At 70.7% G+C, this 57,671-nt stretch carries 36 protein-coding genes (1 of these 36 running past the window's edge); 21 read left to right on the top strand and 15 right to left on the bottom strand.

Annotated features, from left to right (window positions below; genetic code table 11):
• On the top strand, nt 1–386 hold a 386-nt coding region (locus KBI44_09225; GenBank protein ID MBP9144650.1), incomplete at its 5' end, for an RNA polymerase subunit sigma-70.
• Entirely contained in the window at nt 383–2,956 is a 2,574-nt protein-coding gene (locus tag KBI44_09230) for a serine/threonine protein kinase (protein ID MBP9144651.1), read from the top strand. The genes KBI44_09225 and KBI44_09230, both read left to right, overlap by 4 nt.
• Nucleotides 2,957–2,966: 10 nt before the next feature.
• Here KBI44_09230 and KBI44_09235 read toward each other — a convergent pair whose 3' ends face one another.
• Nucleotides 2,967–4,421, bottom strand: a complete 1,455-nt coding sequence (locus tag KBI44_09235) for a hyalin (protein ID MBP9144652.1) — start codon at nt 4,419–4,421, stop codon at nt 2,967–2,969.
• Nucleotides 4,422–4,698: 277 nt separating this feature from the next.
• Between KBI44_09235 and KBI44_09240 the strand changes: the two genes are divergently transcribed.
• The 6 genes from KBI44_09240 to KBI44_09265 all read left to right on the top strand — a co-directional run bounded on the left by KBI44_09240 (nt 4,699) and on the right by KBI44_09265 (nt 13,582).
• Complete coding sequence (locus tag KBI44_09240) at nt 4,699–6,201, top strand: esterase-like activity of phytase family protein (protein MBP9144653.1); 1,503 nt, start codon at nt 4,699–4,701, stop codon at nt 6,199–6,201.
• Between the two features lie 88 nt (nt 6,202–6,289).
• Nucleotides 6,290–6,601 (top strand): hypothetical protein, encoded by a 312-nt coding sequence (locus tag KBI44_09245; protein ID MBP9144654.1) that lies wholly within the window; start codon nt 6,290–6,292, stop codon nt 6,599–6,601.
• 197 nt (nt 6,602–6,798) lie between these two features.
• Nucleotides 6,799–7,320, top strand: a complete 522-nt coding sequence (locus KBI44_09250) for a hypothetical protein (GenBank protein MBP9144655.1) — start codon at nt 6,799–6,801, stop codon at nt 7,318–7,320.
• 92 nt (nt 7,321–7,412) lie between these two features.
• Entirely contained in the window at nt 7,413–7,970 is a 558-nt protein-coding gene (locus KBI44_09255) for a DinB family protein (protein MBP9144656.1), read from the top strand.
• 66 nt (nt 7,971–8,036) lie between these two features.
• Entirely contained in the window at nt 8,037–10,793 is a 2,757-nt protein-coding gene (locus KBI44_09260; GenBank protein ID MBP9144657.1) for a PD40 domain-containing protein, read from the top strand.
• A 101-nt stretch (nt 10,794–10,894) separates the two neighbouring features.
• Nucleotides 10,895–13,582: a serine/threonine-protein kinase gene (locus KBI44_09265; protein MBP9144658.1), complete on the top strand. Its 2,688-nt coding sequence runs from the start codon at nt 10,895–10,897 to the stop codon at nt 13,580–13,582.
• 9 nt (nt 13,583–13,591) lie between these two features.
• Here the strand turns inward: KBI44_09265 and KBI44_09270 are convergent, their stop codons facing one another.
• Nucleotides 13,592–15,484: a glycerophosphoryl diester phosphodiesterase membrane domain-containing protein gene (locus KBI44_09270; protein MBP9144659.1), complete on the bottom strand. Its 1,893-nt coding sequence runs from the start codon at nt 15,482–15,484 to the stop codon at nt 13,592–13,594.
• A 135-nt stretch (nt 15,485–15,619) separates the two neighbouring features.
• On the opposite strand from KBI44_09270, the gene KBI44_09275 reads away from it, so the two are divergent.
• Together KBI44_09275 and KBI44_09280 are read left to right on the top strand one after the other, a co-directional pair.
• Nucleotides 15,620–17,002, top strand: coding sequence for a hypothetical protein (locus tag KBI44_09275; protein ID MBP9144660.1), 1,383 nt, complete (start codon nt 15,620–15,622; stop codon nt 17,000–17,002).
• 70 nt (nt 17,003–17,072) lie between these two features.
• Nucleotides 17,073–18,584, top strand: a complete 1,512-nt coding sequence (locus tag KBI44_09280) for an NAD(P)-dependent oxidoreductase (GenBank protein ID MBP9144661.1) — start codon at nt 17,073–17,075, stop codon at nt 18,582–18,584.
• Between the two features lie 50 nt (nt 18,585–18,634).
• Here KBI44_09280 and KBI44_09285 read toward each other — a convergent pair whose 3' ends face one another.
• On the bottom strand, nt 18,635–19,204 hold the full coding sequence (locus tag KBI44_09285; GenBank protein MBP9144662.1) for a DUF4287 domain-containing protein: 570 nt from the start codon (nt 19,202–19,204) through the stop codon (nt 18,635–18,637).
• A 107-nt stretch (nt 19,205–19,311) separates the two neighbouring features.
• Here KBI44_09285 and KBI44_09290 point away from each other — a divergent pair, with 107 nt between their 5' ends.
• Nucleotides 19,312–22,359, top strand: a complete 3,048-nt coding sequence (locus KBI44_09290) for a CHAT domain-containing protein (protein MBP9144663.1) — start codon at nt 19,312–19,314, stop codon at nt 22,357–22,359.
• Between the two features lie 30 nt (nt 22,360–22,389).
• Here the strand turns inward: KBI44_09290 and KBI44_09295 are convergent, their stop codons facing one another.
• On the bottom strand, nt 22,390–23,238 hold the full coding sequence (locus KBI44_09295; GenBank protein MBP9144664.1) for a zf-HC2 domain-containing protein: 849 nt from the start codon (nt 23,236–23,238) through the stop codon (nt 22,390–22,392).
• A 6-nt stretch (nt 23,239–23,244) separates the two neighbouring features.
• Nucleotides 23,245–23,856 (bottom strand): sigma-70 family RNA polymerase sigma factor, encoded by a 612-nt coding sequence (locus tag KBI44_09300; protein MBP9144665.1) that lies wholly within the window; start codon nt 23,854–23,856, stop codon nt 23,245–23,247.
• Between the two features lie 197 nt (nt 23,857–24,053).
• Here KBI44_09300 and KBI44_09305 point away from each other — a divergent pair, with 197 nt between their 5' ends.
• The 6 genes from KBI44_09305 (at nt 24,054) to KBI44_09330 (ending at nt 33,193) form a co-directional block, all read left to right on the top strand.
• A complete protein-coding gene (locus KBI44_09305) occupies nt 24,054–25,349 on the top strand; it encodes an amidohydrolase family protein (GenBank protein MBP9144666.1) in 1,296 nt (431 codons plus the stop codon).
• Nucleotides 25,346–26,608, top strand: a complete 1,263-nt coding sequence (locus tag KBI44_09310) for an amidohydrolase family protein (protein ID MBP9144667.1) — start codon at nt 25,346–25,348, stop codon at nt 26,606–26,608. The genes KBI44_09305 and KBI44_09310 overlap by 4 nt, the downstream gene beginning before the upstream one ends.
• On the top strand, nt 26,605–28,116 hold the full coding sequence (locus KBI44_09315) for a glycosyltransferase (protein ID MBP9144668.1): 1,512 nt from the start codon (nt 26,605–26,607) through the stop codon (nt 28,114–28,116). The genes KBI44_09310 and KBI44_09315 overlap by 4 nt, the downstream gene beginning before the upstream one ends.
• Before the next feature lie 177 nt (nt 28,117–28,293).
• The gene (locus tag KBI44_09320) at nt 28,294–29,007 is read left to right on the top strand and encodes a class D sortase (protein ID MBP9144669.1); all 714 of its coding nucleotides are present in this window, start codon (nt 28,294–28,296) and stop codon (nt 29,005–29,007) included.
• A 47-nt stretch (nt 29,008–29,054) separates the two neighbouring features.
• Nucleotides 29,055–29,594, top strand: a complete 540-nt coding sequence (locus tag KBI44_09325) for an LPXTG cell wall anchor domain-containing protein (GenBank protein ID MBP9144670.1) — start codon at nt 29,055–29,057, stop codon at nt 29,592–29,594.
• 206 nt (nt 29,595–29,800) lie between these two features.
• A complete protein-coding gene (locus KBI44_09330) occupies nt 29,801–33,193 on the top strand; it encodes a VCBS repeat-containing protein (GenBank protein MBP9144671.1) in 3,393 nt (1,130 codons plus the stop codon).
• 10 nt (nt 33,194–33,203) lie between these two features.
• Here KBI44_09330 and KBI44_09335 read toward each other — a convergent pair whose 3' ends face one another.
• Both KBI44_09335 and KBI44_09340 read right to left on the bottom strand, forming a co-directional pair.
• Nucleotides 33,204–35,093 (bottom strand): CRTAC1 family protein, encoded by a 1,890-nt coding sequence (locus KBI44_09335; GenBank protein ID MBP9144672.1) that lies wholly within the window; start codon nt 35,091–35,093, stop codon nt 33,204–33,206.
• On the bottom strand, nt 35,090–37,921 hold the full coding sequence (locus tag KBI44_09340; protein ID MBP9144673.1) for a tetratricopeptide repeat protein: 2,832 nt from the start codon (nt 37,919–37,921) through the stop codon (nt 35,090–35,092). The genes KBI44_09335 and KBI44_09340 overlap by 4 nt, the downstream gene beginning before the upstream one ends.
• Nucleotides 37,922–37,974: 53 nt before the next feature.
• Here KBI44_09340 and KBI44_09345 point away from each other — a divergent pair, with 53 nt between their 5' ends.
• On the top strand, nt 37,975–38,988 hold the full coding sequence (locus KBI44_09345; protein MBP9144674.1) for a tetratricopeptide repeat protein: 1,014 nt from the start codon (nt 37,975–37,977) through the stop codon (nt 38,986–38,988).
• Nucleotides 38,976–40,691 (top strand): CRTAC1 family protein, encoded by a 1,716-nt coding sequence (locus KBI44_09350; protein ID MBP9144675.1) that lies wholly within the window; start codon nt 38,976–38,978, stop codon nt 40,689–40,691. The genes KBI44_09345 and KBI44_09350 overlap by 13 nt, the downstream gene beginning before the upstream one ends.
• On the opposite strand, the gene KBI44_09355 is transcribed toward KBI44_09350, so the two are convergent.
• The gene (locus KBI44_09355; GenBank protein ID MBP9144676.1) at nt 40,669–42,408 is read right to left on the bottom strand and encodes a CRTAC1 family protein; all 1,740 of its coding nucleotides are present in this window, start codon (nt 42,406–42,408) and stop codon (nt 40,669–40,671) included. The genes KBI44_09350 and KBI44_09355 overlap by 23 nt on opposite strands.
• A gap of 72 nt (nt 42,409–42,480) precedes the next feature.
• On the opposite strand from KBI44_09355, the gene KBI44_09360 reads away from it, so the two are divergent.
• Nucleotides 42,481–44,625: a CRTAC1 family protein gene (locus KBI44_09360; protein ID MBP9144677.1), complete on the top strand. Its 2,145-nt coding sequence runs from the start codon at nt 42,481–42,483 to the stop codon at nt 44,623–44,625.
• On the opposite strand, the gene KBI44_09365 is transcribed toward KBI44_09360, so the two are convergent.
• The 5 genes from KBI44_09365 to KBI44_09385 form a co-directional block, all read right to left on the bottom strand.
• Nucleotides 44,619–45,905 (bottom strand): hypothetical protein, encoded by a 1,287-nt coding sequence (locus tag KBI44_09365; protein ID MBP9144678.1) that lies wholly within the window; start codon nt 45,903–45,905, stop codon nt 44,619–44,621. The two genes, KBI44_09360 and KBI44_09365, sit on opposite strands and share 7 nt — an antisense overlap.
• Nucleotides 45,902–47,584, bottom strand: coding sequence for a peptidylprolyl isomerase (locus KBI44_09370; GenBank protein MBP9144679.1), 1,683 nt, complete (start codon nt 47,582–47,584; stop codon nt 45,902–45,904). Before KBI44_09370 ends, KBI44_09365 begins: the two co-directional genes overlap by 4 nt.
• Nucleotides 47,581–49,614 carry a sulfatase-like hydrolase/transferase gene (locus KBI44_09375; GenBank protein MBP9144680.1) on the bottom strand — a complete coding sequence of 678 codons (2,034 nt, stop codon included), beginning with the start codon at nt 49,612–49,614 and terminating at the stop codon, nt 47,581–47,583. Before KBI44_09375 ends, KBI44_09370 begins: the two co-directional genes overlap by 4 nt.
• Nucleotides 49,611–51,176 (bottom strand): peptidylprolyl isomerase, encoded by a 1,566-nt coding sequence (locus KBI44_09380; GenBank protein MBP9144681.1) that lies wholly within the window; start codon nt 51,174–51,176, stop codon nt 49,611–49,613. The genes KBI44_09375 and KBI44_09380 overlap by 4 nt, the downstream gene beginning before the upstream one ends.
• Nucleotides 51,177–51,272: 96 nt before the next feature.
• Nucleotides 51,273–52,049, bottom strand: coding sequence for a hypothetical protein (locus KBI44_09385; GenBank protein ID MBP9144682.1), 777 nt, complete (start codon nt 52,047–52,049; stop codon nt 51,273–51,275).
• Nucleotides 52,050–52,184: 135 nt separating this feature from the next.
• On the opposite strand from KBI44_09385, the gene KBI44_09390 reads away from it, so the two are divergent.
• Entirely contained in the window at nt 52,185–54,998 is a 2,814-nt protein-coding gene (locus KBI44_09390) for a fused MFS/spermidine synthase (GenBank protein ID MBP9144683.1), read from the top strand.
• A 17-nt stretch (nt 54,999–55,015) separates the two neighbouring features.
• Here KBI44_09390 and aceA read toward each other — a convergent pair whose 3' ends face one another.
• Both aceA and KBI44_09400 read right to left on the bottom strand, forming a co-directional pair.
• Nucleotides 55,016–57,292 carry an isocitrate lyase ICL2 gene (aceA, locus tag KBI44_09395; protein ID MBP9144684.1) on the bottom strand — a complete coding sequence of 759 codons (2,277 nt, stop codon included), beginning with the start codon at nt 57,290–57,292 and terminating at the stop codon, nt 55,016–55,018.
• Between the two features lie 19 nt (nt 57,293–57,311).
• On the bottom strand, nt 57,312–57,671 hold the end of the coding sequence (locus tag KBI44_09400; protein ID MBP9144685.1) for a malate synthase. The gene runs 1,548 nt beyond the window's last position; 360 of the gene's 1,908 nt are visible here — the last part of the coding sequence; its start codon lies off the right edge, out of view — the gene reads right to left on this strand; it ends in the stop codon at nt 57,312–57,314.

Consider the following 57,671-nt stretch of genomic DNA (forward strand, 5'->3'; position numbering starts at 1 on the left):
TCTACATCAAGCTCGCCGGCCAGGACCGGGCCCGATGGGAGAACCGACGCCAGTTCTTCGCGGTGACGGCGCGGCTGATCCGCCGGATCCTGGTCGACCACGCGCGCGAGCGTGGAGCGGAGAAGCGGGCCGGAGGCGCGATCCGGGTCGAGCTCACCGACGACCTGGCGATCGAGGCTCCCGAAGATATCGACCTGCTCGGCCTCGACCGTGCCCTCGAGCGCCTCGCGAACCTCGATCCGCGCGCCACCGAGGTCGTCGGAATGCATTACTTTCTCGGCTTTTCGGTCGGGGAGATCGCCGACCTCATGGCGCTCTCGACGCCGACGATCAAGCGCGATCTGCGCTCGGCGCGCGCCTTTCTCCAGCTCGAGCTCGCACCATGAGCCAAGCCGAAAGCTGGGCGCGCATCCGGGCTCTCTTCGACGAGGTCGCCGAGCTCGGCGCGGTCGAAGCCGAAGTGAGGGTGAAAGCGCTCGCCGGCGGCGACGTTGAGCTCGAGTCCGAGGTCCGCAGGCTCCTCGCGGCGGACCGGAAGGCCAGCGAAACGCCGCCGCCGAAGTTCGTGCTGCACGCCAGCAATTGGAGCGCTGAGAGCGCTGCGAGCGACGGGAGCGATGGGAGCGGCGGGAGCGATCCGCTCATCGGCCGGCGATTCGGCAACTGGACGCTCGAACGGCCGCTCGGCCGCGGCGGCATGGGGCGCGTCTATCTCGCTCGCCGCGCCGACCGCGCCTTCGAGAAGACCGCGGCGCTCAAGCTCCTGCGCGGCGCGCTCGACAGCGCGAGCTTCCGCGACCGCTTCGCGCGTGAGCGCCGGATCGTCGCGACCCTCGACCACCCGGGGATCGCGCGCCTCCTCGACGGCGGCGAGAGCGCCGACGGGCTGCCCTTCCTCGTCCTCGAGGCGGTCGAAGGCAGCGATCTCATCGCCTGGGCGGACGAGCGCCGGCTCGACGTCACCGGGCGGCTGCGCCTCTTCCGCAAGGTACTCGACGCCGTCGCCTATGCCCACCGCAGGCTGATCGTGCATCGCGACCTCAAGCCGTCGAACATCCTCGTCACCGCCGACGGCTCGCCGAAGCTGCTCGACTTCGGCATCGCGCGGATCCTCGACCAGGAAGAGGGCGCGGACTCTCCAGGCGCGACGCGGACGGGCGAGGCGATGTTGACGCCCGAGTACGCGAGCCCGGAGCAGCGGCGGGGCGATCCGGTCGCAACCGGCAGCGACATTTATTCGCTCGGCATCGTCCTCTACGAGCTCCTGGTCGGCTCGACGCCGCTGCGCGGCCGAACGTCGTCCTCCCCGGCCGGGACTGCGCGAGAAGGGGACCGACCTCCCGAGCGACCGTCGACGGCGGCGCGGAAGCGCAGTTCCGGCTTGACAACGGTGCGGCCCGACGAGATCCGCGGCGACCTCGACGCGATCGTGCTCAAGGCGATCCGGCCGGAGGCCGATGAGCGCTACCGTTCGGTCGAAGAGCTGGCCGCCGAGATCGATCGATTTCTCGAAGGGCGCCCCGTCGAGGCCCGCCGGGGGAGTAACCTCTATCGCCTGGCGAAGTTCGCACGTCGCCATCGCGTGGCGCTCGTCGCTGCGGGGCTGGCCGTGACGGTGTTCGCCGTAACCCTGACCCACTCGGCGCTTCGCCTGCGCGCCGAGCGCGATCGCGCAGAACGGCGCTTCGCCGAGACGCGCGAGCTCGCGCGCAGCCTCCTCTTCGACCTGCACGACTCGATCCGCGATCTCGACGGTGCGACCGCCGCCCGACGCCTGCTCGTCGAGCGGGGCCTGCACTACCTCGAGCGCCTGCGTGATGAATCCACCGGCGATCCGACGCTGCGACGGGAAGTCGTCGAAGGGTATCTTCGTCTCGCCGAGATCTTCTCCGACCGCCGCGCCGCCGCCGGCCTCGAGCTCACGGTCGAAGCGGGGGACCTGCTCGAGAGCGCGCGAGCTCTCATCGAGCCGCACGCCGGAGAGCTCGGCGAGGCAGCGGACCGCCGGCTTCTCGTCCAGGTCCTCGGCGCGACGGTGCGCCGACGTTTCACCGGCGAGATCGAGAGCGAAGTGCGGCTCGCCGCGGCGCAGCGCGCGGTCGAGGTCGCCGCGACGCTGGTGCGCGACTCTCCGGAGAGTGCGGACGATCAGCATCTTCATGCCGAGGCGCTGCGCGACCTGGCGGACCAGCTCGGCTTCGCCGGCCGGATCGCCGAGGCGGCCGGGCCGATCGACCGGGCGTCGGTGGCCGCGCGCCGCGCCGCCGAGTTGCGCCCGGCCGATCGCGAGCTCGAGCTGGCCCAGGCGGAGCTCGAGCTCGCCGCCGCCAAGGTGAGATTCCGCGTCGGGCTTCACCGGGAGGCGCGGGCTTCGCTACAGACGGCGCGCGAGATTCTCGCGCGGCGCGCAGCGGCCGAGCCCGGGAGCGTCGAGCTGCGGGACCGCTTCGCCCTGGCGCTGGCCGAGATCGGCAGCGACGCCTGGCAGAACGGCCGGCCCGAGGAGGGGATGGCCGCTCTCGAGCAGTCGTGCGAGCTGCTGGCGGCGACCGTCGCCGCCGATCCGGCGAACCGCCAGGGGGTGCGCCGCCTGACCAGCGCGCGTACCGAGCTCGCTCTGGCGATGGTTGCGTCGGGGCGGATCGACGAGGCGCTCGCGCGCCATGGCGATGCCCTCGCCGCCCTGTCGCGCGCCCGCGAACGACCGGGCGCGCCGGCCTTCTTGATCTACGACGAGGCGTTCCTCGCAGCGCAGATGGGCAAAGCGGCCGCCCTCGCTTCCAGGGCGGCCGGCGGAGCTCGCGAGCAGGAGTCCCTCCTCGCCCGCGCCCGTGAGTGGTACGAGCGCGCCCTGACACTCCACGCCGAGGGGGTACGCGGAGGCACCGCCTCGCACCAGGAGCCGCAGGCCTGGGAGCAGGTGCAGGCGGCCGCGGCCGAGCTCGGCGTCGACTGACCGTCCGGCCCTACGGCACGAACCCGGACCAGCCGGCGGTCGTCCCGAGGTCGAAGCCGTCGGCGAAGAACGGCTGGTCGATCGCCCAGAGCTCGCGGCCGTAGAAGCCCCCGTCGTTAGCGGCGAAAAGGATGCGATCGCCCAGCTGGACGAGCTCGCTTGGACCGGCGCCAGCTGCGGTAACGACTGCCGGATTCTCGGCCTTCTTCGTGCCGGCGGCGGTGCCGTCGGTCAACCAGGTGTGGACCTCGCCGCTGCCGTCGTTGGCGGCGAAGAACAGCAGGTCAGGCCCTGCCGTGAACTCCCCCGGCGCGCTACCCGCGACCGGCCGGATGTCCCGGACCAGCACGGTGCCGGCCTCGGTGCCGTCACTGCGCCAGAGCTCGTTGTTGCCGAAGTCGTCGCCGCCGTCATTGCCGAGAAAGTAGAGCTCTCCCTGCCAGGCGATGCGCCGCGCATCGTTGCCGCCGCTGCCGGTGCCCGGGAAGAGATCCCGGACGATCGTTGTGCCGACCTCCGTGCCGTCGCTCCGCCAGAGCTCCGGACCGACCAATCCGTCATCCGCGATGAAGTAGACCTCGTCGCCGATCGTCACCGGAAAGTCCGGATTCGACGCCGCCGAGCCGTCCTGGATGTCGGCGATCATGGCGGTCCCGCCCTCCGTGCCGTCGCTCACCCAGGCCTCCCGTCCGGCGACGCCATCGGTCGCGGCGAAGAACAGCCGGCCGCCGAGGGTGGCGAAGGCGCTCGGATTCGCGCCGGTCGAGCCTGAGGTGATGTCGCGTACCAGGGCGACACCGGCGTTCGTCGCGACGTGGAGCTCCCTCCCGACGCCGGCGGCGGTGGCAGTGGCGGCGAAGAAGAGCTGATCGCCGACGACGTGGAGCCCGGCCGGCGACGAGCTACCGGCGCCGGTGGCGAGGTTCGCAACCATCGCGGTGCCGCCTGCGCTGCCGTCGCTCGACCAGATCTCGATGCCGGTGGTGCCGTTGTTCGCTGGAAACCAGGCCAAGCCTGCGAAAGCGACGATCTCCGAAATTTCGGCGCCAGTCCCGCCCCCACGGATGTTCTCGACGAGAACGGTGCCGCCCGGCGTGCCGTCGGTCACCCAGAGCTCGGGGCCGTTCACGCCGTCGTCGGCGACGAAGAAAACCTGCCCTCCCACTGCCGTGAACAGGCGCGGACTCGAGCCGTTGACGCCCGGGAAGGCGTCGAGCAGCATCGCGGTTCCCGCTTCGGTGCCATCGGTAGTCCACGGTTCGCAACCGGTGGCGGGCTCGCAGGCGCGAAAGTAGACCCGGTCGCCAACGGTGACCATCTGGCTGGGACTCGAGTCCGCCCCGGGCGCGATGTCGCGCACCAGCCTGGGCGTGCGCTGGGCTGCAACCGGGCCGACGATGTCGAGACTCAGGAAGCACAACGTGACGACGAACACCGGCAGGCGCTGGATTCGGGCGCGGTCCATGGGGAGTCCTCCTCTCCCAGACGCGGATTCCCCCGCCCGGCGGGATCATGGGAGGGGTCGTCCGGCGCCCGCGAGCCCTCGGCGGCTTTCGCCGAATCGCCTTCCCGCCGCGGATTCCATAGAGTGCGGCTCTTGAATCTGCCCATCCTCTGGAAATGAGCCTCACGCCCGGCACCCGCCTCGGCTCCTACGAGATCACCGCCAAGCTCGGGGAAGGCGGCATGGGGGAGGTCTATCGCGCCACGGACCTTCGCCGCGAGCGCGAGACCCGAGCCTGATGCGCATCCTGCGCGCCTCCGGCACCCGCGTGCTTTCCGTGTTCGCCGCCTTTGCCGGGATTTCCGCGCTCCCGGGAATCCCCGCGATCGCAGGCGGCGGCGGAGGCGGCGGCGCCGCCGGCGAGCCCCAGGCTCGACTCGTCGCGCGCAGCGTCCTGCCGGCGCGCAGCTTTCGCACCGGCTCGCCACCGTCGGGCGCCTTCTTGACGGCGGAGGAGCGCGCTGTCGCCGCCGGCAACGGCCTGAGCGGGCCGGCAGCCGGTCCCTATTTTCCGCGGCAGCCGGTGCAGGGGTTCTCGAGCATGGTCCCGGCCGTCGACGGCAACTGGTGGGCGCTCGCCGACAACGGCTACGCCTGGCGTGGCAACTCGGCCGACTGGCAGCTCGTGCTCTACCGGCTCGACCCGCAGTGGGGCTCGCCTGCCGGCCCGCGGCTCATCGAGGCTATTCTGCTGCGCGATCCCGACCGCCGGATTCCGTGGACGATTGTCTGCGATCCCGGCTCCGGCATACGGCTTCCCGACCTCTCCTTCAACGCCTTGCCGCTCCCGCCGGCGGCCTGCGGCGACGACCTCGAAGCGCGCCTCCTGACCGGTTTCGACTTCGACCCGGAGTCTTTCGTGCTCGCGTCCGACGGCAGCTTCTGGATCAGCGAGGAGTTCGGGCCTTTCCTCCTCCACTTCGCTGCCGACGGCCTCCTGGTCGAGCCGCCGGTCGCCGTGCCCGGCGTCCGCTCGCCGCAGAATCCGTTTCTCGATTTCACCCGTCGTGCGCACCCCGAAGCGCCCACGATCGCGGCCAGTCGCGGCTTCGAGGGGATGGCCATCAGCCCCGACGGCGACACCCTCTTCGCTCTGCTCGAAGGAGCCGTGACCGGCGACGACGCGCAGGATCTCCGGATCTACGTCTATCGCATCGCGGCGCGGCGATTCGAAAAGAGCCACCTCCGCGTCCGGCTCGAGGCCGCTTCGCAGACGGTCGACCTGACGAAGCTCGAATACCCGGGCGGCGCCCGCCTCTTTCCGGACGCCGCCGCGCCGGCGAGTGGTCCGGTGGCGATCGGAGAGCTCAAGGCAGTCAACGACCACGAGCTCTTGATGATCGAGCGCGACAATCTGGGCGACGACGAGCGCGCGCCGCGATTCAAGAAGGTCTTTCTGCTCGACACCCAAGGCGCCGCCGAGCGTGGCGGTCATGTCGGCAAGACCCTGCTGCTCGACCTCCTGGCCCTCCCCGATCCGGACGCCGTCGGCGGCGACGGCGACTTCTTCCGCCTGCCGTTCTACACCATCGAGTCGGTGCATCTGGTCGACGAGCGCACCCTCCTCGTGGCCTCGGACAACAACCTTCCGTTTTCGAACGGGCGTGCCCGTGGAGGGAGCAGCGACCGCAGGGGCCCGCTCGCCTCCGACGAGACCGAGCTGGTCCTGGTGCGCCTCGGCACGCCGCTGCGCGCCGACCCCCGGCTGCTGCCGCGCGCTTCTCAGACGGTCGGCAAGTGACGGCGCGAGGATCGATTCCCCTCTCGGCCCCGACGTAGCCACCGTTGGGGAGGGCTCCGGCAGTGCAGGGAACGCCCGGCGGCCGGTCGTGCCCGAAGTCGATCATCTGCTCGGAACGCGGCTGGGTCGAGCCGCGCGGCAGCAGTTCTACCGCGGTCTCGTCGACGCGAGCTACCTGCTCGTCGACCTCCCGCAAGAGCGAGTGGCGCGCATTCGCGAGATCGACGAGCAGTTCCCGGAGCTCGATCTCGGCTTCGTCGACAGCGCGCTGGTGGCCCTCTCCGGAACGACCGGCGTGAGACGCATCGCAACTGCCGACCGCAGACGTTTCACGCCGCTCGCCCGCGCTTTCGACCTGACCCTCGTACCCATGCCGCCCGAGACGCCCTTCACGCCCTGATTCCTGATTCCATACGTTCAGAACCCGCCGGCTCCTCCAGGAGATCCGCGCAAGCTCGGCGAGGGCGGCACGAAGGAGACCCTCTTCGTCCGCTCCGGCACGATGTCGCGCTGCAACGCCGTCCCGGGACGAGATGCGGCTTCGCTGAACGAAGCTCGCCAGCGGAGGGTCGGGTCGCGTAGAATGCACTGCCGCGCGTGGATTGGGCGATTCCAGGCCCCGGTTCGTGCCGGTCTCCAATTTCTGCTGCCTTCTCCGCTCGGTCGCTTCGTCGCCAGTTTGTCGACGAGGTGCCACGCGGTCGTGCGGGTGGCAGGCTAAAACTCCACATCGAAAGGAATCCCATGACTGCGAAGAAGACCAAGGACATCCAGGCCACCGCTCGCGCCCCGAAACCGAAGCAGGCCAGCAAGTCGCCCGGTTCACCGGCGGCAAAGAGTGCGGCGACGCCGAAAGCGACGCCGAAACCGGCCAAGGCTGCAAAAGGCGCCGCGATAAAGGCGCCGACAAAGAAGGCCTCCGCACCGCGCAAGAAGTCTGCGATCGCAGCGAAGCCGCGCACGCTCCCGCCGGTCGTCGTCGCGACAGAGGCCGTTCCGTCCCCCCCGAAACCCCCTTCCCGGGACAGGATCGCCGCCCGTGCGGCCGAGATCTGGCGCGAGACGGGCGGCGCCCCGTTCGAGAACTGGATCCGCGCCGAGCGCGAGCTCGGCGCCTGACCGGGGGGCCAGACACCTCGCCGGAGCGACCGGATAGGATCGTCCCCGAGCTACCCATTTCGTATTCCGGGAGCTTCCGAGGTGTTGCGCGCATGAACCTTCCCGACCGCAACCGCAGTGAGTTCTCGCTCTCCGCAGCCCGGAACCACCTCGCCCGCACTCCGGCGGTACTCGACACCTGGCTGCGCGATCTGCCGGAGGAGTGGGCCCGGGCGAACGAGGGGGGCGAGAGCTGGAGCCCCTGCGACGTCGTCGGTCATCTGATCCACGGCGAGAAGACCGACTGGATTCCACGCCTGACGCGGATCCTCGAGCACGGCACCGGCGTGCCGTTCGAGAAGTTCGACCGCTTCGCCCAGTTCCGCGACTCGGAGGGTAAAGCGCTCGGGGAGCTCCTCGACGAGTTCGCGCGCCGGCGCGCCGAGAGCCTGCGCGCGCTCGATGGCCTTGCACTCGACAGCGCCGCGCTCGACCGGCAGGGTCGCCATCCCATTCTGGGGGAAGTCACCGCGCGCCAGCTTCTCGCCACCTGGGTGGCGCACGACCACGACCACATCGTGCAGATCGCCCGCGTCATCGCCGCCCAGTACGCCGAGGAAGTCGGCCCCTGGCGCCAGTTCCTGCGCGTCATCTCCGGCCAGCCCGGCTGAGCGGCGCCGCGCGGCCGGCAAGAAATTCCTTCACGCGGTAACGGCAAGCCGGATAGGATTCGTGGCTTGATCGGCAAGCGCCTCGGCCCCTACGAGATTACCGCCAAGCTGGGCGAAGGCGGCATGGGCGAGGTCTACCGCGCGACCGACACCCGCCTCAAGCGCGAGGTTGCCATCAAGGTCCTGCCGGCGGCGTTCATCGCGGACATTGACCGCCTGGCGCGCTTCGAGCGCGAGGCGCAGCTCCTCGCCCAGCTCCACCATCCGAACATCGCCTCAATCTTCGGGCTCGAGGTAGCGGGAGGAGTTCGGGCCCTCGTCATGGAGCTCGTCCCCGGCCCCACACTGGCCGAGCGCCTCGAATCCGGGCGGCTTCCCTTTGCTGAATGCCTTTCTTTCGCGCTGCAGATCGCGCAGGCGCTCGAGGAGGCGCACGACAAGGGAATCGTCCACCGGGACTTGAAGCCGCAGAACATCAAGGCCTCCAGCGAAGGAGAGATCAAGGTCCTCGACTTCGGCCTGGCGAAGGCGATGGATACCGCCGCGGGATCCTCGGCCGCTGCGGATCTGGCGAAATCGCCGACGCTGATGCACTCCCCCACGATGACCGCGGCGGCGATCGGCGGGGGCACGCAGATGGGCGTCATCCTCGGCACGGCGGCCTACATGGCGCCGGAGCAGGCGCGCGGCACGGCGGTGGACGCGCGGGCCGACGTCTGGGCGTTCGGCGTGGTGCTCTACGAAATGCTCGCCGGCGGCACCCTCTTCGCCTCGGAGACCGTGGCCGACACCCTTGCGGCGGTTCTGACCCGCGAGATCGACTGGTCCCGCCTGCCGGCCTCGACGCCGCCCGCGGTCCTGCAACTGCTGCGCCGCTGCCTCGAACGCAAACCGCGGGAGCGCCTGCACTCGATCGCCGACGCGCGCCAACTGCTCGCCGACTTTTCCTCCGGCCGCATCGGCGGCGTGGGCGGCGCGAGCGTCGTCAGTGGAACGCTGACTGCGGCGCCCGACGCGGTGGTTCCGCGCGCGCGGACGATCGTTCGCCTCCTTCCCTGGACGATCGCCGCGCTGGCGGCCCTCGCGGCGATCTTCCTGGCACTGCGCAAGGTGCCGGCGGCGGTGGACGCAGCGGCCGGAAGCGAGATCCACTTTGCGCCGCTGACCAGCTTCTCCGGCGTCGAGTCGCCGGGAAGCTGGTCGCCCGACGGGTCGTTCCTCGCCTACTCGCACTCCGCCGAGGGCTCGATGGACCTCTTCGTTCTCCCCACGGCGGGCGGCGCACCGATCTCGCTCTACAAGTCGGCGTTCGACGAAGGGGCACCGCGCTGGTCACCGGACAGCAAGTGGATCGCCTTCACCTCGTTCAAGGAGGGACGGGCCGGAATCTTCCTCGTCTCGCCGCTCGGCGGTCCGGCCCAGAAACTGGTCGACTTGCCGCAGCGCGAGCCCGAGTCCGATGCCCTCGTCGCGCTCGGCAAGCAGCCCTGGTCGCCCGACGGCCGCTGGCTGCTCTTCGCGCGCGCCCGGGAGAAAGGGGGCACGGCGCTCTGGCGTATCGACCTCGAAGGGCGCGAGGAGAAGGAGCTCCTGCCGGCAGTCGAGGGGCAGAGCTTCGCCGAGCCCTCTCTCGCTCCCGACGGCCGCCGAATCGTCTTCACGCGAGCCTCGATCGACGGTCGGGCGAGTCTCTGGCTTCTCGATCTCGACGCCTCCGAGGCGCGCCCCCTGGTCGACGAGAAGGCGAACGCCATGGAGCCGCTCTTTTCGCCCGGTGGCGAGGCCGTGATCTTCGTCTCGGATCGTGCCGGCAACGAGGGCAACGTCTGGACGATCGACCTCGCCAGCCGGCGGATCACTCCCATCACGCTGAGCCCGACGCTCGTCAACTCGCCGGTGGCGGCGCGCGACGGGCGCCTCGCGGTCGCGACCTCCTCGCATCAGACCGACCTCTACCTCGATGCCGTCGACGGAGGGAGCCAGCGCCGACTCACCTTCCACACCCACGACAACTTCGGCCCCCGGCTCTCCCCGGACGGCCGGAAGATCGCCTACATGTCGAACCGGACCGGCGATCCCGAGATCTGGCTGCTCGATCTCGAGTCGGGGGAGGAGCGCCGGCTCACCGACAATCCTGCGCGCGACATGAGCCCGACCTGGGCGCCCGACGGCAGGTCGATCCTCTTCTCCTCGGACCGCGACCCCGCGCACCCGCTCTGGACGCTCGAGGTCGACGGCGGACGGATCGAACCGGTCGGCAAGGGCGTCGCGGCGCTCGACAAGCTTCGCCTCGTCTGGGGACAGTGGGCGCCGGACGGCTCGCGCCTCGGGCTCATCGCGGCCGACGACAGTCGCGGCGGCTCCCTCTGGACGCTCTCCCGCGACGGCTCATTGTCCGGCCCATTCCTGCCGGGCCTGCGCGAGCTCGATTTCTACCGCGACGGGCGGACGATTCTCTACGTTCGGGACGGCAAGGAGGGCGAGGGCCTCGAGCTGCGCGCCGCCGACCTCGAGACCGGCGCCGACGAGCTCCTCTACCGTGGCTGGGTGCGCGAAATGACTGTCTCCCGGGACGGCCGGCTCGTCTCCTTCATCCTGGCCGAGAGCCACATCAACCTGAACCTCTTCGGCCTCGAGCTCGCTCCTCCCCAGCGCCCGGGCGAGCTGCCGCGGGCACTCGGAGCGCCGCGCGCCTTGACCGAAGGCAAGGGGCGCTGGCATGTCCACAACGGCAGCCTCTCGGCGGATGGCAAGCTCGCCGCGTACACGCGCGATACCGACACCGCCGATATCTTCGTGGTCAGCAGCGAACCGCCGCGCTGAAGCGCGGTGGCTTCGCCGGGCCCTGCGCAAACCGGAGTCAGAGCCGTCGGGCTGCAGTAGAGTGCGCCGATGCGGCGCGACCTCGAAGACGGCGCAAGCCGATGATCGGAACACGGCTCGGCCCCTACGAGATCCTCGCCAAGCTCGGCGAGGGCGGGATGGGCGAGGTCTTCCGGGCCCGCGACACCAAGCTCGACCGCGAGGTGGCGGTGAAGGTCCTGCCGCCGCATCTCGCCGCCGACGCCGACGCGCTGGCGCGTTTCGAGCGCGAGGCCAAGGCGGTCGCGGCGCTCTCGCATCCGAACATCCTGGCGATCTTCGATTTCGGCAGGGACGGCGCGATCGCTTTCGCCGCCATGGAGCTCCTCGAAGGCGAGACGCTGCGCGAACGTCTGGTCGCCGGCGCGCTGCCGGCGAGGAAGGCTCTCGAGATCGCCTCCCAGGTAGCGACCGGGCTCGCCGCGGCGCACGCCCGCGGCATCGTGCACCGCGACCTCAAACCCGACAACCTCTTCCTGACCCGCGACGGACAGGTGAAGATCCTCGACTTCGGCCTCGCCCGCCAGAGCGAGCCGCACGGTTCGAAGAGCCAGCTGCTCGCGGCGCCGACGATGGCTGCGGCGGCTCCGGGCACCGAGCCCGGCGCGGTCCTCGGTACCGTCGGCTACATGTCTCCCGAGCAGGTCCGGGGCGAGACGGCGGATGCCCGCTCGGACCTCTTCGCTCTCGGTGTGGTGCTCTACGAGATGCTCATCGGGCGGCGGGCGTTCGCGCACGGTTCGGCGGTCGAGACGATGTCGGCGATCCTTCGCGAGGAACCCCCGGAGATCGAGACCGTCGGGGAGAGATTCTCGCCCGCCCTCGCGCGGCTGCTCCAACACTGTCTCGAGAAGCGCCCCGACGAGCGCTTCCAGTCGGCGCGCGACCTCGCCTTCGATCTCAAATCGCTGGCCTCCGGCGGCTCGTCGACCCGTGCAGGCGGCGGCGCCGCGCTGGTCTCTGCCCAGAGCGACCGCAGCGCACGCCGACGCCTGCTCCTCGCCGCCGGGCTGGTCCTCGCAGGAGCCCTCGCCGGCTGGCTGGCGGCGGGCCTCTCGCGAAAGCCTGAAGCGTCCTCCACGCCGGTCCTGCGTCCGACCTTTCGCCAGTTGACCAAACTGCCCGGCGGCGAGGGCAATCCGAGCATCGCCCCAGACGGCGAGAGCTTCGTCTTCGTCAAGCGCGACGGCGGCGACGCCGATCTCTTCCTGCAGCGGATCGACGGCACGAAGCCGATTCCGCTCACCACCGACTGCGCGCAGGACGATGTGGACCCCGCTTTCTCGCCCGACGGGCGGTCGATCGCCTACCGTTCGGACTGCGGCGGCGGCGGCATCTTCGTCATGGGAGCGACCGGCGAGGCGAGCCGTCGGGTGACCGAATTGGGCTACGCGCCGGCCTGGTCGCCGGACGCCGCCGAGCTCGCCGTCGTCACCGAGAGAACGGGGGCGCCGACCTCGCGCAACTCGGTGAGCGAGCTCTGGGTGGTGAAGGTCGAGACCGGCGCCCGCCGGCGGGTGAGCGAGCTCGACGCGATGGCCCCGACCTGGTCACCCGACGGCCGGCGGATCGCCTTCTGGGGCCTGCGCGACGAGACCTTTCAACGCGATCTCTGGAGCGTGGCCGCCGACGGCTCCCCCGGCGCGAAGGAGTCTGCGCTCTCGCTCGTCGACGATCCGGCGATCGACTGGGCACCGGTCTACTCCCACGACGGACGTTGGCTCTACTTCGCGTCGACCCGCGGCGGGACGTTCAATCTCTGGCGGTTGGCGCTCGAAAGCGCCACCGGAAAACCCCAGGGCGCGCCCGAGCCGGTCACCGCTCCGTCGAGCTGGGCCGGTCCGTTCGACCTCTCCGCCGACGGCCGTCGGATCGTCTTCGTCGACCGCAACGCGCAGACGGAGATCGTGCGTGCCGCCGTTGATCCCGCTCGCCTGGCGCTCGCCAGCGCGCCGGCGCCGGTCTTCAGCGGCTCGTTCGAGATCCGCGAGCAGCAACTGTCGTTCGACGGCGCGTCGGTCGTCTTCACCAATGAAGACATGCCGCAGCACCTCCACCTGGTGCACTCCGACGGTTCCGGCTACCGGCAGCTCACCACCGGCGTCGATCGCAATCGGCAAGGCGCCTGGTCTCCCGACGGGCAGTGGATCGCCTTCCAGACCAATCGCGGCGCCTCGAGCCTGGCGGTCATCCACCCCGACGGCGGCGGCTGGCAGGCGATCGGAGTCGGGCGGGGCTTCACCAATCCGCGCTGGTCGCCCGACGGCAAGCGGCTGCTCTCCTACAACACCAGCGAAGGCGGCAGCATCCTCGATCTCGCCACCGGATTCGCAACGCCGGCAAAGCAGGATCTGCCGCCGATCGCTCCCGGGGTGCTCTTCTGGCCGATCGCCTGGTCGCCCGACGGGAGCCTGGTCGCCGGGTCGGCCGTTCGCGCCGGGCAGATCGGCGAGATCCACATCTGGTCGACCGCCGACCGCGCCTACCGCGAAATGCCTTGGCGGCGCGGCGAACAGATCGACTACAGCGTCGTCTTCATCGACCGCGACCGCCTCGTCTTCGGCTCCGGTACTGGACTTTCCGTCGGGGACCTCCGCGGCGGCGAGCTCGAGCCGCTCTACACGCCCCCGCCCGGCCACCTCATCGTCAATCTCTCCGGCTCCAGTGATGGCCGTTCGCTCACCTGGATCGACAGGGCCGACGAGTCGGATATCTGGCTCATGACGCTCGACGAAAAGACCGAGCTGTAGGCACTCCGGTCAGACAGGAGCGTCGACCGCGGCTGGCGGATCGGGGGCCGCAGCGCCGAAGAAGAAGGCGAGGCCCACCAGAAGGCGCTCGGCCGAGCTCATCCCTGAGCGCCGTTCGATCACCCAGCGGGCGATCGCCGGCTCGTCGGTGATGAGTCCATCGACTCCGAGGTTCAGCATGCGGAACATCTGCACCGGGTCGTTGATGGTCCAGACGTAGACCTTCTTGCCGCGGGCGTGGGCGCGACGCACGAAAGCGCGCGTGGCGATCCCGGCGTTGACGGCGAGGAAGTCGGCGTCGACCGTGGTCAGGTCGCCGACCGCCTTCGCCGTCAGCAGGCCGAGCGTCCACTGCGGCCGGAGCTCCCGCATTCTTCGCACCTGGTCGTACTCGAGCGACATGGCGACGACGTTTCCAGCCTGAGCGAGCCCTTCGACGATGTCGACGGCCCGCTGTGCGAGCGCGATGTCGTGACCGTAGTACTTGAGCTCGATCATGACCTTGGCGCTTCCTCGCGCTCGCGAAAGGACATCTCGCAGCAGCGGCACGCGCTCGCCATGGAACTCCGGGGCGAACCAGCTGCCGATGTCGATTCCGGCGAGGCGCTCGACGGTCGCGTCCCAGATCTTCAGGTCGACGCCGGCGACTCTCATGAGATCGCTGTCGTGCAGCACGGCGATCTCGCCGTCGGCGGTCTCCTGGACATCGATCTCGACAAAGTCCGCACCCTCATCGATGGCCCTCTGCACCGAGGCGAGCGTGTTTTCGGGCGCCGACGCCGCGGCGCCGCGATGGGCGATGACGACCACTTCGCCCTGACCGCGCACTCCCCGCAGCAGGTAGACACCGATGCCGCCGGCGATCAGGGCGAGCAGCACCACGGCACCCATCGCCAGGGCGAAGCTCAGACGAGGTGCGCCGCCCGCTGTGAGAGGTTCGGCCTCCGCCAGGCGTGCGCGCATCGCGCTGTCCCTGCCACCCAAACGCCGGTAGATCTGTACGACGAGAAGTGCGAAGGCAGAGGTGTTTCCCCAGCTGATCAACAGGTTGATGACGACCCAGAGGGCGGTGAGGAGAAGCATGAAGCCGAGGACCCAGCCGACGTTGCCCATCCCGAAGGGAGCGACGAGCCGCCCCAGTCCGAAGATCGCCGCCGGCAGCACGCTAGCGAGGAGAAGCGCTGCGACACCCCACAGGATGAGCGTGCGGGAAATCCTCCGGCGCTCGCCGTCGGTCCGCCGCGCGCTTTCGGCGAGGGCGCGCCGCGGCGGAACATCCTCGAAAAGGACCAACGGCAGCGCCAGGCTCCAGGAGACGAGTCGCGGCACCAGGACCGCCGCCAGTCCGATCACCAGGGCCAGAACCAGCCCCACTGCCGCCAGGAAGGCCGGCGGCTTCTCCTTGAGGTAGTAGTTGATGTCGAAATCGCGCAGGAGACCGAGGTAGACCAGGCCCAGTCCCAGCAGGAACGGAGCGGCAAGCAGCAGCGACCTCGCGACCACCCGGACGGCGAGCTCGAAGACCGGCAGCGCACGGCCGAGCGCGAAGCGCACGGCCTGCCCGGAGTCGACCCGCACCCCAGCCGTCGCGCCGACGCCGATTGCCATCAGACAGGCCAGCTCGAGCGCGACGATGGCGATCGAAAACGCCGCGACGCCGACCAGCAGGAGGAGTCCCAGGGGGCGCAAGAAAAAGAGGAGGATGTCGATGTCCGCCAGGACCGAGCTTCCGGACGCGGCCACCCCCGCCTCGAGGGCCAGCCCGACGAGTGGCGTCAATACCGCGAACGCCAGCAGTTTGAAGACCAGATCGGTCGCGAGGAGCTGCCGCCAGACCCGCATGCCGTCGGACCAGGCACCGGCGAAGACGGGCTCGGAGCCGGACGGTTGGGAGTCCTCCATGACCCTTGGATTCTAGTTCGAACGCAGGGGTCGGGAACCCGCACCGAGGAGATCCTTCTCAAGGAGCTCGGGACAGGCGAAAATAGCGGCGTACCCGGCGGCGCCCAACTGCGCAACGGGTTCGGAGGCGCCGCGATGAGCCAGCCCCGAGGTCCCAGGTCCCAGGCCGCCGATGGCCTCGCGATCGCAGGACGCGAGGAGATCCTGCGCGTCCTGCTCAAGGCCGGCGTCATCGTCGTGCTGGGGACGCTCGCGCTGCTGGCCCTGTTCGAAGGCCGGCGCATCGTACTCTGGCCGTATGTCGCGTTGCTCGCAAGCCATTTGGCAGCCTGGTTCCTGCTGCGCTCGGGGCGGCTGCGCACAGCGGTGCTCACCCACGCCACGGTCTACATCTCGACGATCCTCCTGGTACTCCTCCTCTTCGGAGGCCTGCGGTCTCCCGCCAGCTTCGTCCTGTCGCCGATCGTCCTGATCGTGGGACTGACCTGGAACGGGCGGGCCGCGATCGTCACCGCCGGTGCCTGTTCACTGGGCATGCTGGGGCTCGTCGCATGGGCGGCGACGCGCGACCGACTCAAGCGCGGAGAGCTCACCTACTGGGTGGTGGCGACCGCGGTTCTCGCCCTGACCAGCGTCGTCCTGGCCATTGCGCTCCGCGCCATCGGCCGCGCCCAGGCGCGGACGATCGGTGCCGAGCGCGAGCGCTGGGCACTGCAGGAGCAGCTCCTCCGCTCGCAGCGCCTCGAGTCGGTCGCGAGACTCGCCGCCGGCGTGGCGCACGACTTCAACAACCTGCTGAACGTCATCGTCGGCCAGGCCGGAATGCTCGCCCGTCACCCGGACGAAAAGACCGCCAAGCAGGCGCGGCAGATCGAGAGCGCGGCCTGGCGCGCCGCGGACCTCACCCAGAAGCTCCTCGCTGTCGGGCGCGACCGTACCTTCGAGAACGGCGACCTCGAGCTGAACGCCGTAGTCAGGGAGATCGAGCCGCTCCTGCGGCGGAGCCTCGCCGGTGTCGACGGCGGGGGACGCCCGGACGGGCCGGAGCAGCTGGAGCCTGCGGGCGGCCGGGACCGGCTCAGCTTCGACCTCGAACCGGCGCCACTGCTCGTCCGCGCCGACGCAGCGGGTCTCGAACAGATCCTCATGAACCTGGTCGTCAACGCCGGCCACGCGACCCGCGGCGGTGGCGAGATCCGCGTCGTCACGCGCCGCGCGGAACGTGCCGAGGTCGCCCGCCTTCCAGAATTCGCGACGGCGCGGGGAGCGATCCGTCTCGAGGTCGCGGACACCGGCGCCGGCATGACACCCGAGGTGCAGGCCCACCTCTTCGAGCCGTTCTTCAGCACCCGGCCTCCCGGGGAGGGCACCGGCCTCGGACTCGCCTCGGTCTACGGCATCGTCCAGCAGTGTGGCGGGGCCATTCAGGTAGAGAGCGCTCCCGGCCGCGGCGCCTCGTTTCGCGTCTATCTGGCCGGTGCAAGCGACCCGGTGTCCACCCCTGCGCCAGGGGCCTGAGGCCCGGAAAGACGCACCCACCCCGCAGGACGGTGCCTCGAAACGCCGGCCCGCGTAACCTCGAAGCTCGATGGGGCAACTACCGCGACTCGTGCTGACCGGCGCGGCCGGCTTCCTCGGCAGACGGGTGATCGACCGTCTCGCCGGCAAGTGGCAGATCGAAGCGGTGGATCGCGAGCCCCCGGTCGCCGGCGCGCTCGTCCATCGCCCCGAGGTCCGTTGGCACGCGGTCGACCTGACCGAATCCGAGGCGGTGACGCGGCTCTTCGACGGCCTGCGCGAGAGCGGCGGCGCCACGGCATTGGTTCATCTCGCGGCGCACTACGACTTCACCGGCGAGCGCCACCCCGACTACGAGCGCACCAACGTCGAGGGAACCCGCCGGCTGCTCGACGCCTGCGAAGGGCTCGGCCTCGAGCGGTTCATCTTCGCGAGCTCGCTCGCCGCCAGCCAGTTCCCGCGCGCCGGCCGGATGCTCGACGAATCGAGCCCACCCGACGGCGATCACATCTATGCCGAGAGCAAGCGCGCCGGCGAGGCGATGATGCGGGCGGAGGGCCGCTTCCCGACCGCCATCATCCGCTTCGCGGCGCTCTACTCGGACTGGTGCGAATACGCTCCGCTCTTCTCGCTGCTGCGCACCTGGCTCGCCGGGCGCTGGAACTCGCGCATCCTCGGCGGACGCGGCCGCTCCGCCGTGCCCTACCTCCACGTGCGCGACGCCGGCGTCTTCGTCGAGCGCCTGCTCGACCTGCGACGCGAGCTCCTGCCGGCCGAGGTGCTCATCGCGAGCCCGAACCGGGTGACCTCGCACGCCGACCTCTTCCGTGCCGTGACCACCTACGTGCGAGGCACTGCGTCGCGTCCGATCTGCACGCCGCGGGCGGTCGCGACCCTGGGGCTTCACTTCCTCGATCTCGTCGGCCGGGCGAGCGGCAACCGGCCGTTCGAACGTCCCTGGATGGGCAGAATGATCGACCGCCGCCTCGAGGTCGATCCGCACCAGAGCTACCGGCGGCTCTCCTGGACGCCGCGCCCGCGCCTCGACATCGTGCGCCGGATCCCGTTCCTGATCGAGAACCAGTACAGCGAGCCGGGAACCTGGGCAGCGCACAACGAGGCGGCGCTGCACTCTTCCGAGCTCTCGCCGCAGGTCCAGATCCTTCGCCTGTTCGAGGCCCACGAAGAGGAGCTGTTCGAGGCCGCCACCCGCGCCCTGGTGGCCGATCCGGTGAATTTTCCCCACTACGCCCGCGTCGGCGCCGTCGAGCACGACTGGAATCATCGCCAGTTCCTGCGCAACCTGGCCCAGTCGGTGCGCACGCGTCACCGCGGCTTCTTTCGCACCTACTGCTACGACCTGGCGCGACGACGGGCACAGCAGGGCTTTCCGCAGGACGAGCTGCGCGCCGCGCTGCTCTCTTTCGAGCGCGTCTTCCACTACGTCCTGGCGACCGACCCGCGTGCCGCCGCCCTGGAGCCCCACTTGAACGAGCTCGTGCACCGCACAATCGAGTTCGGGATGGACGGCCTCGAGGCCGGCTACGAAGAGGCCGGCGAACCCCCGGCCCAGCCGGCCTGATTCAGCTTCGCTCCGCGGCCGACTCGCGGCGGGGGTCGAAGCTCGCGGGGTCAGCCAGCGGCGTCATAGGCGGCGCGGATCCAGCCGACGAGAGCGGCGTCAACCTCTTCCGGCGAGCCGATGCGCACTTTGAACTGACACATGCCGCCGGGCGGCAGGGCGATCAGGCGATCGCCGGCAGCCAGGCCCTTGGCGTTGAGGCCGACCTCCACCTGGGTCTTCGTCGCCGGACCGACCATCGCGAACTGCTTCTTGCGGCGCAGGCTGAGGTATCCCTTCTTGGGGGCGATCTCGAACGGGCCAAAGCCGGCGATCGCCGCCATCAGCCGGTCGTGGATCGGGCGCAGCGCTGCCTTGGGCCCGGCGTAGATCTCGTCCTCCGCCGCCCCAGCGCTCGCCGCCGGCGCGGCCGCCGCTCCAGTCGCTCTCAGGTGCAGCGTCACCAACGTGTTGGCGTCACCGTGCCCGAGCCCCAGCGCGCTTTTCGCGGCGTCGCGCAGCTCACCGTGTTTAGCGAGACCGGTCGCCTGGAGCCAGGCGTAGAGATCGTCGAGCGTCTTTCCGGTCTTCTTCTGGATGTTCGCGAGTTGCGTCTGGATCGCCTTGTCGACTTCGGTCATCGCGCCTCCCTTGGCTCCGGTGGCTTGGAGGGGCGATTCTCACCCGTTTCCGCCCCGCCGTCGACCGGGCTGCCGAGAAACGACCCCGATGGGGTTACGATCCGCCGATGAATCGGACTCCGGGCGGCTTCCTTCACGGCGGATCCTGGATGGCCCTGGCTCTCGTGACCGGGCTCGCGGCGCCGGGATCTCCGGCTGCTGCGGCGGTCGTGGTGGAAGCGATCACGGCGCCGCCGGGGGCGCAGGCGCCGCTCGCGGCGGGCGATGCAGTGGTGCGCTGGCGGCTCACCGGCGCCTCGCCGGCGCGCTCCGGAGAGCTGGCGCACTGGGGGGAGCTCGAGCTCCTGCCGCTCATCGAGAGTCCGCGCGGCACCCTGGAGATCGACCTGGTGCGTGGCGGGTCGCCGCAGCGCGTGACGCTGGCGCCGGCGGCCTGGATCTTGAAAGGACGCCCGGCGGGTGCGGGCGCTGAGCTGCTGGCCTTCGTCGCCGGTTTCGCCGACAAGAGCTCGACGCTCGATGCCACCGGCGTCGAGGGGCGCCTGGCCGGGACTTCGGACGAGATTCGCAGCTGGGTCTGGGTACGATTCGCCGACGCGCGCGGCAAGCGCTCCGACTGGCTCGGGGCCGAGCAGGGCTATGCCATCGCGATCGCGCTCTCCCCAGCCATCGTCGCAGCCGATCTCGAACGCTTTCGGGGCGATGCCTTGCGGCGGCTCGGCAGGCTCGCCGAAGCGGAAGCCGCCTACCGACGCGCGCTCGCCGTCTGGAACCGGCTCGAGCCCGCGGGCCTGGGCGCCTCTACCGCGCTCGGCGCGCTGGGCTCCCTGCGCGCCGCGCAGTACGAGCTCGCCGAGGCGAACCGGTTCTACGCCGAGGTGGCTGCGATCCGGAAACGGCTCGCCGCCGGGAGCTGGCTGTACGCCAACGCGCTCAACAATCTCGGGACGCTCGCCGGACGCCGGAACGACCTGGCCGCGGCTGAAGACTACCTGCTCGAAGCGCTGGCGATCGCCGAGAGGGGGCAGGGTGACGCCGCACCCCTGCTCGCCAATCTGGGAATCGTGGCGCGTCTGCGCGGCGATTTCGAACGCGCGGAGATGTACACCCGCCGGGCGATCGGGCTCTTCCGCGAGGCGGGCAACCGCCGCGAAATGGCCAGCAAGCTCATGACGCTCGCCAACGTGCTCGGCGACCTCGGGCGATTCGATGACGCGTTCGCCACCTACGCCGAAGCCCTCGCAGGCCTCGCCGGCGAGCACCCCGACCGCGAACTGGTCGGCACCGTGCATGCCAATCGCGCCAAGGTCTTTCAATTGAAGGGTGACTACCCCGCCGCAGCGACCGATCTCGCCGCCGCCCGGACGTGGCTGGCTTTCGAGCTGCCGCGGACCTCGACCGAGGCCCTGGTGACGGCACTCGAGTCCGAGCAGGCGAAGGCGCGCGGAGATCTCGGCGAAGCGGGCCGCCTCGCGGAAATCACGCTCTCGGCGCGCTCCCGCCTCCAGCCCGACACCAGTTTCGAAGCGCAGGCCGCTTCGGAGCTGGCCGGCGTACGGGATTTGCAGGGTCGGACGGCGGACGCCGACACCCTCTTCCAGCGTTCGATTCGGGCCCTCGAACGGCAGCAGCAGCGTCTCGGCGGTGGCGATCGCGGCCTGGTCGCTTTCCGTACCAAGTACGCCGGAATCTACCGCGCTTATCAGGAGTTCCTGCTTCGCAACGCACGGACCGAAGCCGCCTTCGAGCTCTACGAGCGCTCGCGCGCTCAGGCGCTGCTGGCGCTCCTGCAGCAGCGCGATCTCGACTTCACCGAGAACGATCTCCCGCCGTCGCTGCACAGCCGGCGAAGCGCGATCCTGCTCGACATCGACCGCGCCTACCTCGCGCTCGCGAAAGTCCCGGAGGACGACGCCACCGCGCGCGAAGCCCAGCGCCAGGCTCTCGAATCGCTGCACGCCGAGCGGGAGCTCGTGACGCGCGAGATCCACGCCGCCTCGCCGCGCCTCGCCGCCATCGAGGCGCCACCGGCCCTCGCGCTCGACGCGATCCGGCGCGGTTTGGCGCCGGGGACGCTGCTGCTCGCCTACAGCGTCGGCGCGAAGTCGTCGACGTTGTTCGCTCTGCCCGCGGGAGGCGAGCTCACGGCCCACCCGATCGCCGCCGGCGAGCCCGAGCTCGCCGCCGACGTGCGGCGCTGGGTCGAGCTCACGACAGCGACCACGCTCGGTCGCGCCGAGCTCGCCGGCCTCGAGAGGCGCCTCGGTGACCGGCTGCTCTCGCCGGTCGCCGGCCAGCTGGCGAAGGCCCGGCGTTTGCTCGTCGTTCCGGATGGCGCTCTCCACGCGCTCGCTTTCGCCGCGCTCCCGGACCCGCGCGATCCGGGCAAGCGCCTGATCGAGGCACTCCCCGTGTCGCACCAGGTCTCGGCTTCGGTCCATGCCGCGCTCGCCAGGCGCCCGGCGGCCGGTATTGGCGCCATTGGAGCCATTGGATCCGTCGCCGTCTTCGCCGACCCGGTGACCGCGGCGACGGCACCGGCGCGCCTGCGGCGCGAGCTCGGCCGGTTGCCGGCGACGCGGCGCGAGGCGGCGCGAGTCAACCAGGCGTTCGGAGGCCGGGCGCACCTCTTCCTCGACGCCGACGCCACGGAGGCGACCGCCCGGCGGGAGATGGCTTCGGCGTCGCTCGCTCACTTCGCCACTCACGCGGTGGTCGACGAGGCGCTGCCGCTCGACTCGGCACTGGTGCTCTCGCCCTCTGGCGGCGACGAGGGGTTGCTCCAGGCCTGGGAGATCGCCGAGCAGGTGAAGCTCACGAGCGACCTCGTCGTGCTCTCGGCCTGCGAAACGGCGCGTGGCGGAGATCGCGGCGGCGAGGGGGTTCTCGGCCTGGTGCGGGCGATGCAGGTGGCCGGCGCCCGCAGTGTCGTCGCCAGCCTCTGGCGCGTCGACGACGAGTCGACCGCCGAGCTCATGGGACGCTTCTACTCGGCCCTCGCGACCGGACTGCCGCGCGACGAAGCGCTGCGCCGGGCCCAACTCGAGCTTCTGCGCGGCGGCGTCGAGGTCGAGCGCGACGGTCGCAAAGTGGCTCTGCGGACCTCGGAGCCGCGCCACTGGGCGCCGTTCATCCTGATCGGCCCGGCCGACTAGCGGGGCTCGGCGGCCGCGGGCGCCGACCGGCTACGGAGCGACAACGACACGGTAGTGCGCGATGCGCGCCCAGGTGGCTCCGATTCGTCCCTCGAGCTCGATGCCGAGTTCGCCCGCGCGCAGCGCACCGGCTGGGAGGAACAGCGCGTAGGCACCGCCAGCGGCCGGTTTGAGGCCGGTCGCCTGCCATTGCGGCCGTTCTGCCGCCGGCTCGCCCAGGCGCACGCGTACCTCCTCCCACGCCTCGGCTCGATCGGTGACCAGAAGCAGCGTCGTCGCGACACGGCGATCGACGCCTACCGCCGCAGCGTCGGCGGCCGCGGTGCCGCGCGTGCGGGAATCCGCGGGAAGGAGCTCGACGAGGGCGACCCGGGCCTCCGGCACCGGGGTCCGCGCGCGCATCGCGACCCACACCGAAAGTGCCGTGGTCGCAACAAGGGCAGCCGCCAGGGCGAGCGCCCGGCCCCATCGGCGCGGCGGCCCGGGCGCCGGGGCCGGCGCGACAGGACGCTGCCCGGCCGGGCCCGCGATCCCGGACGCCGCAGCCGAACCGGCAGCCGCCACCGAGCTTCGGTCGGCTCCGACCAGCTGAAGCTCCTCCCGGCACTCCGTGCAGTGCGCCAGGTGGAGCTCGAGGGTGGAGCGCTCGAGGCCGTCCGCAGGGTCGAGCGGCAGCCCGAGAGCGTAGTCCACGAGCGTCGCCGCCTCGGGGTGGCCGGCGAACAGCGCGCTCGCTTCGCGGGTGGCCGCGAGCGCCCCGCGGCACTCCGCGCAGCCCGCGAGATGGGCTGAAAGTTCGGCCCGCTCCACGGGGCTGAGGCTCCCGTGCAGGAACCAGGGAAGGCGCTCTTCGATCTCGCGGCAGGTGAGGTCGCTCATCTTCTCCTATGTCACCCCGGCCGGTTTCGCGTTACCGCCGGCCGTCCATCGCGCACGCGCTGCCAGGGCTTTCTCGCGGCAGCGCAGGACGCGCACGCGCAGCGTGCCGGCGGCGACGCCGAGCGCCTCGCCCATCGCTTCGTAGCCCAGCCCACGGTGGATCATCGCCCAGAGCTCACGGCAGTGTTCGGGCATCCCGGCGAGGACGCGCAGGGCGAGCTCGAGGTCGTGCCGACGGCGGGCAGCCTCGTAGGGGGTCGGTTGCGGATCGACCAGTTGCACGTCGTCGAGGTCGACCCACTGCTTTCCGCGCCGCGCCCGCAGCCGGTTCAGGCACTTGTGGTGCACCATCCGGCGGACGTAGGTCGCGAGCCGGCTCCGCCCCTCGAAGCGCCCGGCGGAGAGCGCCTCGATCAACTCGAGCACGACCTCCTGTTCGAGATCCTCGATCTCGGCGGCGAGGCGGAACCGGTAGGGGCTCACGGCGCCGCGCACCCAGCGCCGCACCTCGGCGATCGCCGATTCGTCACCAGCCACGACTGCGGCGACGAGACGCTCCTCCTCCGCGGTTGTCCTGTCGGGTTCGGGCCGGGACGATTTCGCGGAGGGCTCGGGCACAGGGCGGGCTCGGTGGACGGGCCGATCCTAGGACGGGAGCGTCCCCCGCCGCCAATACCCCGTGCCGAATGCCCCGCCAGCCGATAGAATCCGCCTCCCGGGCCGGCGAACCAGGCAGCGCGCGAACCAGCGTGATCGTCCTCGCTCTGCGATCGCGCTCACGTCCGTCCGGCGAACGATTTCCGAAAGGGCAGAACATGCGAATTGCAGCCTGGGCCACCGCTGCCGTGCTCCTTCCCGCCACCCTGGTGGGGCAGGAGAATCCGCACGCCTTCACCGGCGCGCGCATCCTCACCATCACCGGCGGCGAGATCGAGAACGGTACCCTTCTCGTCCATCGCGGGAAGATCGCTGCGGTCGGCAGCGGCATCGCGATCCCGCCGGGGGCGATCGTGCACGACGTCTCGGGCCGGATCCTGATGCCGGGGCTCGTCGACACGCACTCCCACGTCGGGCAGGTGGCGGGCGCCGACGGCAGCGCGCCGATCCAGCCCGAGGTCCGGGCGCTCGACAGCGTCAACGTCCGCCACGCCGGCATCCAGAAGGCGCAGGCGGGCGGCATCACGACCGCCAACGTCATGCCCGGCTCGGGCCACCTGCTCTCCGGGCAGACCGTCTACTTGAAGCTCCGCGACGGCTCGACGGTCGAGGAGCTCGCGATCCGCCTGCCGGACGGAGCGATCGCCGGCGGCATGAAGATGGCCAACGGCACGAACTCGCGCAAAGACCCCCCTTTCCCCGGCTCGCGCGGAAAGTCGGCCGCGCTGGTGCGCGAGCAGTACGTCAAGGCGCGGGAGTACTGCGGCAAGCGCAACGATCCGAAGATCGCCGCCGACAAGCGACCGGCCCGAGAGCTGGCGATGGAGGGTCTGTGCGAGGTCCTTTCGGGCCGGCGCATCGTTCATCACCATACCCATCGTCACGACGACATCGTCACCGTGCTGCGGCTCGCCGAGGAGTTCGGATTCCGCGTCGTGTTGCACCACGTCAGCGAGGGCTGGAAAGTCGCCGAGGAGATCGCGCGCGCCAAAGTCCCGGCCTCGATCATCCAGATCGACAGCCCCGGCGGCAAGCTCGAAGCGGTGGACCTCATTTTCGAGACCGGAGCCACCCTGGAGAAAGCCGGCGTCCTCCTCGCGTACCACACCGACGACCCGATCACCGACTCGAGGCTCTTCCTGCGTTCGGCGGCGATGGGCGTGCGCGCCGGCCTCTCCCGGCAGACCGCCCTCGCGGCACTGACGCTCAACGGCGCCAGGATGCTCGATCTCGACCCGCGCGTCGGCTCGCTCGAGGCCGGCAAGGACGCCGACTTCATCGTTCTCGACGGCGATCCGCTCAGCGTCTACACGAAGGTGCTCGAAACCTGGGTCGAGGGCGAGAAGGTCTTCGATCGCAGCGATCCGCTCGACCACCTCTTCGCCGTCGGCGGCTACGGCGCCGGCCACGATTCGATCGCCAACGAAGAGCTCGAGATGGAGGGGTCGCGATGACGACCGGGAAGCAGGAAAAGCGCGCATTCACCCTCGTCGCGACCCTCGCGACCTTAGCGATCCTCGCGGTCACCGCGGTGACGACGCCCGGGGCGGCGCGGGCCCAGAGTCTCGCGATCCGCGCCGGGACGGTCCACACGATGGCCGGCCCGCCGATTTCCGACGGCGTCATCGTCATCCGCGACGGCCGGATCGAGAGCATCGGACCGGGCGCGTCGACTCCGGTGCCGGCGGGGTTCCGCCTCCTCACCGCAACGGTCGCGACGCCCGGTCTCGTCGACGCGCACAGCGTCGTCGGGCTCGCCGGCTACCTCAATCAGCCGCACGACCAGGATCAGCTCGAGCGCTCGGCCCCGATGCAACCGCAGCTGCGGGCCATCGACGCCTACAACGCGCAGGAGCCCCTGGTCGGCTGGCTGCGCAGCTTCGGCGTGACGACGATCCACACCGGCCACGGCCCGGGAGCTCTCGTCTCAGGCCAGACCATGATCGCGAAGACCCGCGGCTCGACCGTCGACGAGGCGGTCGTCCGGCCGCTGGCGATGATCGCCTCGAATCTGGGCCCGTCGGCGCTCGCCGAGAAGGAGAAGTCGCCGGGCACCCGCGCCAAACAGATGTCGCTGCTGCGCTCCGCGCTGATTCGCGCCGACGAGTATCGCAAGAAGGTCACCGCCGCGGGGGCCGCCGAGAAGCCGCCCCGCGACCTCGAGCTCGAGGCACTGGCCTCCGTTCTCGACGGCAAGACGCCGCTCCTCGTCACCGTGAACCGGGCGCAGGACATCCTCTCCGCCCTCCGTCTCGCCGCCGAGTTCCGGATCCGCGTCGTGCTCGACGGCGCCGCGGAGGCCTACCTCGTGCTCGACGAGATCCGCGCCGCCGGCGTGCCGGTGATTCTCCACCCGAGCATGGCGCGCGCCTTCGACGAGCGCGAGAACCTCTCCTTCGAGACCGCCTCCCGGCTCAAGGCGGCGGGGATCCCGTTCGCGCTCCAGAGTGGCTATGAGAGTTACGTCCCGAAGACCCGCGTCGTCCTGTTCGAAGCCGGCATCGCCGCGGCCAACGGCCTGGAGCTCGCCGACGCGCTGGCGGCGATCACGCTCGACGCGGCGAAGGTCCTCGGCGTCGCCGATCGCGTCGGCTCGCTCGAAAAGGGCAAGGACGGCGACGTCGCACTCTTCGACGGCGATCCGTTCGAGTACACGACGCACGTCACCGGCGTCGTCATCGACGGCGTCGTGGTGAGCGAAGCGAGCCGATGACCGTGGCACCGGGCGCCGTCCCGGAGATTTTGCCGCCCGCTCCGGCGGCGCCACCCGCGGCGGTGAAGCTCAGCGTGGTCGTGCCCGTCTGGAACGAGCGCTTTCTGGTGCGGGACCTCCTGGCACGGGTCCTCGCGGTCGAGGATCCCTGCATCCGGGAGCTCGAGGTGGTGGTGGTCGACGACGGCTCGACCGACGGCACGCGCGATCTCCTGCGCCAACTGGCGCGGGATGAACCGCGGGTGCGCTACTTCGAGCACGCGCGCAACATGGGAAAAGGCGCCGCCATCCGCACCGGCATCGCCGCCGCGACGGGCGATCTGACGCTCTTCCAGGACGCCGACCTCGAGTACGACCCGCGCGACTATCCGCGGCTCGTCCGGCCGTTCCTCGAGGACGGCGCCGATGTCGTCTACGGCTCCCGTTTTCTCGCCGCCGACCGCCGGCGGGTCCTGCGCTTCCGCCACTCGCGGGTGAACCGCTGGCTCACCTGGATGAGCAACTTCTTCACCGACCTCGATCTCACCGACATGGAGACCTGCTACAAGGTCTTCCGCACCGAGCTCCTGAAGTCGATCCCGCTGCGCTCGAACGACTTCGCGCTCGAGCCCGAAATCACGGCCAAGATCGCCAAGCGTGGCTTCCGGATCTTCGAGGTGCCGGTGAGCTACCTCGGGCGGACGCATCTCGAGGGCAAGAAGATCGGCTGGCGCGACGGCTTCAGGGCGATCGCCACGATGATCCGCTACTGGCTGGTGGACGACGCCTACGCTCCCGACGAGTACGGCTCGCACATTCTCACCAGCCTGGAAAAGGCCCGTCGTTTCAACCGCTGGATGGCCGACGAGGTGCGTCCCAACGTCGGCGCCCGCGTGCTCGAGATCGGCGCCGGCATCGGCAACATCACCGTCTGGCTCCTGCCGCGCGACTCCTGGATGGCGAGCGACATCAACCCCAACTACATCCACTACCTGCGAAACCTCACCGCGGCGAAGCCCTATCTCGAAGTGCAGCGGGTCGACGTCGAGCGCAGCGAGGATTTCTCGCAGCTGCGCGAACGCTTCGACACCGTCATCTGCCTCAACGTCCTCGAGCACGTCGGCGACCCTCTGCAGGCGCTGCGCAACATGCGCTCCGCCCTCGCCCCGGGCGGGACTCTGGTGCTCTATGTTCCGCACGGCCAGCGCCTCTACTCCTCGCTCGACGAGGTGCTCGGGCACCGCTGCCGCTACGACCGCGCGATGCTCGAGCGCGAGCTCGCGGCGACCGGCTTCGAGCTCGCCGAGTGGCGCTTCTTCAATCGCGCCGCGATTCCCGGCTGGTGGTGGAACGGCAAGGTGCTGAAGCGGCGCTCCTTCAGTCGCGTGCAGCTCAAGCTCTTCGACCTCGCCGTGCCGCTGCTGCGCCGCGTCGACCGCCTCCTGCCCTGGCCCGGCCTTGGCCTGATCGCCATCGCCCGCCGAGTCGAACCGGCGGCGCCCGGTCCGGCCGGCGCCACCCCTGCCTGACTCCGCTGGGGGTCGCCGCGCCGACCCGTAATTCTCCGGATCGACGCGGGGCGCCGTCCGGGTCATTCTGACCTCTCCGCGCAGGGCGTGATTCGGGCGAAGATGCCGGGCATCTTGCGCTTCGCTTGCACGTCCTCGCGGGTTCCGAGCGAGGTCGCGACCGTGGAAAGGCAAGGTATGCCGGGCAGCACCAACGCTGGCGACGCCCCTTCCGGAGGCCCTGTCCCCCGCGCGCTGCCGCGTCTCCTCCGCTGGATCCAGACCGGCACACTCGGCGCCGGCGTCGCCCTGCTGGTCTTTTTCGCCGGTGCCATGCTCGACCGATCGGTCGCCCGCGGCAGGCAGCTTTCGGCTTTCGAGGCGGCACGCGACGCGGCGCCCGACCCGGCGGGCCCCGGGGCCACCGACCAGAGCCTCTGGTCCGAGGGTCGGATCGCCAAGTATCGGGAGAGCCTGAGTCTCGACTTCGCACCCCCGCTCGCGGTGCTCCGGATTCCGCGGCTCGGTCTCGAGGTTCCCGTGCTCCCCGGCATCGACGAGCTCACTCTCAACCGCGCCGTCGGCGCCATTCCCGGTACCGCCGCCCCGGGAGAGTCGGGCAACGTCGGCATCGCCGGGCATCGCGACGGCTACTTCCGCGGCCTCAAGGACCTCGAGTCGGGCGACCGCCTCGAGCTCGAGACCCTCGACGGAATCCAGGAGTTCCGGGTGACCTCGATCCGGATCGTCGATCCGTCCGAGGTCCACGTGCTCGCTCCGACGCCCCGGCAGGTCGTCACGCTCGTCACCTGCTATCCGTTCTATTTCGTCGGGAAAGCCCCCCGGCGCTACATTGTTCAGGCTGAAGCCCAGCCTTCGGCCGGAGCCAGCGAAGCGCGCCAGAACCGATGATCGGTGCCTGGCTTCGATTCACCTGCAGGCCCAAGGAGGAAGCGAAGATGTTCAAGAACACGAAGCTCACGGCGATGATGGTGGCTCTGGCGGTGCTGTTGGTACCGGTCTCGGCCGCACTGGCGCAGGAAGTCAAGGTGACCGAGGAGGCGACCCTCGAAGTCCTCAAGGTAATCGGCAAGCAGGCTGGAAGTGCCGGCCACACGATCGTCATCCAGAACCTCAAGACCAAGGAGTTCCACAAGTACAGCGAGGTTCCGGACAACGTCGTCCTTATGGTGAACGGCAAGCCGGCGAAGATCTCGGATCTCAAGAAGGGCATGAAGTTCCAGGCCATCCGGATGGAGAGCGTCCAGCCGACCACGGTCACGCAGGCGGAAGTGGATGCCATTCCGGAGCCCGCCCCGGCGCCTGCCCCGGCCGCCGCTCCGGCCCCCACTCCGGCTCCGGCGCCGGCCCCGGCTCCGACTCCGGCAGCCGCCGAACTGCCGTCCACCGCTTCGAACCTGCCGCTCGTCGGTCTTTCCGGACTCGCGTTCCTGCTGGTCGGCGCGGTCGTCGCGGGAATTCGTCGCCGCCAGAACTGAGGATGTTCGGCATGGAAGGTCCTTCCCTCCCGGTTCCGGAGGTGCGAGGATCTTCCATGCCCGCTTCAACTTCTCCACCCTTTCCCAATCGTCTCTCCAGGATCGCACCTGCCGATCGCGCCGGGCGCTGCGACAGGCCGGCGGAGGGCTGTCCCGCTCTCTCGCGCCCGCGCCGCGCCCGACGCACGGCCCTCCCATGGGCGGTCGTGGCGCTTCTCTTCCCAGTTGCCACCGTCGCGGCGCCGCTCGACGAAATGGCCCTGGGCCTCCGCCAGAAGGGGCTCGCCGAGCTCGAGAACGAACAGAACTCGGCGGCGGAATCGACGTTTGCCGAGCTCGCCAGCAGACTTCCGGGCGACCCCCTGCCGCACGCCAACCAGGCGATCGCCGCCCTGCGCCAGGCCCGGCTCGAGGAAGCGCGGACGGCGCTCCTGCGCGCCCTCCGTCTCGCCCCCGACCGCCCCGATCTCGTGGCCATCGAGGCCGAGCTCAGGGTCGCCTCCGGAGACCTCGAAGGCGGCCTCGAGCGCTTCCGTATCGCAGGCGCGGGCGCCCCCGACCGTCCCGACCTGCAGTTCGCCCTCTTTCGAAACGGTGAGGCTCTGGGCACCGAGGCGGGCGACGCGGCCATGGACACGGCACTCGCCCGCCTCACCCGCCTGCGCCCCGACAACCTGGTCGTGCTGCTCGGCGCCGGCAAGAGGGCGGTGGCGCTAGCGGATCGAGCCGGCGCCACGGCTGCGGCGCTGCGCATTCGTGAGCTACTGTGGGACGCCCCACAGGGCGCGGCCGAGGCGCTCGCGCGACTGACCGCGGCGCTCGAGGCGGGCGACCTGCCGCGCGCGCGGGTGCCGATGCAACAGCTCGCGAACCTGCTGCGCCCGAGTCCGCTCTTTCAGCAAGGGGTCCGCGAGCTTTCGAGCGGCATCCTGGGAATCCCGGTCGAGCGCTTCGTACTCGAGCCGCCGGCGCGCGAGTTCGGCGCGGCGCTCCCGGTGACCTTCGTCGCCGGCGCGAGCGTCACGGGTGCGGACCCGGCGGGCGGCGCCTCGCCGCCCGGCACGCGGACGCTTCTGGCGAGCGACCTCGACGGCGACCAGCGGCCGGATCTCGCGCGACTCGTCACCGGCCCGTCGCCTTCGAGCCCCGTCGCCGTCGAGATCCGGCTCGCCTCGGGCGGCTTCGAGCCACGGATTCTCGGCCGGGCGGCCGGGCTCGTCGCGCTGCAGGCGGCCGACCTCGATCAGGACGGCAGGATCGACCTCGTCGCCTCGGGCCCCGCCGGTGCCGTCCGCTTCCGCGCCGGGGCCGCGGGTTTCACCGCCTGGCCGGCCGCCGCCGGCGAGCTCCCGATTCGCGGCAGCGCGCTCACGGTGCTCGACTTCGACCTCGAAGGAGACCTCGATCTGGCGCTCGCCGGTGCCGGTGCGTCTGCCGGCGAGCTCTGGCGCTCGGCGGCCCCCGATGCTCTCGTCGCAGTGGGATCGCAGGTGCTGCCGCGCATGGCCCTCGGCGGAGTGCGGCGCCTGTTGACGAGCGACCTCGACCGCGACGGCGACCCCGATCTCCTGGCCGTAGGCGACGCGGGCCTCCTCTGGCTCGACAATCTCCGCCAGGGACGCTTCGCCGATCGCACTCGGGTCGCGAAGCTCGCCGCGCTCGGGCCGCTCCTCGACGCGGCGAGCGCCGATTTCGATGCCGACGGGCGGCCCGACCTGGTGCTCGCCGGACCGGAGGGTCTGCGTCTTCTCCGCAACGAGGGCGGCACCTTCGCTCCCTGGCCGGTCGCCGGACTGCCGGCAGGGCGCTGCGATGCCGTGCTCGCCTTCGACGCCGACAACGACGGCCGTCTCGATCTGGCGCTCGCCGGACCCGGCGGGGTCGTCGTCCTGGGCCTGCGCGGACCGCTCGCGGCACCGCGCTTCGAGCTCCTCCCGGTGACCGGCAGTTCCGGGGCCCGCACGGCGCTCGCCAGCGCCGATCTCGACGGCGACGGCGATCTCGATCTCGTGGCGGTCGGCCCCACCGGGCTCGCGCGCTTCGAGAACCGCGGCGGAAACGGCAATCACTGGCTGGCGGTCCGCCTGCGCGGCCTCGAACAGGGCAACGGCAAGAACGACCGGCTCGGCTACGGTGCCACGGTCGAGCTGCGGCGCGGCGCGGCCTATCAGTTCCGCGAAGTCGACGACGAGGTCACCCACTTGGGGCTAGGCTCGCGCCCCTCGGCCGACACCTTGCGCATCGTCTGGTCGAACGGCGTGCCGCAGAATCGGCTGGCACCCCGCGGCGACCAGCGGATCGTCGAGGAGCAGGTTCTCAAGGGGAGCTGTCCGTTCCTCTACGCCTGGACCGGCGAGCGCTTCGAGTTCGTCACCGACCTGCTCTGGAACTCACCCCTGGGGCTGCCGGTCGCTCCCGGCATCTGGGCAGCTCCCGATCCCGGCGAGCTCGTGCGGGTCGACGGGCTCGTGGAGGACGGCGGGCTCTACCGGCTGCGCCTGACCGAGGAGCTCTGGGAGGCGGCACTCTTCGACGCCGTCCGCCTCTGGGTCGTCGACGCTCCGGAGGATCTCGAGCTGGCGAGCAATCTCCGCGTCGTGCCCGGCGCCCCGCCGCAGCCGGAGGTCGTCCTGGCCAGCCGCGCCCTGCGCGCACCGGCCGCCGCCTGGGATGGTACCGGCGCCCCAGTGACCGCGCGCATCGCGCTGCGCGACGATATCTACGCCTCCGGCTATCCGACAGGCCCACTGCAGGGTATGGCCTCCTCCTGGACCTTCACCTTCGAGCTCGACGAAGCGCCGGCGGCACCGATCCGTCTGCACCTCGACGGCTGGGTCTTTCCGTCGGACGCGAGCCTCAACCTGGCGGTGGCCCAGCGCAGCGATCTGCCCTACCTTGCGCCACGCCTCGAGGTCGAGACGGCAGACGGCTGGGATCTCCTCGTCGCCGATTTCGGTCTGCCACCCGGAAAAACCAAGACCATGGTCGTGGACACGCCGCCGCTCCCCGCCGGAGCGCGCCGGCTGCGCATCGTCTCTTCACTCTGGCTCGCCTGGGACAGGATCGCCTGGACGACACAGAGGGCCGATGCCGAGGCCACCACGGTTGCGAGGCTGCAGCCGGCGAACGCCGCGTTGCGCTATCGCGGCTTCTCCGCGCTCTACCGGCACGCACCAAACGCGCCGCACGCCTACGACTATGACTCTGTCGCTGCCACTTCTCCCTGGCTGCCCTTTCCGGGCCGCTACACCCGGTACGGTGAGGTCGGCGAGCTTCTGACGGCGGCCGACGACCGCAGCGCGATCCTCGCGCCGGGCGACGAGTTGGCGCTCGACTTCGACGGCATACACCTGCCGCCGCTTGCCTCGGGCCTCCGGCGCACTTTCTTTCTCGAGAGCCAGGGCTGGGACAAGGATGCCGATCGCAACACCTTCGCGGGAGAGCGGCTCGAACCGCTCCCGTTCCGCGCCATGAGCGGCTACCCATGGCGGGACGACGAGCACTATCCGGAGACTCCCGAGCTCGCGCGCTATCGCGAGGAGTGGTTGACCCGCGAGATCGTGGACGGTTCCGTCGGCCGCGACGACCCGGAGGAGTGAAACTCGAAATCTAGCGGATGCGTTCGACGACGATGGTCGTGTCGACGGCGGAGAGGCGCGACGCTTCGACCTCCTGCAGCGCTCCGTCGGGCCAACGGACGGTAATCCCCTCGACACCGGTCGCATCGCCCAGCCCGAAGGACGCAACGATCTCGCTCTGCGAGAGGTAGCCGCGAGTCGCCGTGACCGTGCGGCGTTGGGTCCTGCCATCGGCCTTGAGCTCCACCACGGCGCCGATGCCGAGGCGGTTGCCATGCGGGTCGGCGAGCCGGACCTTGAGCCAGTGATGTCCCGTCGTCTGATCGTTGCGCAGCAGCAGCGGCGGGCCGCCGACCTGCGTCAGAACGAGGTCGGAATCGCCGTCGCCGTCGAAGTCGGCCGTCGCGATCCCCCGCCCCGCGATCGGCCGGGCGAGCTCCCCAATCGCTGTCGCGGGGAGAAGCGCGAAAGTCTGGCGCGCCTCCGGGCCGGCGTTCCAGAAGAGCTGCGCCGACTGCAGGTAGGTCTGGCTCGGATCGACGAGCGCGATAGCCCCTTCGAGGTGCCCGTTCGCAGCGACGAGATCGAGTCGCCCGTCGAGGTCGAGGTCGGAGAACAGAATTCCGAAAGTGAGCGCCCGGCGCGACGCAGCGCCGATGCCGGCGGCTATCGCCTCGTCGGCCCAGAGCAGGCCGTCACCCTGGCTGACGTAGAACGAGGTCATTTCGTTGGCGAAGTTGCCGATCGCGATCGCCAGCTCGCCGGGATCGCGAAAGGCGCCGAGGTCGAGCCCCATGGCACCGGTCGCCGCTCCCATGCGGTCGAAGGCGAGACCGGCGGCCGTCCCGACCTCTTCGAACCTGCGATCGCCGAGGTTGCGGAAGTAGAAGTTCGCGGTGGTGTCGTTGGCGACGACGAGGTCGATCCAACCGTCGCCATCGACATCCTGCGCCAGGACTCCGAGAGCCTTCCCGACCGGCCGCCCGGTCGCCGGGTTGGCGACCTCGAGGCCCGCCGCTCCCGAGATGTCGATGAAATGACCTGTCCCGTCGTTCTCGAAGAGCGCCGAGTGGGCCCCCTCGTAGCTCGTCGGCGGACCGTAGGCCCGGCCGACTCCGGTGAGACGGAAGTCGACGTCGAGGTCGATCCCGCGCGACCAGCGCACGTAGCGGCAGACGAAGAGATCGAGGTCGCCGTCGCGCTCGAGATCGAAGAACGTCGCACAGCTGTGCCAGTCGGAGCTCGCGCCCGCGACGCCGGAGCGTGGCATCTCGACGAAGCGCAGCGCCCCTCCTTCCGAGATGTTGCGCAACAGGCGGTTCTCGCCCACCGCTGTCACCAGGAGGTCCGGCCGGGCATCGCCGTCGACGTCGCCCACCGCCACCCCCATGCCGTAGAGCTTCACCCGCCCCAGGCCGGACTCGGCCGTGACATCGACGAACCGCCAGGTGCCGGCCCGGCAGTCGTTGCGGAAGAGGCGCAGCGCAGCTCCGGGCCCACCGCTCCACGGCCATCTCCCGGAGTCGACGAACAGCAGGTCGCTGTCGCCATCGCCGTCGGCGTCGAACGCCGCGACACCGCCGCCCATCGATTCGGGCAGGAGCTTCTCGCCGGTCGCACCGGTCGAGTGCACGAAATCGATCCCCGCCCCGACGGTCTGATCGGAGAAGGCGAGTGTCTGCGGCGCGCCCGCCGAAGGCATCGCAGCGGTGGCGCGCGGCGCCTCGGCGGCGACCTCCCGCACCGCGGTCTTGCGCGGCCGGCATTCGCCGACGAGGAAAACCGCAGCCGCGCCGGCGGCGATGAGGAAGAGAGCGAGCAGCGACCGGCGAACTGCGCGCCCGATGACCGCGTCGTCGGTCGGCGCGAGCTCGTCGTCGGGTGGCGGTGCGAGCGGATCGCGTCCGTCCGGCGCGCTCATGGCTGCCCGCCGACGGACGGCAGCTCGTAGGCCCCGACCCGATCGAGATCGTAGAGCACGATGGCCTCGGCGGCATGATCCGCTGCCGGATCCGCAGCGCGCGCGATCGCCACCGCGCGGTCGCGCGCGTTGTCGTCGACGCGATAGCGCGCGAACGCCTCCGAATGCCGGCGGGCGCTTTCGGCATCGCCCAGCTCCTGAAGGACGCGCGCCAGGTTGTAGTGCGCTGCAGCGTTCTCAGGATCGGTCTCAAGCGCCGTCTCGAGCTCGCCCACAGCGCGCCGCAGAAACTCCTCCCGCACCGCGGCCTTCGCCGGGCCGCGCTCCTGCCGGGCCCGCTCGGCGAGCGTCTCGCCGAGCTCGATGCGCACCCGGTAGTCGCGCGAGAAATCGAAGCCCTTCTCGGCCAGCACGCCTCCGGTTCCGGACAGGATCCCCTCGAAAGCGGCGATCGCCTCGTCGAGGTAGCCGTTCTGCTTGTCGACCTGCGCCGACAGCCAGGCGAGCGTCCAGGGGCGTGCCGGAGGATCGAACTTCGCCGCGCGTTCGAGCGCCGCGACCGCTCGATCCGCGACCGCTCCCTGCGCCAGGTAGACCCGCGCCAGATTGAGCGGGCCGTCGGGCTTACCGAGGCGCTCGACCTCGGCGAACGCCGCCTCGGCGTTGGCGAGCTCGCCGCGCGTCTTGCCGCCCTTCAGCAACAGGCCGATGCCGTAGTCGTTCCAGCGCTGCCACTCGGGAATCGCCGACTCCGGGTTCGCTGCCTCCACCCCGTCGCCCACCGGAAAGGTGATGCGGTCGGTCGCCAGGGTCAGGATCGGCAGGTCGTTGACGAACCCGGCGCCATAGACCAGGCGCATGTACCTGGTGTCGAACTTGCGGTAGCGCAGGGCCACCTCCACAGTGAGCGCGCCGCGCAGGTCGGGAGGGATGTTCAGCCGATAGTGGATGACATCGGCCGCGCCGGGTCCGATCTGATGGTCGTAGAGCGGCACGAAGATGTCCTGCGCGTTGCGACGGTCGATTCGCCGGCCTTCGCGGTCGAGCACCCATGCGTTCAGGAAGTGCGACCAGGGATCCACTTCTCCACTCGGAGCCCGGCCGCCGCTCTTGCCGATTCGCCGGTCGCCGGCGGTCGCGGTCACCTCGAGCCAGACCTCGTTCGAGTCCGCGGTGCCCTGCGTGAAGTGGTGCCCGAGCTTCACGGTCCGCACCACGGTCTCGAGCAGGTAGCTCCTCCCGGCGACGAGTGTCGGCAATGCCGGCCGCAGGGGAGCCGTCAGCGCTCCGTCGATGGTGCCGCCCTCTTTCACGCCGAAGAGATCGACGCGCACCACGCCCTCGTTGAACTTCTCGTGCTCCTTCACCACCTCCGCCCAGTCCGGCTCTCCGGCGAGCTTCGCGATCGCCGTATTGGCGGAAGGAAAGAGGTGATCGCGAATCGCGAGCATCTTGCCATCGTGATACTTGGCGCCGAAGTCGTTCGAGGGCACCGGCTTCATGTGACAGCCGTTGCAGTTGGGCTCGGCCTTCTCGGGGTAGTAGAAGGCGGCGGCGCCATGGCCCGAGACACCCGACAGGAGGAAAGAGTCGTAGTGGTTCTGGCCGCGCAGCCACTTGTACTTGTTGAGCTGCTGCGGCAGGTGCACCTTGTGACAGGCGCCGCAGAACTCGGTGGTGCGGTGCAGCGGCTTGAGGAAGGTCTTCTTGTGGAACTCCGGCTTCGCCTTGATCAGCTGCCGGTTGACCCAGGCGAGCGTCCTGTTCTCGGCGAACGCGAACGGGTAGTGCTGTGGCTCTTCGATGGTGTAGTCGGAGTTGCCGCGCGGCGAGTTGACGTGCGTGATCGCGTGGCAGGTCGAGCAGGTGAGCCCGGCCTTGGCGGTCGGGTCGTTCACGTCGTCGAACTGCGGGTCGTCGAAGCGCCCGGAGAAGAAGACCACCGGATCGTGGCAGCCGGCGCAGAAGCGCGCCGCCTGCACGTCGCCGTCGCGCTCGAGGGCGACCTTTCTGGTCTCGCGCACCGAGAACAGGTAGGGCGGATTGTTGAACGAGCTGAACCGGTGGGCGCTTTTCTTCCAACGCGCGTGCGTGTCCTTGTGACACTCGGCGCAATAGTCATTGTTGTCGAGGACTCGCGCCGGAATGAACCCTCCCGTCGACGTACGGGCCAGCGATGGCTGGAAGTAGCGCTCCCCGCTCGCCGGGCCGCTCATGTTCCAGCGCCGCGGATCCTGCGCCTGCACGACGAGGAGAGCTCCGGCGAAGAGCGCCGCCACCACCGCCCAGCGACGGCCGACCGCCCAGCGGATTCTCTTTCCCGCCAGCCGGTGCAGGACGAAGAGCCAGACGACGCCGATGGGCACGAGAACGTGCACCCACCAGGCGACGGATCGCACCGTCGGATCGTTCACCACGATCACTCCGTCGATCCTCGTGAGCACGACTCCACTCGCGAGGAGCAGAAGGACGGCAGTGAAGAGGGCGTAGCCCACCGCCACGGCGCGTCGATTCGGACGCGTACGCGCCCGCCACCAGTGGATCAGGCCGAAACCGACCGCCGGCAGGAGCAGCAGGGCTCCGAGGACGAGGTGCAGCAGGAAGAGGATGAGGTAGAACCAGTTCTGGTAGGTCTGCCCGGTCGCCGCCTCGAGGCCGCGCACCCCGAGGAGGTAGACCGAATCGACGACCAGAAGGGCAAAGAGGCCGAAAACGACGAACAGCAGCTTCGCGAGCCGCGGCCCTACGGCTGGAACGTAGCGCCGCTTCGCGGGCGCGAGGCGCGAAGCCGCCGCCTCGCCCGAAGGGGGTGTCGGGACCTCGATCATTGGCAGCAGACTCTACCAGCCGACCTGGAGCCCGGGATGCTAGTCTCGAGTCGTTGCTCCTACTCGCGTTTCTCGCGCTCCTCGCGATCACGGGTGAAACCGCGCCGTCGCCCTCCGGCTCGCCCTCGGAGACCTCCGCGGCTCCGACGGCCGGTCCGATGACCGAGGTGCTCGCCGACGTCCAGGCCAGGCGCTGGGGCGCGGCCGAACCGGCGCTGCGCGCGGCGCTGGTTCGGGCGCCGCAGGCTCCCGTTCTGCACTTCCTGCTCGGCGAGACCCTGGCAGGGCTCGGGCGGCGCGCCGAGGCGGTGACCGAGCTCGAGCAGGCGGTCGCGTTGCGCCCGGACCGGCCGCGCTTCTGGCACTCCCTGGCGCGCGTCGAAGCCGATTCAGGCCACTGCGAGCGCGCCCTCGTCGCACTCGACCGAGCGCTCGCGCTCGCCGCCGAGCCGGTCTACCAGTACGACTCCGCCACCTGTCTCGTCACTCTGGGCAGACTCCAACCGGCGGCGGCTCGCCTCGATCGCGCTCTCGCGGGGGCGCCGCGCCACTTTGCGGCGCTTCTCCTGCGCGCCACGGTCGCGCGCGATCTCGGCGATCCGCAGGGGGCAAGGAGCTTCGCCGACCGGGCCCTCGCGCTGGCGCCCTTCTCCCCTGCCGCGCACACCGCCCGGGGCATGGCCCTCCTCGATCTCGAGCGGCCGGCCTCGGCAATCGACGACTTCCGCGCCGCGCTCACCGAGGCGCCGGCACGATTCGAGGCCGGCTATGGACTGACGCAAGCGCTCCGCGCCCTCGACCGCAGGGACGAGGCCGCGGCGGAGCTCGCGCGGATCCAGGAGTTCTCGCGCCAGCGCGAGCGCGCCGAAGAGCTGACCGCAGCGCTCCAGCTCGCACCCGAAGCGACCGCGCAGCGCGTCGAGCTCGCGCGGCTCCTCCTCGCGTCGGGAGAGGCCTCCGCGGCGCTGCGCCAGCTCGAGGTCGCGGTGGCACGCGCGAGCACGGATGCGGCGCTACAGGAACTTCTGGCTCGAGCGAAGGAGAGGAAAGCGCGATGGGAACCTTGAACCAGCGCTTCGCTCCGGCCCTTGGATTGATCGCGCTCCTGCAAGGGAGCGCGGCGCTCGATTCGAGCGCCCTGGAATACCCGCCGAGCGTTGCAGCGCCGAGCGCGGCGGCCTGGCTCCACGACGCCACCGTCGAGCTCGGTCTCGACTTTCGTCATCGCACCGGCGCCGCGGGCCGCAAGCTCCTCCCCGAGACGATGGGCGCCGGCGGCTGCCTGCTCGACGCCGACGGCGACGGGTGGCTCGATATCTATCTCGTTCAGTCGGGTCCCCTGCCGCCCACCTCGGCACCCGAGGCGGCCAATCGCCTTTTCGTGAGGCGCAACGGGCGCTTCGTCGAGCGCGACCCCGGCGACGCCGCCGATCGCGGCTACGGCCAGGGTGCCGTCTGCGCCGACGTCGACGGCGACCGCGACGTCGACATCTATGTCACCAACTTCGGACCCAACGTGCTCCTGCTGAACGACGGGAACGGGCGCTTTGCCCGCGCGCCCGCCGGTTCTGGCGCGGAAGATCCGCGCTGGAGCTCGAGCGCCGCCTTCGCCGACCTCGACCGTGACGGCGACCTCGACCTCTATGTCGTGAACTACGTCGACCTCGACCTGGAGCTGCAGCCGCGCTGCCGGCGAACGAGCACGCCCGATCTCTTCTACTGCCATCCCGACCTCTTTCGCGCTGCCCCCGATTCGGTCTGGGAGAACCTCGGCGACGGACGATTCCGCGACGCCACCTCTCGCTTCGGGGTTGCGGACGCCGAGGGCAAGGGCTTGGGCGTCGTCGCCTCGGATCTCGATGAAGATGGATGGAGCGACCTGTACGTGTCGAACGACTCCACACCCAACTTTCTCTGGCGCAACCGGGCCGGGCGCCTCGTCGAGGACGGACTCGCTTCGGGCGTCGCTTTGAACGGCGCGGGACGCACCGAAGCCGGCATGGGGGTCGACGCCGGCGATACCGACGGCGACGGCCGGCTCGACCTCATCGTGACCAACCTCTCGCTGGAGACCAACACGCTTTACCTCGCGACCGACAGCGGTTTTCGCGACGCCACGCGCGGCGCCGGTCTCTTCGCACCCTCCCTCGCCGTGCTCGGATTCGGCGTCGACCTGCTCGACCTGGACCTCGACGGCGACCTCGATCTGGCCGTGGCCAACGGCGACGTGCTCGACAACATCGAGCTGCTGAACGACGGCCTGTCGTATCGCCAGCCCGGGCATCTCCTGCAGAACGACGGACGCGGCCGTTTCACCCTTCTCGATCCGAAGTCCACCGGCGGCTTTGCCGAGCCCCGGGTGGCACGGGCACTGCTCACCGGCGACATGGACAACGATGGGCGCCCCGACCTCGTCGTCACCGAAAGCGGCGGTCCGGCGCGCGTCTACTTGAACCGCGCTCCCGCCGGGCACTGGCTCGGACTGAAACTCGAAGGCAGGGGTTCGAACAGTCAGGCGATCGGAGCCCTGGTCGACTTCGACCGCGGCGGGCGGCGGCTCGTCGAAGAGGTGCGGGCCGGAGGAAGCTATCAGGGGAGCAGCGATCCTCGTCTGCACTTCGGTCTGGGAGCGGACACGAGCCCGGTCGCCGAGTTGCGGGTGCGCTGGCCCGACGGCTCGCGCGAGCTCTTCGGTCCGCTCGCCGCCGACCGCTACCACCCGCTCCGTCAGGGCGAGGGGCGAGCGATCAGCGCGCCTTCGCCGCGCTAGTCTGGACCACGACATGCAGGCGATCGAGGGTCGTCAGGCTCTGCGTCTGGGTTGCGCCGTCGGGCCAGCGGATCGCGACCGTCACCGGCCCGCTCCAGCCGCCGAGTCCGACATGCAGGTCGAGCGCCGACTGCGAGAGGAAGCTCCCGCCGCTGCGGGTGTGGCGCAGCAACGTCCGTCCGCCGGCCTGGACCTCGACGCGGGCACCCAGCACGACCGCGGAGCCGCGCCGGTCGACGAGCCTCAGTCCGAGCCAGTGACCCGGCTGCGCGGTTTCGTTGCGCAGCAACTGGGTGGGCCCGTTGGTACGGGTGATGAGCAGATCGACGCGCCCGTCACCATCGACGTCGGCGCTCGCCAGCCCGCGGCTCACCGCGCGCTCCGCGAAGCCCGGCCCCGCGGAGGCACCCAGGTCGGTGAACCGGCCGCTGCCGTCGTTGGCAAAGAGCTGATTGGGCTGGGCATACGCGAGCCCGGCTTCGAAGATCTCGATGTTGTCGACGGCGTGCCCGTTGGCCACGGCAAGGTCGAGGTCGCCGTCGTTGTCGGCGTCGAAGAGCTCGACACCCCATCCGACATGGGGCCACGAGGCCTCGGCGACGCCGCGCCGCCTGCCCTCGTCCTCCCAGAGCCCGGGAGCAATCTTTCGATAGAGGTTGTTCGGTTCGGTCGAGTAGTTCGTCTTGACGAGCTCCACCGTGCCGTCGCCGTCGACGTCCCCCGCCGCGAGACCCATTCCGGCCTGCGCCGCACCCATGTTCGACACGGCGGTACCGAGGAGCAGCGCTTCGTCGGCGAAAAAACCGTCGCCCCGGTTGACGTAGTGCCGGCTCGGCGTGCCGTCGTTGGCGACGAAGATATCGAGATCGAAATCACCGTCCAGATCCTGCATCAGGACGCCGAAGCCCTTCTCGTCCGCTCCGGCAGCGATGCCCCGGCGGCGGCTCTCATCCACGAAACGGCCCTTGCCGTCGTTGATGTAGAGCGAATCGGCGACGCCGGAGAAAGCGTCCGGCCGGCAGTAAGCACGCACCCCGCGCGCGCGGTCGCCGCACCAGGGGTTGCGGTCGAAACTGAAATCGACGTAGCGCGCCACATAGAGGTCGTGATCGCCGTCGCCATCGACGTCGCCGAAGGCGCAGCCGCTGTTCCAGCGCCGGTCCTCGAGACCGGCGCGCGCGGCAATCTCCTCGAACCGTCCCCCGCCCAGGTTGCGGAAGAGCAGCAGCGCTGCGTACTCGGTGACCAGGATGTCGACCCGGCCGTCGGCATCGACGTCTCCGACGCAGACTCCCATCCCGAAGCCGCTCCCCGCGACGCCGGAGCGCTCCGTGACGTCGACGAAGCGGCCGTCGCGGTTCTCGAACAACTTGCGGGAGCGCGGCGCTTGCGCGGCCGGCATCCTGGCACCCGGGGCGACGGGCGCGGCGGCACCTTGAAGCAGCAGCACGTCCGCGTCGCCGTCGCCGTCGAAGTCGACGAAACCGCCACCGCTCTCGGCGCTCTCGACGTAGAACTTCTCGCCGGTGCGGAAGTCGGAATGGACGAAGTCGAGCCCGCGCTCGTGGGCGACGTCGCGAAACGGCTGCGCCGCGGCGCCCGCGTTGACCGCGATGAGCAGGAAAGCCCACCCCGCCGCCGTCCGAAGAGCCAGGGCGGAGTTCCGCCGTCCCGCGATCGCGCTATCGTCTCCGCAGTGGATCTCCGGTCGTTGCACGCGTTGGCTCTGCTACTCATCCTAGTCCCTTCCGCGACCGGTTGTGGAGGGCAGGATGCCGCGACCGCGCGCATGGCCGCCCGGCTCGAGACAGCCGCGCGCCGCCTCGAAAGCACTTCGCCCGTCTTTCGCGTCACCGCTCTGCGCGACGAGCTCGCGGCGACGCCCTGGCCGGAGGAAGGCCGTCAGCGTCTCGCTTTCGCCCTCAACCTGGCGCGTACGGAGCTCTACGCCGGAAATCCGCGCGCCGCAGCCGAGGCGGTCGAGAAGCTCCTCGACGAGGGCGCGGCCGAGCTTCCAGCCGAAGGCCGGCGGCTGGCGCTGCGGGTCGCCGCCACCGCCCGCCTCCGCCAGGCCGAAATCGAGAATTGCATCGGCGGTCACGGGCCGGAGAGCTGTCTCTTTCCGCTCCAGGGCGGGGGCGTCCATCAGCGGCGAGCGGCGACCCTTGCAGCGCGTGCGCACCTCGAGGCCTGGCTCGCCCAATCGCCCGACGACGCCACGGCGCGCTGGCTGCTGAATATCACCGCGATGGCGCTCGGCGAGTGGCCCGCGGGCGTACCCGAAGCGCTGCGCATTCCGGCGGAGATCGCCGGATCCGGGAGCTCCGAGAGTCCATTCCCGCGCTTTCGCGACGTCGCCATGAGCGCCGGCCTGACCGAAAGCTCGCTCGCCGGCGGTGTCGCCGCCGAAGACTTCGACGGCGACGGGCTGCTCGATCTCGTCGTCTCCGCCTGGGGACCGCGCGACCCACTCCGCCTCTTCGCCGCCGACGGGCACGGTGGCTTCGCCGACCGTTCCGAGCACGCCGGCTTCGCTGGCCTGGTCGGCGGCCTCAATCTGAACCACGCTGACTACGACAACGACGGCGACGCCGACCTGCTGATCCTGCGCGGCGGCTGGCTCACTCGCGACGGCAGCCTCCCCTCTTCGCTGCTCGAGAACGACGGTTCCGGGCGCTTCTCCGATGTCACCGAGGCCGCCGGGCTGCTCTTCGCGGCGCCGACCCAGACGGGGGCCTGGGCGGACTACGACCTCGACGGCGACCTCGACCTCTTCGTCGGCTTCGAGTCGACGCCCGGCGACCCCCATCCCTGCCGTCTCTATCGCAACCGCGGCGACGGGCACTTCGACGACGTGGCGCGCGAGGCCGGGCTGGACGTCGTCGGCTACGTCAAGGCCGCCATCTGGGGGGACGTCGACAACGACGGCCGCCCCGATCTCTTCCTGTCGCGTTTCGGCGAAGCCAATCTGCTCTTTCGCAACCTGGGGAATGAGGACGGCCGGGCGGTCGCCGGTGCGCGCTTTGCCGACATCACGGCGCACGCCGGTGTCGCCGAGCCCCGCTTCTCGTTCCCGGCGCTCTTCTTCGACGCCGACGACGACGGCGACCTCGACCTCTTCGTGGCCGGTTTCACGCGCGACTTCTTCGGCGAGTCCCTGGACGACGTCCTCGCCTCCTGGCTGGGCGAGGCCTCGACCCCCGAGCTCCTGCCGAAGTTCTACCGCAACCGCGGCGACGGCACGTTCGAAGACCGCTCCCAAGCGGCCGGGCTCGACCGCCCGATCCTCGCCATGGCGGCCAACGTCGCCGACCTCGACGGCGACGGGCGCCTCGACCTCTACCTGGGCACCGGGGCGCCGGACTTCGCCGCGCTGCTACCCAACGTTCTGCTGCACAATCGCGCCGACGGCCGGCTGGTGCAGGCGCAGAATGCGGCGGGGGTGGGACATCTGCAGAAGGGACACGGCATCGCCATCGCCGATTTCGACCAGGACGGCGACGAGGACATCTACGCCGTGCTCGGCGGCGCCTGGCCCGGGGACACCTACTACGACGCGCTGTTCGAGAGCTCGGCGTCGCCGGCCGCGTGGGTCGGCCTCGAGCTTTCGGGCAGCACTGCGAACCGGGCCGCGATCGGCGCCCGGATCGAGCTCGATCTCGAAACTCCGATCGGTCCGCGGCAGATCTTTCGCTGGGTGCAGACCGGCGGCAGTTTCGGCTCCTCGTCCTTGCGGCGGACGATTGCACTGGGCGAGGCCACGGCGATCCGGCGTCTCGTCGTGCGCTGGCCGGGCGGAGGCGAGGAGAGCTTCCCGCGGCCCGAGCTCGCGCGGAGCTACGGCTTGATCGAAGGGTCCGGTGCTGTGGCACCGCTGGCGCGCGGTCCATTCCGGCTCGGCACCGCCGGGCGCCACGAGCACCTGCCTCACTGAGGCGAGGGCGCCGCGAAGCGCTCGAGATCTGCGAGCACCTGCTGACGCTCGCCGGCGCGGCCCAGCAGCTCGAGCTGCCGCGCCAACTCCTCCACCCACTCGCGCTTCCAGGGCGCCCATCGCACCGCCCGGCGCAGGCGATCGAGCCCTTCGGCCTCGTTGCCGAGGCGCTGCTCGGCACGCGCCAGGACGACCTCGCAGCGCGCGCAGGGCGCGCCAGCCGAGCGGCCCGCGAGGAGCGCCACGAGCCTGCCACGCGCCGCCTCCGGCGCCCCTTCGTCGAGATCGAGCAGCGCCAGCGACGTCGCCGCCCCCGGATCGAGCGGCGCGAGCCGTTGCACGTGCTCGAAGAGTTCGCGCGCCAACCTGCCGCGTTTCGCCGCGTAGGCCGAGCGTCCGAGCTCGCCCAGCTCGTCCGGCGTCAGCGCGGGCGCCAGCTCGCGCGCCAGGACTTCGGCCTGGCCAAGGTCGCCGACAGCGAGCCACCATCGCACACGCAGCAGCCGGAGATCCGGCAGCGACTCTCCGAGCTGCGCCTCGAGATCGGCGAGGAGCGCGAGACCCTCCCGCGGCGAGGGCGCTGCGGCGCTCCCCTCGCCGAGCAGGGCGCGCATCTGCCGGTGGATCCCGAGCCAGCGCTCTGCGCCCTCCCTGTCCCCTTCGCGCAGCGCGCTCCGGCCGAGCAGATAGGCCGCCCTGAGACGCGTCGGCCCAGCGCCCAGGGCCTGCAGGGCGTGACCCTCGACGGCGGCGAAATCGTCGAGCTCGTAGGCAATCTCGGCCGCGAGCAGATGGATGTAGGGCAGATCCGGAGCGCGCAAGAGCGCCTGGTCGATCGCGGCGCGCGCCGCGGCGGCATCGCTCGCCATCAGCGCCCGGGCGCGCAGGGCATGCGTCTCGGCCTCCGACTCCGGCAGGTGAGTGGCTTCCGCGTAGGCCGCCGTCCAGTTGCCGGTGAGCAGCCGGGCCTCGACTCCTTCCCGCCGGGCCAGCATGTCGCCGGGCATCCGGACGAGATAGCGATCGAGGCGAATGAGGCCTTCGCTGGTACTGATCTGGGTGCCGCGCAGCCACGCGAGCGCCGCGCTGCGCAGGGCGGGGAGATCGTCCGGATGGGATAGCACCACCTCGCCCCAGAAGCCCCGGGCGAGATCGGAGCGCCCCTCCATCTCCGCGGTCAGCGCACGCTGGCGAGCGAGCTCAGCGCCGTCGCGTGCACAGGCCGAGAGGGCGAGGGTCCAGCCCAGAAGAGCGAAGGTACGCCGGAGCAGGGCGTTCACTCTCCGGCGGTGGGCGCCGGAGCCGGCGGCGCCGCAACCAGACGACTCACCAACACCTGGCGGTAGCTCTCGAAGGCCTCCTGCGGAGCGAACTCCACCCTGTAGGCCAGGAAGAGCTCGCGGCGCGAAGCGGCGACCAGCTCCTCGCGATGCTCACCGAGCCAGGCGCGGCGCACCTCCTCGGAGCTCTCGGCGAAGCCGCGGTCGCGCGCCGGAGCGAAGGCGTCGACTCGCACGAGGTGCAGCGCGCGGCCGGCCTGATAGGGACCGAAGACCTCGCCTTCGGCGAGGGTCTCGAGCGCCAGACGCGCCAGGGCGGGCTGCCGCGTCACGATCTCGCGCACGGCGCCGCGCGGCAACGATACGAACCGGGCGCCCGCGCCGACGAGCTCGCGATCGCGCCGCGAGCGCAGGGCCTCGACGTGGCCGAGCACTCGCTCCTGGACCTGCAGCGGATCGACTCCGGCGGCAACCGGCCAGGAGGCGAGGGTCAACTCGACCTCCGGTTCGGTGCGGAACCGCTCGACGGCGCCGGCGTGAAAGGCACGGAGCGTCTCCGGGTCGACGGCCTCGAGCGCCTTGCGCAGCCGTGCCTCGCGCGCCCTCTCGAGAGCCAGGTCGTGCCGCGTCGTCGCCTCGAGCCGCGCCACAGCCTCGGGCCCGCTTTCGCCGTAGGCGCGCGCCAGGAGGGTAAGGCCGACGCGGCGCCAGGCGGCGTCGGAGATCGACTCGCCGGCGGCACGACCAGCGAGCGCCTCTTTGCCCGTCACGCGTTCGCCGTCGAGCTCGAGCAGCAGCACGTCGGGCGGCAGCGGATCCTGGATCCCCTCGAGCGCCCGAACCGGCTTGCCGAGGCGCGCCAGCTCTGCCCGCACCAGACTGCGGTACCACTCGCGCCGTCGCTCGTCGGCGATCTCGCGCGCCAGCTCCGGCGCAGCCAGGTTGAGATCCGGCGCCGAGGCCGGCTCGATCGAGGTCACCAGAAAGAGCTGGCAGCCGGCCGGAGTCGGAACCGGGGGGCTCACGACACCTGGCTCGAGCCCGAAGAGAACCTCTCTGGGTCCCTTGCGCAAAGCCTCGGCGGAAAGCGGTCCGATCTGGCCTCCCTGGGCGCGCGACTCCGAAGAGGAGTGGGCACGCACGAGCTGCTCGAAGCTCTCCCCGGCGACCGCCGTCCGGCGGAGCTCCTCGGCGCGGCGGCAAGCGTCCTCGAGGCTTTCCCCGGCCCCGGGGGCTACCAGCAAGTGGCGAAAGGTCCGGCGCTCCGGACGACGGTGACGCGCCCTTTCGCGCTCGAAGCGCGCCGCGATCTCGGACGGGCGGACCTCGAACTCGGCGTTGTGCCCGGCGAGCCAGGCGGTGGCGCGGCGGTCGCGCAGGCGGTCGCGCAGCAGCTCCGCGAAACCGGAGTCGCGCGTGGCGAGCTCGAGCTCACCGTTCGCTTCGAGCAGGCGCTCTTCGACGAGGCTCTCCACCATGCGCCGGATCTGGATCGGATCCTCGCCCGCCGCCGGATCGGCCGGCTTGCCGAAGCGCGCATCGACCGCCTCGACGACGAGCTCTCCACCCTCCCAGCGGGCGAGCACCCCTTCAGGAAACGGCGGCGGCCCGGGTTGCCCGGGTTGGTGGCAGGCGGCGAGGAGTCCCAAAGACAATCCGGCGACGACGACTCGTTTCACCCGCTCTTCCCCTTCCCGGAAAGCAGCGCCTCGACCAGCCTCCGGCTCGGCTCATGCGCCGGCGCGAGCCGCGCCGCCCGCTCGGCCGAGCGCAGCGCACCGGCGCCCTCGCCCCGAGTCTGCTGCAGCAGTGCCAGGTTGTACCAGCCGAGCGCGAAGTAGGGTGAATCCGCGAGCAGCTCGCGGTACAGCTCCTCGGCGTCTCGGTCGTTGCGTCGAGCGTGGAGGTTGGCGCGGTAGAGGCGCAACCAGACGTTTCCGGGCTCGCGCTCGAGACCCTGAACGTAAGCCGTCTCGGCCGCCGCCGTGCGACCCAGCTGCGCCTCGACCCGACCGATCCAGGCCAGAGCGCCGGCCGAAGGCTCGGCAATCTTGCGCAGCTCGGCCAGACCCTCTTCCATCGCACCGCCTTCGATCCGCAGTTGCCCGAGGAGTTGTCGCGCCTCGAGGTCTTCGGGCACACGCTGCAGGGCCAGTTCGAGCTCCCGGCAGGCGCCCGCCAGGTCGCCGCGCATCGCGGCGATGATCGCCACGCCGCGGATTGCCTGGGAGTTCGCCGGCGAACGCGACAGCACCTGCCGCCAGAGCGCCTCGGCGCGGCTCCAGTCCTTCTGTGCCATCGCACCCTTGGCCTCGGAAAAGGCCGAGATGTCGACGACCAGCCGGTATGGATCCGGGAGCCCCGCGACGTCGAGCATGTCGGAGAGCTGCTGGATGTCGCCGCCGCCGGCCGCGAGATAGCCCAGCGCCTGGAGCTTGGCGCGGGTCTCGACGTCGAGCGCCTGCGCGGCGCGGGCAGGTGCGGCCTGCTCCTGCGCTGCGAGGAAGCCGGAGAGGTCCCGGAGCAGTGCCGCCGTCTTCTGCGGCTCGGCGGCGAAACGGTCGTCGATCTCGGCGGCATCGACGGCGAGATCGAAGAGGTGCGGTGCCGGGCCGTGCACCAGCCGCCAGGAGCCTTCCATCCAGGCGGTGAGCTGCGACCAACCCTGGGAGGTCCGCGGCGCCAGGGTCTCGAAGTAGGCCTCGAAACGGGGCCAGCCTGCTGGACGGACGCCGCCCGAGGCGAGGAGCGGAACGAGGCTCGTGCCGCGGCGCGCATCGGCCGGCGGCTCGAGGCCGGCGAGCTCGGTGACGGTCGCGAAGAGCTGCGTCGAGATCGTCCACTCGGTCGTGCGGCCCACCGGCACGCCGGGTCCGTGGAGGATCAGCGGCACATGCAGCGTCGGCTGGTGGAGGAGGACCCCGTGCGTCAGCTCGCCGTGCTCCCCTTGCGCCTCGCCATGGTCGGCGGTGACGACGACGAGGGTGCGGTCGAAGCGGCCGGACTCGCGCAAGAAGGTGAACAGCCGGCCGAGCTGCTCGTCGAGGCCGGCGATCTCGCCGCGATACGGATCGGCGGCGAAGCGCACGTCCCACGGCGCCTTCGGCAGCAGCGGCTGATGGGCATCGAAAAGATGGATCCAGGTGAAGCGCGGGCCCGCCTCCGGCAGCTCGCGAAGATGGGCGATGGCGCGGCCGATGACCGCCGCTGCCGGACGCTCGGGGAAGTAGACCCCCGGCCCACCCGGCCCCTCCTGCGGCAGGTCGTCGTCGAAAACCGCGAAGCCCTGGTTCAGGCCGAACTTCGCCGAGACCGGAAAGGATCCGATGAAGGCGCTGGTGCGGTAGCCGGCCTCTTCGAAAAGCTCGGCGATCGTGAGCTGGTCGGGGAGGAGGGCGAAGAGCCCATTGTCGCGCGCGCCGTGCGCCGGCGGATAGAGCCCGGTGAAGATCGAGGCGTGCGCCGGCAGGGTGATCGGTGCCGGCGTCAGATGCTCCGCGAAAAGGAAACCGTGCCGCCCGAGGTCGTCGAGATTCGGCGTGTGCGCCTGCGCGTCGCCGGTGATGCCGAAGCGATCGGCGCGCACCGTGTCGAGAGTGACGATGAGGACGTCGGGGCGCGGCCGGCCACAGCCGGCGCCGAGACCGGCGAGCGCTCCGACACCGAGCAGGAGCGCAGCCGCCCGGGAGCCGCGTCGTCGGTCCTTCACCTCACGCCCTCGGCGACCCACTGGCGTCCCGCGTCCGTCAGCTCGAAACCGGCCAGCAGCTCGGTCGCTCGCGCCGCCAACCCCGCCCGACGGCGCTCGGCGCGGATCGCCGCACGGACCTCCGGCGCCGCCTCGGCGGCGGCGAGCGGACGCGCGGCCTCTCGCGCCGTCACCTCCACGACCACCCAGTCGAAAGCGTCGTGAATCGGCGCGCTGAGCGCACCCGGCGCGAGGTCTTTCACCTGCTCGAACACCTGTGGACCGAGCTCGCCGGCGACCTCGATCAGCGGACGCAGGTCGACGACGGAGAGCGCCGCGGCAGACAGCGCCCTCGCGGCGGCGACTGCCTCGAGGCCACCGCCCGTTTCACGCGACGCCACGATCTCGGCCTCCAGCCGACGCTCCTCCGCGAACGGGTCGCGGTCGCGTGGAATCGCCAGGCGCAGGAACCGCACTGCCATCTGCTCGGGTCGCCGGTAGCGCGCGGGGTTCGCGGAGAAGCGGGCGGCGATCTCTTCTTCGGTCGGATCCACGATCCGGCTCTCGGCCGCTCTCTCGATCCGGCTGCGCAGGCGGAGATCGGCTGCAACGTCGTCGCCGCGCCGCTGCTCCTCCAGGCTCAGGCGCCTCTCGAGGCGAGCGAGATGCCAGAGCCGCTCGCTCTCGATCCAGGCCGAAAGCCGCTCCGGTGGGTCGGCGCTCGCCACTACGGCGCGCACGAGCTCCCCCGGCATCGTCGTCTCGCCGATCCTGAGATAGGCCGGCAGACCGTCGCTCGCGGGCTGTCCCAACTCTGCCCGTGGGGCTCGCGCCAGCGCCTGCCGCCGATTGTCGGCGACCGCCGCGGCGCGCCGGCGAGCGAGCTCGCGCTCGACGTCCTTGTCGGTGAGGCCACGGCCTGCCGGGAAGTGCTCCTCGACCCAGAACAGGTGGACACCGGGGCCGGTCACCACCGGTGCGCTCACCTGTCCGAGCGGCAGCGCCCGGATCACCACTTCGGCCTCGGGGCGCAGGAATCCCGGCTTGACGACCCCGAGCCGCCCGTTGCGGCGGGCCGACTCCGACTGCGAGATCGACCGAGCCTGGCGCCCGAACTCCTCGAGCGTGCGCAGTGTCGGGCAGAGGGCCGCGAGCCGTTCGACTGCCGCCGAACGCTCTTCCTCGGTCGCTGCGGCGAGGAAGATGTGCGACAGCCGCCAGCGCTCCGGCAGATCGGGCAGGGAGCGCTCGAGCTCGGCGCGCACGGCCTCCCCGGCCGGCGTCGCGATCGGCAGGTCATAGCCGCGCGCCGCCCAGCGCCCAAGAAAGTCGTCGCGGCGAAAGGCCTCGGCCCGGGCCTCGAGGGCGGGGTCGTCCCCGGGCTGGCCGATAGCCCGGCGCAGGGCGCAGCGGCGCAGGACGTCGAGCCGGCCGCGCTCGCCATCGAGCCCCTTCACGGCGCGGAACTGCGCCTCGTCGCGCCCGCGGTAGCGCTCTTCGCGGACGGCGTCGTCGAGCGCGACCTCGGCACCGGCGAGGCGGGCGAGGACAGTCGCGGTGGTGAGAAGTTGGACGAAGTTCATCACTTCTTCAGTGGGGACTCCCGGCACGGCTCCGGCACAAACAAAGAGCCCCGCCGGTGGGCGGGGCTCCGGGTCCTCCGTGCCGCCGGGCTCCGCTCAGTCGATGCCGAACGACATGAGCTCGACCGGCACCAGCGCCTGCGAGGTCACGTTGGCGCGCAGGATGGCGTTGAAGCCCGGCTGAGCAGCGAAAGCCACCGCGCCGACACCCGAAACGGCCGTGTAGCCGCGGTTGCCTTCGCCGCGCACGTTGGTCGCCAGGCCGATGACTTCGTTGTTGATCGGGAACATGGTGGCCGAGTTCAGGCACCAGGCGCCGAGGAAGAAGGTGTCGTTGAACATTCCCGTCGTGCCGAGACCGGCCTGCGCAACGACGTTGAGCACTGGCGCCGAGAAGCTGGGGCCGGAGTTCATCAGGCCCACGATGTTGATCGAGGCGCGGGCGGAGATCGACGTGGCATTCAGCGGATCGGCGGCCTGAAAGAACAGGCCGGTGTCCACCGCGCTGTCTTCCATGAAATAGAACGAGAAGCTGTTCAGCGTGAGTGCGCCCAGCGGCACGCCGCCGATGCCCTGGCTGAAGCGGTTGCCGTAGACCTGCCCGAAGACCGTCGGCAGGGCGGTGAGGGCGCCGTCGTCGTATTGCATCGTCTGGGTATCCTCCGGCGCGACGGCTCCGGCAGGCGCGGTGTGGCCGCTACCGACCGTGGCCATGACGGGCCCCTGGCCGCGTCCCTGGCCGGGAGTCCAGCTGTTGCGTCCGGCGGCGGCGAGCTCCTGCTGCTTCGCGGCGGGCAGGGCGGCGGCGAGTGCGGAGACGGCAGCGGCGACGAAGAGCACGGATCCTGCAACCACGGAGTACGTTCGGCGCATAGTCCCCCCACATTCAACTTGCAGATAGAAGCCGGTATCTTAAGACCACCTCTCGCCAGGCGCAACCCCCAGACGCGGCTCCCCGCGGCAGCCGGCCGGAGACGCGAACCCCGATCGGCTAGGCTCCGGCCTCTCATGAACCGCACCCGCTTCCCGCTGCTGGCGCTCGCGCTGCTCGTCTCCGGCGCTTCGGGGCTGGCGCTGCAGGTCGCCTGGTCCGACCGTCTTTCGCTCGTCCTGGGGGCGGGAGAAGTGGCGATCGCCGCGGTTGTTGCGGCCACGATGAGTGGCCTCGCGCTCGGCGCCTGGTTCGGCGGCCGTTTCGCCGGTGGCAAACGGCCCGGGATCGGCTATGCCGCGGCCGAGCTCACGGTCAGCGCCGGCGCGCTGCTGGTGCCGGCTCTCGGCTGGCTCGTCGGCGCCGCGGAATCGGTGCTGGTCGCCTCGGGCTGGCCGGCGATGGGTCCGGGGTGGATGCTCTTCGAGGCTCTGGCGGCCATCGCGCTCCTGCTGCTGCCGGCGACCGCCATGGGCGCGGCTCTGCCGCTGCTCGCTGCGGCGCTGGGCGACGACTCCGACCGGCGCGGACTGGGGGCGCTCTATGCGGTGAATACGCTCGGTGCTGCCGTCGGCGCGGCCTGCGCGAGCTTCTGGCTCCTGCCTGCCCTTGGCCTGGCGGCGACCGAGAGACTCGCTGCGGCAGGCCACGCGACTGCCGGACTGCTCGTCCTCCTCCTGGTCTCGGCGCGCGCTCGCCAGGAAGTACGCGAACCGCGCGGCCGCTCTGCGCCCGCGCTGCTTCTCGCGGCTCTGGCGCTCGCTTCCGTCGCCTCGTTCGTGCTCGAGATGCTCTGGACCCGCCTGCTCGCCTACTTGCTCGGATCGTCGCTCGCCGGCTTCGGGGCGATGCTCTCCCTGTTTCTCCTCGGCCTCGCGCTCGGAGCCGGCGTCGCCTCACATCCGAGGCTCGCCGGTCGCCCGCTCGCGAGCTTCGTCGCGCTGCAGGCCTTCGCGGGGCTCAGCAGCGCCCTCGCCTTTCTCGCTCTCTCTCAGTTCGCCGCCCGCCTGCCGCCGGAGGGTGCGGCGCTCGGCACACGCCTGCTGATCGCGAGCGCCCTCCTGCTGCCGCTCACGTTCCTTCTCGGCGCCGGCGTACCGCTCGCCTTCCGAGCCGCAGCCGAGCGCGGCGCCGGCGGCCCGCTCGCTGCCGGTCAGATCCTGGCGGCAAGCACCGTCGGCGCGGTCGCCGGCGTGACCCTCGGGGGCTTCGTGCTGCTGCCGAAGATCGGCTTCGAAGGCACCGCGCGAGCCGGCGCAATTGTCGCCCTCTCGGCGGCGCTGTCCGCCGCTCTGGCGCTCCCGTGGCGTCGGTCTGCGGAGAGCGGGAGGAGCCCAACGGTCGTCGCCGGCGTGGGCTGGCTCGCCGGAGTCGCTCTCATCTTCCTGCTGCCCCTCGCTCGCCCGGATGCTCTCTTGCGCCGCGTCGCCTTCGGCCAGTTCGCGAGCGAGCGCGGCGCTCTCCTCTCGGCCGAGGCCGGCAGCACCGCGACGGTCATCGTCGTCGATCGCGGCGCCGGCTGGCGCCTCGCGACCAACGGTTTGCCGGAGTCGCTGATTCTCCCGCCAGGCGCCCGGCGCGGCCGGCTCGCCACCGCCTTCGGTCTGGGAAACCTCGGCAGCGCCGCAAGACCCGGGGCGCGCTCGCTCTTCATGGTCGGCCTCGGCGGCGGCGTGGCGCTCGAGACGATCCCCCCCGAGATCGAACGGCTGCGGGTCGCCGAGATCGAACCCGCGGTGGTTGCCGCGAACCGACTGCTCGCCTCGCACCGAGCCCGCGATCCACTCGCCGATTCGCGGCTCGAGATCGTGGCCGCCGACGCTCGGGCGCTGTTGCGCCGCGACCCTGCCAAGTGGGAGATCGTCGTTTCGCAACCTTCCCACCCGTGGACCGCCGCCGGCGCCCACCTCTACAGTCGTGAGTTCTTCGCCCTGGTCCACGACCGGCTGACACCCAGCGGCGTTTTCGTGCAGTGGATGGGCCTCGCCTTCCTCGACGCGCCGCTGCTGCGCGAGCTCTCCGCGACCCTGCTCGCCAGCTTTCGCGAGGTAGAAGTCGTCCAGCTCGATCCGGGCTCGCTCCTTTTCCTGGCGTCGGACGCGGCGCTCGACCTCGCCGGCGCCGGAGCGTTACCGGGCGACCCGGCGCATTGGGCGGAGATCGGCATCCTCGACCGGGGCGAGCTTGCCGACGCGCGGGTCCTCGACAGCGCCGGCGCCCGGCGTTTCGCGGCGGGCGCGCCGCTCCTCAGCGAGGATCGCAACCGCCTCCGCTTCGCGACGTCAGCGCCTGGATTCCGCGGCCTCGAGCCGGCCGCGCTCGGCGGGCTCCTCGCGCCGTACGACTCCTTCGTGGCCGACGCCGAGGCACCGCGGCGGCTGCGCCGCCTTAGCGAACGCGGCTTCCTCCTCCGCGCGACGCGTCTCGCCCGCCGCCTGGGGATCTCCGTCGAGACTGCCGACTCGCTGGCGAAGGACGATGCATTGCTGCGCGTGATCGACGCTGGCAGGCTGGCGCTCGCCGCCGGTGATCGCTTCGCGCTGGAAGAGCTGAGCGCCGCACTCGCCTCGATCCCCGCCGCGCATGCGCTCGGCCGCGAAGCGGTTCTCCTCAGGGCTCAGACCCTGTTGCTGCGCCGAGAACCGGACGCCGCCGCGGCCGCGGCCGCTCTTCTCGCGCGTTCGCTAGGCCCGCGGGCCTCGGCGCGCGAGCTCTTGATCGCCGCCGAAGCCGAGATGGCGGCGGGCCACTTCCGCGCCGCCCGCAGCCTGCTCGACGAAGTCTCCTCCGGCTATCGGTACGGGGCGCCGCCGGAGCTGTTGCGCGCCTACGGACGGCTGCCCGAGGCGTTACGGCCCTTCGACGACGAAGCCACCACTGGCCTCGACTAGCGAGCCCCGCGCGATCTTCAGCTCTCCTTGCGGACCAGCCTGCCGAGCTCGACGCGGTCGGCGGCGAGGAGTCTCTCGACCTGGGCCCGGTCGACTTCGGCGACGATGATCTGGCCGACCTCCGTATTGACCGCGGAGTAGACGCCGTGCGACTTCATCTTCGCCGCCTGGTACTGGTTGTCCTCGGTCGGCGAGACGTAGTGCACGGAGTCGGCCTTGTAGCGGTGCACGAGGTAGAGGTGGATGAGGGTCATCAGCCGCTTCTGGCGCAGCTTCTCGTCGAAGGTGTTCTGGTCGCGCACCGATAGGATGACCCGGCCGTGGCGATCCTGGATCGGCGCGAAGACGACGTTCGCCTCCTTCTCGCCCTCCTTGCCCCCCTTTCCGACAATCGCGAGCTCGAGGAGCTCGGACCCCGCGCGGTGTGGCTTGAGCTCGACGCCGAGCTTGAGCTCGAGCCCGTAGTGCGTGCTCCAGAGGCCGAGCCACTCCTCGAGGAGCTTCTTCGGCACCTCGGTCTGGATGAGGTGCTGGTGCTGCGTCGATCCCTTGCCCATCGCCTTCGTCGTCGCCGTGCGCCCCGAAGAGGCGAGCAGCGCGGCGTCGGAGCGCGGGCCGCCGACCAGCGTCTGCGGGGTCTTGTAGGGCGACTCGACGAGCCGGATCTTCCTCTGCAGCCGCGCCAGGGCGAGCATTCCGTCCTGCTTCAGGGCCGTGGCGAACTCCTCCCCGGCGACCCCGTCGACCTGATGGCCACCGTAGGTGATGAAGTTGAACACGAAGCCCATCTTGCCGAGCTCCTCGGGGAACCGCCGCATCTCGTCGTCGCCCATGCCGGTCGAGTCCCAGTTGAACGAGGGCGAGAGGTTGTAGGCCATCATCATCTCGGGGAACTCGGCGTGGATCGCCTCGGCGAACTCCCGGGCATCCTTGAGATCCGCGGTCTTGGTCTCCATCCAGAGAACGTCGGCGAACGGCGCCGCGGCGAGCGATTTGGCGATCGCATAGTCGACCCCGCCACGCACCTGGTAGTAGCCCTCCGGGGTCTTCGCGTGCTCGCAGTCCCAGATGATGTTGATGCCCAGCGCCTTCGCCTTCTCGCGGGCAGAGTAGAACGAGGCCCTTCTGGCAAACTTCCGCCACTGCTCGACGGTCACCTCGAGCGCCTCACCCTCGCCCGCCCGGAACTCGAGGATCTCGGCGACCGCTTCGCCGTAGGTCTCGAGCCCGGCCTCGGCCTCCCACCGCTCCACCAGGCGCGATTCGGCCTCGTCGAAGATCGCGTCGACCCTCGCCGCGCCGCCCTTGGCGTAGACCGCGGCGCCGTCGTCGGCGAGCTTGCCCAGGCCCGTGCGGTCCAGCCAGAGCCCGGCGGCGGCGTACTCTTCGACCGACACCTTGTAGAGGAGGTGGCCGTTGAGCTCACCCACGCCCCGGTCGTAGAAACGCTTCATGAGCGCCAGGAAGCAGAGCTTGTAAGCGGGCACCTGGAGATTCGTCGCGCCGAGAATGAACGGCTGGTCGCGCTCGTCGCTCCTGCCGTCGAGGAGCGTCGCCGCTTCGGCGTCGGTGCGCGCCACGATGATCCCCTCCACGCCCATGACGTCGAGCTGAAAACGCGCCGCGTTCAGACGCTTGATCTGCTCGTCGGAGGGCACCAGTACCTTGCCGCCCTGGTGCCCGCACTTCTTCGTGCCCGGGCGCTGGTCCTCGATGTGGTAGCCGGGGACCCCGGCCTCGACGAAGCGGCGGACGAGATTGCGCACGTGCGGATCGCCGCCGTGGCCGGTGTCGGCGTCGGCGATGATGAACGGGCGGAAGTCGGCGAGCGGCGTCGCCGCGCGCTGCGCTTCGCTCATGCGAGAGCGCAGGAAATGCTGGTTGCGGTCGGCGGTCAGCAGGGCGCGCACCAGGGTCGCGGCTTCGTCGGGAACCTGCGAAAGCGGATAGCTCGCGAGGTCGGAACCCGGGTCCTCGGTCACCGAGCCCTTGGCCGAGGTCGCCCAGCCTCCGAGATAGATCCCCTCGATCCCCAGACGCCGCATCGTCACCGCCTGGCCGGGTGAATAAGGCCCGAAGGTCGTGATGCTCCTCCTCTCCGCGAAGAGCTCGCGGAGGCGGGCGTGAAAGGCCGCAGCCGCCTCGCGAGCCACCGTGTAGTCGACGGCGATCCCCCCGCGTTGTGCGGCCACCTGCCGCGCCGAGTAGAGCCGCAGGACGCGCGCGAAACGCGGGCTGTCGAACCACTGCTGCAGAGCTTCCACCTGCTGGTCGAACTGGGTCATGGTGGTCATAGGGGGGTCCTGTTCTCGGTCAGGGTGCCGGTCGAGGCGTGAAGTCGAGATTGCCGGTGATACGGGTACCGTCTTTCTCGAAGAGCTCCAGGAACTGCGCGATGCGCTGGCGCGCGACGGCGAGGTCGTACTCGTCGAGATTCAGATTCAGCAGGTCGATGTACCACGGCGCCTTGGTCTTCGACGCGACGTAGGCCTTGACGATCGCTCTCGCGATCGGCAGGGTCGTGGTCTTGGAATCGTCGTGGACGTCGCGGTCGCGGGCGGCGAGCAGCTTGTCGTACTCCTCGTCGAGCAGGCGCTCGAAGATCCCGGCCGAAAGGGCTTCGCCGGCGCGCACTCCCGTCGGCGCGTCGTCCTCGGTGAAGCGGCCACCTTT

Source organism: Thermoanaerobaculia bacterium, from assembly GCA_018057705.1.
Lineage (GTDB): Bacteria > Acidobacteriota > Thermoanaerobaculia > Multivoradales > JAGPDF01 > JAGPDF01.

Bases quoted from the DNA above. Each gene is read 5' to 3' on its own strand.
- KBI44_09230 (MBP9144651.1), top strand. From the start codon at position 383: ATGAGCCAAGCCGAAAGCTGGGCGCGCATCCGGGCTCTCTTCGACGAG.
- KBI44_09235 (MBP9144652.1), bottom strand. From the start codon at position 4,421: ATGGACCGCGCCCGAATCCAGCGCCTGCCGGTGTTCGTCGTCACGTTG.
- KBI44_09240 (MBP9144653.1), top strand. From the start codon at position 4,699: ATGCGCATCCTGCGCGCCTCCGGCACCCGCGTGCTTTCCGTGTTCGCC.
- KBI44_09255 (MBP9144656.1), top strand. From the start codon at position 7,413: ATGAACCTTCCCGACCGCAACCGCAGTGAGTTCTCGCTCTCCGCAGCC.
- KBI44_09265 (MBP9144658.1), top strand. From the start codon at position 10,895: ATGATCGGAACACGGCTCGGCCCCTACGAGATCCTCGCCAAGCTCGGC.
- KBI44_09270 (MBP9144659.1), bottom strand. From the start codon at position 15,484: ATGGAGGACTCCCAACCGTCCGGCTCCGAGCCCGTCTTCGCCGGTGCC.
- KBI44_09275 (MBP9144660.1), top strand. From the start codon at position 15,620: ATGAGCCAGCCCCGAGGTCCCAGGTCCCAGGCCGCCGATGGCCTCGCG.
- KBI44_09280 (MBP9144661.1), top strand. From the start codon at position 17,073: ATGGGGCAACTACCGCGACTCGTGCTGACCGGCGCGGCCGGCTTCCTC.
- KBI44_09285 (MBP9144662.1), bottom strand. From the start codon at position 19,204: ATGACCGAAGTCGACAAGGCGATCCAGACGCAACTCGCGAACATCCAG.
- KBI44_09290 (MBP9144663.1), top strand. From the start codon at position 19,312: ATGAATCGGACTCCGGGCGGCTTCCTTCACGGCGGATCCTGGATGGCC.
- KBI44_09295 (MBP9144664.1), bottom strand. From the start codon at position 23,238: ATGAGCGACCTCACCTGCCGCGAGATCGAAGAGCGCCTTCCCTGGTTC.
- KBI44_09305 (MBP9144666.1), top strand. From the start codon at position 24,054: ATGCGAATTGCAGCCTGGGCCACCGCTGCCGTGCTCCTTCCCGCCACC.
- KBI44_09310 (MBP9144667.1), top strand. From the start codon at position 25,346: ATGACGACCGGGAAGCAGGAAAAGCGCGCATTCACCCTCGTCGCGACC.
- KBI44_09315 (MBP9144668.1), top strand. From the start codon at position 26,605: ATGACCGTGGCACCGGGCGCCGTCCCGGAGATTTTGCCGCCCGCTCCG.
- KBI44_09320 (MBP9144669.1), top strand. From the start codon at position 28,294: ATGCCGGGCAGCACCAACGCTGGCGACGCCCCTTCCGGAGGCCCTGTC.
- KBI44_09325 (MBP9144670.1), top strand. From the start codon at position 29,055: ATGTTCAAGAACACGAAGCTCACGGCGATGATGGTGGCTCTGGCGGTG.
- KBI44_09335 (MBP9144672.1), bottom strand. From the start codon at position 35,093: ATGAGCGCGCCGGACGGACGCGATCCGCTCGCACCGCCACCCGACGAC.
- KBI44_09340 (MBP9144673.1), bottom strand. From the start codon at position 37,921: ATGATCGAGGTCCCGACACCCCCTTCGGGCGAGGCGGCGGCTTCGCGC.
- KBI44_09350 (MBP9144675.1), top strand. From the start codon at position 38,976: ATGGGAACCTTGAACCAGCGCTTCGCTCCGGCCCTTGGATTGATCGCG.
- KBI44_09360 (MBP9144677.1), top strand. From the start codon at position 42,481: ATGGCCGCCCGGCTCGAGACAGCCGCGCGCCGCCTCGAAAGCACTTCG.
- KBI44_09380 (MBP9144681.1), bottom strand. From the start codon at position 51,176: ATGAACTTCGTCCAACTTCTCACCACCGCGACTGTCCTCGCCCGCCTC.
- KBI44_09385 (MBP9144682.1), bottom strand. From the start codon at position 52,049: ATGCGCCGAACGTACTCCGTGGTTGCAGGATCCGTGCTCTTCGTCGCC.
- KBI44_09390 (MBP9144683.1), top strand. From the start codon at position 52,185: ATGAACCGCACCCGCTTCCCGCTGCTGGCGCTCGCGCTGCTCGTCTCC.
- aceA (MBP9144684.1), bottom strand. From the start codon at position 57,292: ATGACCACCATGACCCAGTTCGACCAGCAGGTGGAAGCTCTGCAGCAG.